The 45,782-nt window shown below is 50.0% G+C and carries 54 protein-coding genes; 41 read left to right on the forward strand and 13 right to left on the reverse strand.

The features are described from left to right. The 35 genes from CIK92_RS13970 to CIK92_RS04455 form a co-directional block, all read left to right on the forward strand. On the forward strand, positions 1-217 hold a 217-nt coding region (locus CIK92_RS13970; protein ID WP_216822218.1), incomplete at its 5' end, for a hypothetical protein. Positions 218-366: 149 nt separating this feature from the next. Further along, a complete protein-coding gene (gene rpsL / locus CIK92_RS04290; RefSeq protein ID WP_022311335.1) occupies positions 367-747 on the forward strand; it encodes a 30S ribosomal protein S12 in 381 nt (126 codons plus the stop codon). A 183-nt stretch (positions 748-930) separates the two neighbouring features. Then, a complete protein-coding gene (gene rpsG, locus CIK92_RS04295) occupies positions 931-1,407 on the forward strand; it encodes a 30S ribosomal protein S7 (RefSeq protein ID WP_022311336.1) in 477 nt (158 codons plus the stop codon). Positions 1,408-1,437: 30 nt separating this feature from the next. After that, positions 1,438-3,552: an elongation factor G gene (gene fusA / locus CIK92_RS04300; protein ID WP_094388293.1), complete on the forward strand. Its 2,115-nt coding sequence runs from the start codon at positions 1,438-1,440 to the stop codon at positions 3,550-3,552. Between the two features lie 103 nt (positions 3,553-3,655). Next, a complete protein-coding gene (gene rpsJ / locus CIK92_RS04305) occupies positions 3,656-3,961 on the forward strand; it encodes a 30S ribosomal protein S10 (protein WP_022311338.1) in 306 nt (101 codons plus the stop codon). Between the two features lie 31 nt (positions 3,962-3,992). Then, positions 3,993-4,607 (forward strand): 50S ribosomal protein L3, encoded by a 615-nt coding sequence (rplC, locus tag CIK92_RS04310; RefSeq protein WP_094386827.1) that lies wholly within the window; start codon positions 3,993-3,995, stop codon positions 4,605-4,607. After that, positions 4,608-5,237 carry a 50S ribosomal protein L4 gene (rplD, locus tag CIK92_RS04315; protein WP_094386828.1) on the forward strand — a complete coding sequence of 210 codons (630 nt, stop codon included), beginning with the start codon at positions 4,608-4,610 and terminating at the stop codon, positions 5,235-5,237. 13 nt (positions 5,238-5,250) lie between these two features. Beyond that, complete coding sequence (rplW, locus tag CIK92_RS04320; RefSeq protein ID WP_022311341.1) at positions 5,251-5,544, forward strand: 50S ribosomal protein L23; 294 nt, start codon at positions 5,251-5,253, stop codon at positions 5,542-5,544. Between the two features lie 7 nt (positions 5,545-5,551). Beyond that, positions 5,552-6,379 carry a 50S ribosomal protein L2 gene (gene rplB, locus CIK92_RS04325; protein ID WP_022311342.1) on the forward strand — a complete coding sequence of 276 codons (828 nt, stop codon included), beginning with the start codon at positions 5,552-5,554 and terminating at the stop codon, positions 6,377-6,379. Positions 6,380-6,389: 10 nt separating this feature from the next. Beyond that, on the forward strand, positions 6,390-6,656 hold the full coding sequence (gene rpsS, locus CIK92_RS04330) for a 30S ribosomal protein S19 (protein WP_022311343.1): 267 nt from the start codon (positions 6,390-6,392) through the stop codon (positions 6,654-6,656). A 36-nt stretch (positions 6,657-6,692) separates the two neighbouring features. Then, a complete protein-coding gene (gene rplV, locus CIK92_RS04335) occupies positions 6,693-7,097 on the forward strand; it encodes a 50S ribosomal protein L22 (protein ID WP_022311344.1) in 405 nt (134 codons plus the stop codon). Positions 7,098-7,105: 8 nt separating this feature from the next. Next, the gene (gene rpsC, locus CIK92_RS04340) at positions 7,106-7,834 is read left to right on the forward strand and encodes a 30S ribosomal protein S3 (protein ID WP_022311345.1); all 729 of its coding nucleotides are present in this window, start codon (positions 7,106-7,108) and stop codon (positions 7,832-7,834) included. Between the two features lie 14 nt (positions 7,835-7,848). Next, a complete protein-coding gene (gene rplP / locus CIK92_RS04345) occupies positions 7,849-8,277 on the forward strand; it encodes a 50S ribosomal protein L16 (RefSeq protein ID WP_022311346.1) in 429 nt (142 codons plus the stop codon). Between the two features lie 3 nt (positions 8,278-8,280). Next, positions 8,281-8,475, forward strand: coding sequence for a 50S ribosomal protein L29 (gene rpmC, locus CIK92_RS04350; RefSeq protein ID WP_022311347.1), 195 nt, complete (start codon positions 8,281-8,283; stop codon positions 8,473-8,475). A gap of 2 nt (positions 8,476-8,477) precedes the next feature. Then, positions 8,478-8,744, forward strand: coding sequence for a 30S ribosomal protein S17 (gene rpsQ / locus CIK92_RS04355; protein ID WP_094386829.1), 267 nt, complete (start codon positions 8,478-8,480; stop codon positions 8,742-8,744). A 2-nt stretch (positions 8,745-8,746) separates the two neighbouring features. Continuing rightward, positions 8,747-9,112, forward strand: a complete 366-nt coding sequence (gene rplN, locus CIK92_RS04360) for a 50S ribosomal protein L14 (RefSeq protein WP_022311349.1) — start codon at positions 8,747-8,749, stop codon at positions 9,110-9,112. Between the two features lie 19 nt (positions 9,113-9,131). Beyond that, on the forward strand, positions 9,132-9,449 hold the full coding sequence (gene rplX, locus CIK92_RS04365) for a 50S ribosomal protein L24 (protein WP_022311350.1): 318 nt from the start codon (positions 9,132-9,134) through the stop codon (positions 9,447-9,449). Further along, positions 9,449-10,003, forward strand: a complete 555-nt coding sequence (gene rplE, locus CIK92_RS04370) for a 50S ribosomal protein L5 (RefSeq protein WP_022311351.1) — start codon at positions 9,449-9,451, stop codon at positions 10,001-10,003. Before rplX ends, rplE begins: the two co-directional genes overlap by 1 nt. A 5-nt stretch (positions 10,004-10,008) precedes the next feature. Further along, the gene (gene rpsN / locus CIK92_RS04375; protein ID WP_022311352.1) at positions 10,009-10,311 is read left to right on the forward strand and encodes a 30S ribosomal protein S14; all 303 of its coding nucleotides are present in this window, start codon (positions 10,009-10,011) and stop codon (positions 10,309-10,311) included. Between the two features lie 112 nt (positions 10,312-10,423). Continuing rightward, on the forward strand, positions 10,424-10,819 hold the full coding sequence (rpsH, locus tag CIK92_RS04380; RefSeq protein ID WP_022311353.1) for a 30S ribosomal protein S8: 396 nt from the start codon (positions 10,424-10,426) through the stop codon (positions 10,817-10,819). A 19-nt stretch (positions 10,820-10,838) separates the two neighbouring features. After that, positions 10,839-11,411 carry a 50S ribosomal protein L6 gene (gene rplF / locus CIK92_RS04385; RefSeq protein ID WP_022311354.1) on the forward strand — a complete coding sequence of 191 codons (573 nt, stop codon included), beginning with the start codon at positions 10,839-10,841 and terminating at the stop codon, positions 11,409-11,411. Between the two features lie 20 nt (positions 11,412-11,431). Next, a complete protein-coding gene (gene rplR, locus CIK92_RS04390; RefSeq protein WP_022311355.1) occupies positions 11,432-11,776 on the forward strand; it encodes a 50S ribosomal protein L18 in 345 nt (114 codons plus the stop codon). Between the two features lie 6 nt (positions 11,777-11,782). Next, complete coding sequence (rpsE, locus tag CIK92_RS04395; protein WP_094386830.1) at positions 11,783-12,295, forward strand: 30S ribosomal protein S5; 513 nt, start codon at positions 11,783-11,785, stop codon at positions 12,293-12,295. Between the two features lie 13 nt (positions 12,296-12,308). After that, entirely contained in the window at positions 12,309-12,485 is a 177-nt protein-coding gene (gene rpmD, locus CIK92_RS04400) for a 50S ribosomal protein L30 (protein ID WP_022311357.1), read from the forward strand. 24 nt (positions 12,486-12,509) lie between these two features. Continuing rightward, positions 12,510-12,956, forward strand: a complete 447-nt coding sequence (rplO, locus tag CIK92_RS04405; protein WP_022311358.1) for a 50S ribosomal protein L15 — start codon at positions 12,510-12,512, stop codon at positions 12,954-12,956. 9 nt (positions 12,957-12,965) lie between these two features. Next, positions 12,966-14,303 carry a preprotein translocase subunit SecY gene (secY, locus tag CIK92_RS04410; protein WP_094388294.1) on the forward strand — a complete coding sequence of 446 codons (1,338 nt, stop codon included), beginning with the start codon at positions 12,966-12,968 and terminating at the stop codon, positions 14,301-14,303. Positions 14,304-14,315: 12 nt separating this feature from the next. Further along, entirely contained in the window at positions 14,316-15,110 is a 795-nt protein-coding gene (gene map, locus CIK92_RS04415) for a type I methionyl aminopeptidase (protein ID WP_094388295.1), read from the forward strand. A 3-nt stretch (positions 15,111-15,113) separates the two neighbouring features. Beyond that, positions 15,114-15,332: a translation initiation factor IF-1 gene (infA, locus tag CIK92_RS04420; protein ID WP_022311360.1), complete on the forward strand. Its 219-nt coding sequence runs from the start codon at positions 15,114-15,116 to the stop codon at positions 15,330-15,332. A gap of 11 nt (positions 15,333-15,343) precedes the next feature. Further along, positions 15,344-15,460 carry a type B 50S ribosomal protein L36 gene (gene ykgO, locus CIK92_RS04425; RefSeq protein ID WP_007899708.1) on the forward strand — a complete coding sequence of 39 codons (117 nt, stop codon included), beginning with the start codon at positions 15,344-15,346 and terminating at the stop codon, positions 15,458-15,460. Between the two features lie 98 nt (positions 15,461-15,558). Beyond that, complete coding sequence (rpsM, locus tag CIK92_RS04430; RefSeq protein WP_094386833.1) at positions 15,559-15,939, forward strand: 30S ribosomal protein S13; 381 nt, start codon at positions 15,559-15,561, stop codon at positions 15,937-15,939. Between the two features lie 52 nt (positions 15,940-15,991). Beyond that, a complete protein-coding gene (gene rpsK / locus CIK92_RS04435) occupies positions 15,992-16,381 on the forward strand; it encodes a 30S ribosomal protein S11 (protein ID WP_022311362.1) in 390 nt (129 codons plus the stop codon). 59 nt (positions 16,382-16,440) lie between these two features. Then, a complete protein-coding gene (rpsD, locus tag CIK92_RS04440) occupies positions 16,441-17,046 on the forward strand; it encodes a 30S ribosomal protein S4 (protein WP_022311363.1) in 606 nt (201 codons plus the stop codon). 17 nt (positions 17,047-17,063) lie between these two features. Then, entirely contained in the window at positions 17,064-18,056 is a 993-nt protein-coding gene (locus tag CIK92_RS04445) for a DNA-directed RNA polymerase subunit alpha (protein ID WP_094386834.1), read from the forward strand. A 28-nt stretch (positions 18,057-18,084) separates the two neighbouring features. Further along, positions 18,085-18,573, forward strand: coding sequence for a 50S ribosomal protein L17 (gene rplQ, locus CIK92_RS04450; protein WP_094388296.1), 489 nt, complete (start codon positions 18,085-18,087; stop codon positions 18,571-18,573). 297 nt (positions 18,574-18,870) lie between these two features. Then, a complete protein-coding gene (locus CIK92_RS04455; RefSeq protein WP_216822219.1) occupies positions 18,871-21,351 on the forward strand; it encodes a hypothetical protein in 2,481 nt (826 codons plus the stop codon). A gap of 169 nt (positions 21,352-21,520) precedes the next feature. Here the strand turns inward: CIK92_RS04455 and CIK92_RS04460 are convergent, their stop codons facing one another. Continuing rightward, the gene (locus CIK92_RS04460; protein ID WP_022311367.1) at positions 21,521-21,850 is read right to left on the reverse strand and encodes a hypothetical protein; all 330 of its coding nucleotides are present in this window, start codon (positions 21,848-21,850) and stop codon (positions 21,521-21,523) included. 152 nt (positions 21,851-22,002) lie between these two features. Here CIK92_RS04460 and CIK92_RS13340 point away from each other — a divergent pair, with 152 nt between their 5' ends. The 3 genes from CIK92_RS13340 to CIK92_RS04475 are packed head-to-tail and all read left to right on the forward strand — an operon-like array spanning position 22,003 to position 24,321. Beyond that, on the forward strand, positions 22,003-22,383 hold the full coding sequence (locus CIK92_RS13340; RefSeq protein WP_144289328.1) for a hypothetical protein: 381 nt from the start codon (positions 22,003-22,005) through the stop codon (positions 22,381-22,383). A 58-nt stretch (positions 22,384-22,441) separates the two neighbouring features. After that, positions 22,442-23,146: a VWA domain-containing protein gene (locus tag CIK92_RS04470; protein ID WP_094388298.1), complete on the forward strand. Its 705-nt coding sequence runs from the start codon at positions 22,442-22,444 to the stop codon at positions 23,144-23,146. Positions 23,147-23,202: 56 nt separating this feature from the next. Next, positions 23,203-24,321: a hypothetical protein gene (locus CIK92_RS04475; protein ID WP_094388299.1), complete on the forward strand. Its 1,119-nt coding sequence runs from the start codon at positions 23,203-23,205 to the stop codon at positions 24,319-24,321. Positions 24,322-24,456: 135 nt separating this feature from the next. Here the strand turns inward: CIK92_RS04475 and CIK92_RS04480 are convergent, their stop codons facing one another. The 9 genes from CIK92_RS04480 to CIK92_RS04520 all read right to left on the reverse strand — a co-directional run bounded on the left by CIK92_RS04480 (position 24,457) and on the right by CIK92_RS04520 (position 33,700). After that, positions 24,457-25,296, reverse strand: coding sequence for a radical SAM/SPASM domain-containing protein (locus CIK92_RS04480; RefSeq protein WP_094388300.1), 840 nt, complete (start codon positions 25,294-25,296; stop codon positions 24,457-24,459). 90 nt (positions 25,297-25,386) lie between these two features. Beyond that, entirely contained in the window at positions 25,387-26,019 is a 633-nt protein-coding gene (locus tag CIK92_RS04485) for a lysine exporter LysO family protein (protein WP_094388301.1), read from the reverse strand. Continuing rightward, the gene (locus CIK92_RS04490; RefSeq protein WP_094388302.1) at positions 26,016-26,312 is read right to left on the reverse strand and encodes a LysO family transporter; all 297 of its coding nucleotides are present in this window, start codon (positions 26,310-26,312) and stop codon (positions 26,016-26,018) included. Before CIK92_RS04490 ends, CIK92_RS04485 begins: the two co-directional genes overlap by 4 nt. A 7-nt stretch (positions 26,313-26,319) precedes the next feature. Then, complete coding sequence (locus CIK92_RS04495; protein ID WP_094388303.1) at positions 26,320-28,518, reverse strand: CotH kinase family protein; 2,199 nt, start codon at positions 28,516-28,518, stop codon at positions 26,320-26,322. Positions 28,519-28,806: 288 nt separating this feature from the next. Further along, positions 28,807-29,805 (reverse strand): translation elongation factor Ts, encoded by a 999-nt coding sequence (gene tsf / locus CIK92_RS04500; RefSeq protein ID WP_022311375.1) that lies wholly within the window; start codon positions 29,803-29,805, stop codon positions 28,807-28,809. 39 nt (positions 29,806-29,844) lie between these two features. Next, complete coding sequence (gene rpsB, locus CIK92_RS04505) at positions 29,845-30,642, reverse strand: 30S ribosomal protein S2 (RefSeq protein ID WP_022311376.1); 798 nt, start codon at positions 30,640-30,642, stop codon at positions 29,845-29,847. Between the two features lie 120 nt (positions 30,643-30,762). After that, on the reverse strand, positions 30,763-31,149 hold the full coding sequence (gene rpsI / locus CIK92_RS04510) for a 30S ribosomal protein S9 (protein WP_022311377.1): 387 nt from the start codon (positions 31,147-31,149) through the stop codon (positions 30,763-30,765). Positions 31,150-31,161: 12 nt separating this feature from the next. Then, positions 31,162-31,623 carry a 50S ribosomal protein L13 gene (gene rplM / locus CIK92_RS04515; protein ID WP_022311378.1) on the reverse strand — a complete coding sequence of 154 codons (462 nt, stop codon included), beginning with the start codon at positions 31,621-31,623 and terminating at the stop codon, positions 31,162-31,164. A gap of 442 nt (positions 31,624-32,065) precedes the next feature. Further along, the gene (locus CIK92_RS04520; RefSeq protein WP_094388304.1) at positions 32,066-33,700 is read right to left on the reverse strand and encodes a hypothetical protein; all 1,635 of its coding nucleotides are present in this window, start codon (positions 33,698-33,700) and stop codon (positions 32,066-32,068) included. 191 nt (positions 33,701-33,891) lie between these two features. Here CIK92_RS04520 and CIK92_RS04525 point away from each other — a divergent pair, with 191 nt between their 5' ends. Then, positions 33,892-35,328 (forward strand): amidophosphoribosyltransferase, encoded by a 1,437-nt coding sequence (locus CIK92_RS04525; RefSeq protein WP_094388305.1) that lies wholly within the window; start codon positions 33,892-33,894, stop codon positions 35,326-35,328. On the opposite strand, the gene CIK92_RS04530 is transcribed toward CIK92_RS04525, so the two are convergent. Both CIK92_RS04530 and CIK92_RS04535 read right to left on the reverse strand, forming a co-directional pair. Beyond that, the gene (locus CIK92_RS04530) at positions 35,306-36,088 is read right to left on the reverse strand and encodes a glycosyltransferase family 2 protein (RefSeq protein ID WP_094388306.1); all 783 of its coding nucleotides are present in this window, start codon (positions 36,086-36,088) and stop codon (positions 35,306-35,308) included. The genes CIK92_RS04525 and CIK92_RS04530 overlap by 23 nt on opposite strands. After that, the gene (locus CIK92_RS04535) at positions 36,085-37,356 is read right to left on the reverse strand and encodes a glycosyltransferase family 4 protein (RefSeq protein ID WP_094388307.1); all 1,272 of its coding nucleotides are present in this window, start codon (positions 37,354-37,356) and stop codon (positions 36,085-36,087) included. The genes CIK92_RS04530 and CIK92_RS04535 overlap by 4 nt, the downstream gene beginning before the upstream one ends. Before the next feature lie 1,202 nt (positions 37,357-38,558). Here CIK92_RS04535 and CIK92_RS04545 point away from each other — a divergent pair. Then, positions 38,559-40,196, forward strand: a complete 1,638-nt coding sequence (locus tag CIK92_RS04545; protein WP_094388309.1) for an ABC-F family ATP-binding cassette domain-containing protein — start codon at positions 38,559-38,561, stop codon at positions 40,194-40,196. A 459-nt stretch (positions 40,197-40,655) separates the two neighbouring features. On the opposite strand, the gene CIK92_RS04550 is transcribed toward CIK92_RS04545, so the two are convergent. Continuing rightward, the gene (locus CIK92_RS04550; RefSeq protein WP_144289329.1) at positions 40,656-40,853 is read right to left on the reverse strand and encodes a hypothetical protein; all 198 of its coding nucleotides are present in this window, start codon (positions 40,851-40,853) and stop codon (positions 40,656-40,658) included. Between the two features lie 269 nt (positions 40,854-41,122). Between CIK92_RS04550 and CIK92_RS04555 the strand changes: the two genes are divergently transcribed. Further along, positions 41,123-45,499, forward strand: coding sequence for a choice-of-anchor J domain-containing protein (locus CIK92_RS04555; RefSeq protein ID WP_094388311.1), 4,377 nt, complete (start codon positions 41,123-41,125; stop codon positions 45,497-45,499). The last annotated feature ends 283 nt before the right edge of the window (positions 45,500-45,782 follow it).

The raw sequence follows: 45,782 nt of genomic DNA on the forward strand, positions 1-45,782 counted from the left end.
GGGTTGGGTGTCAGGATTGAAAGGGCAAAAACTGATACTCAAAGGCGCTGAACCGGGGCGTATAGAGGGTTGCGGTAATGTGTGCGCACACAGTCAGCGCAAGGGAGGTCATTTTCCTGCGCGGGCAGCTTGTTTTTGTGACAAAAATGACTATCAAGGGCACGCTCGAGATGATTTTGGCGGTGAAAAATATATAAAAAACACAACTAACTGTTAAATTTTACTATCTGGAAGCGCTTTATAATATGTATAATTAGGTGGTTTGATAGAAAATATGTAACTTTGCAGCCCGAAACGGCATCATAAATACCGTCGCAATCGATTGATAATAACAAAAATAAATATATAAATTAAAAAAGTAAAACTATGCCTACAATTCAACAATTGGTAAGAAAAGGCAGAAACGTGTTGGTAGATAAGAGCAAGTCTCCCGCGTTGGACAATTGTCCCCAGCGTCGTGGTGTATGCGTTCGTGTCTATACTACAACACCTAAGAAGCCTAATTCGGCAATGAGAAAAGTTGCCCGTGTGCGTTTGACAAACCAGAAGGAAGTGAACTCTTACATCCCAGGAGAGGGCCACAACCTGCAGGAGCACTCTATCGTACTGGTACGTGGTGGTCGTGTTAAGGACCTCCCCGGTGTACGTTATCACATCGTTCGTGGTACTTTGGATACCGCAGGTGTCGCAAACCGTACACAGCGCCGTTCTAAGTATGGTGCAAAGCGTCCTAAGGCTAAGAAGTAATAGCCCGAAGATGTATATGCCGAAAGTTCACAGGCGGAGAAGCCTGAGGACTTGCGGCGTGTAAAACAAAAGAAACATTATAATCGTTTTGCTGGAGAATAAGTCAAGGTTGAGTAAATGCCAGAGAGCTGGCGTTGAAGAACAAATGAGCAGCCTCCGCAGAATATTAATTTAACAAAAGCAATGAGAAAAGCAAAACCAAAGAAGCGCGTGATTCTTCCGGATCCCGTGTTCAACGACCAGAAGGTCTCTAAGTTCGTGAACCACTTGATGTATGATGGCAAGAAGAATGCTTCATACGAAATTTTCTACAAGTCTCTTGATGTCGTAAAGGAGAAGATGGCTAATGAAGAGAAGTCTCCCCTGGAGATTTGGAAGCAGGCCCTCGACAATATCACTCCCCAGGTAGAAGTAAAGAGCCGTCGTATCGGTGGTGCCACTTTCCAGGTTCCTACCGAAATCCGTCCCGACCGCAAGGAGAGCATCTCTATGAAGAACCTTATCGCTTTCGCTCGCAAGCGTGGTGGTAAGACCATGGCAGACAAGCTCGCTGCAGAGATTATGGACGCATTCAACAATCAGGGTGGCGCTTACAAGCGTAAGGAAGACATGCACCGTATGGCTGAGGCTAACCGCGCATTCGCTCACTTCAGATTCTAATCATTACATATATATAAGGAATAAAAGAAAATGGCAAACCGCGATTTACATTTGACTCGTAATATCGGTATTATGGCACACATCGATGCCGGTAAGACGACTACATCTGAGCGTATCCTGTTCTACACCGGTAAGACCCACAAGATTGGTGAGGTGCACGACGGTGCTGCAACAATGGACTGGATGGCACAGGAGCAGGAGCGTGGTATCACTATCACCTCTGCTGCCACCACTTGTAACTGGACTTGGAACAACAAGCAGTACAAGATAAACCTTATCGATACTCCCGGACACGTTGACTTCACCGCAGAGGTAGAGCGCTCACTCCGCGTTCTCGATGGTGCTATCGCTACTTATTCAGCAGCCGATGGCGTTCAGCCACAGTCTGAGACTGTATGGCGTCAGGCCGACAAGTACAATGTACCCCGTATCGGTTATGTGAACAAGATGGACCGTTCGGGTGCCGACTTCTTCGAGACCGTACAGCAGATGAAGGACATCCTGGGTGCCAACCCCTGTCCTATCCAGATTCCAATCGGTGCAGAGGAAAACTTCAAGGGTCTCGTTGACCTTATCAAGATGAAGGCTATCCTGTGGCACGATGAGACTATGGGCGCTGAATACGATATTGAGGATATCCCCGCTGACCTCGTTGACGAGGCCAATGAGTGGAGAGAGAAGATGGTAGAGAATGCTGCCAACTTCGACGACGACCTGATGGAGAAGTATCTCGAAGGTGCTGAGATTTCTGAAGAGCAGCTTATCGCCGCTATCCGTAAGGGTACCATCGCTATGGAGATTACTCCTATGTTGCTCGGTTCTTCTTACAAGAACAAGGGTGTACAGCCTCTGCTTGACTATACTTGTGCATTCCTTCCCTCACCTCTGGATACAGAGGCTATCGTGGGTGCCAACCCCGATACTGAGGAAGAGGAGGATCGCAAGCCTTCTGAGGACGAGCCTACATCGGCTTTGGCATTCAAGATTGCCACTGACCCATTCATGGGCCGTCTGGTATTCTTCCGTGTCTACTCTGGTAAGGTTGTTGCCGGTTCTTACGTGTACAACCCCCGCTCAGGCAAGAAGGAGCGTATCAGCCGTCTGTTCCAGATGAACTCTAACAAGGAAATCCCAATGGAGTCAATCGACGCCGGTGATATCGGTGCAGGTGTAGGCTTCAAGGATATCCGTACTGGTGATACTCTCTGCGATGAGTCTAAGCCCATCGTTCTTGAGTCTATGACCTTCCCCGATACCGTGATCTCTATCGCTGTAGAGCCCAAGAGCCAGGCCGATGTTGCCAAGCTGGACAACGGTCTTGCCAAGCTGGCTGAGGAAGACCCCACATTCACCGTTCGTACCGACGAGCAGAGTGGTCAGACCATTATCTCTGGTATGGGTGAGCTTCACCTCGACATCATCATCGACCGTCTGAAGCGTGAGTTCAAGGTAGAATGTAACCAGGGTAAGCCCCAGGTTAACTACAAGGAGGCCATTATCGGCACAGCCCAGAGCCGTGAGACTTACAAGAAGCAGAGTGGTGGTCGTGGTAAGTTCGCTTGTATCGATGTTACAATCGGTCCTAAGGACGAAGACTACAAGGATGGCGACCTGCAGTTCATCAACGAGGTTAAGGGTGGTAACATTCCTAAGGAGTTCATCCCCTCTGTAGAGAAGGGATTCAAGGACTGCCTCGCCAACGGTGTTCTCGGTGGCTTCCCCATGACAGGTATGAAGGTTACTCTTACCGATGGTAGCTTCCACCCCGTTGACTCAGACCAGTTGTCATTCGAGCTCGTAGCTCACCAGGCATTCAAGGTTCTCTGTCCTAAGGCTAAGCCCGTACTGATGGAGCCCATCATGAAAGTCGAGGTAGTTACTCCCGAAGAGAACATGGGTGATGTAATCGGCGACTTGAACAAGCGTCGTGGTATGGTTCAGGGTATGGAGGAAGGCCGTAGCGGTGCCCGCGTGGTTAAGGCTATGGTTCCTCTGGCAGAAATGTTCGGTTATGTAACTGCTCTGCGCACCATCACCTCTGGTCGTGCTACAAGCTCTATGGAGTATGATCACCACGCTCCTGTATCAACAGCCATTGCCAAGGCAGTGTTGGATGAGCAGAACGGTCACTCAGAGCTCCTTTAATAGCAAAATCAATACTGGAAGAGAGACGCTGCTTAGCGAATGACTCTTAAGCAGCGTATCTCTCCTCCTATTACAATTACTAATATTAATAAAGTAAAAGACAATGAGTCAGAAAATCAGAATTAAGCTGAAGTCTTACGACCACCAGTTGGTTGACAAGTCAGCAGAGAAAATCGTGAAGGCTGTTAAGGCCACCGGCGCCATCGTCAGCGGTCCTATTCCATTGCCAACACACAAGCGTATTTACACTGTTAACCGCAGTACATTCGTTAACAAGAAAGCCCGTGAGCAGTTCCAGCTCTCTGACTTCAAGCGCTTGATTGATATCTATAGTTCAACTGCCAAGACAGTTGATGCGCTGATGAAACTTGAATTGCCCAGTGGTGTAGAAGTTGAGATTAAGGTCTAATTTGTAGTTTAATTATTTATTCATTAAAGAAATGCCAGGATTATTAGGAAAAAAAATCGGAATGACATCCGTTTTCAGTGCCGACGGTAAGAATATTCCGTGCACTGTTATCGAAGCTGGTCCTTGTGTTGTAACCCAGGTTAAAACCGTAGAGAAGGATGGTTACAAGGCTGTACAGTTGGGTTTCGCTGAGGCTAAGGAGAAGAATACTTCTATGCCTTTGCAGGGACACTTCAAGAAGGCCGGCACAACACCAAAAAAGCACTTGGCCGAGTTCAAATTTGATGAGGAGTACAATCTCGGTGACACTATCACTGTAGAGTTGTTCAATGACGCCGAATTTGTAGACGTAATCGGTACCTCTAAGGGTAAAGGCTTCCAGGGTGTTGTTAAGCGCCATGGTTTCGGTGGTGTAGGCCAGTCTACTCACGGTCAGGATGACCGCGCTCGTAAGCCCGGTTCTATCGGTGCTTGTTCTTACCCCGCAAAGGTATTCAAGGGCATGCGCATGGGTGGCCAGATGGGTGGCGACCGCGTAACAACTCAGAACCTTAAGGTGTTAAAGGTAATTCCAGAACAGAACCTTCTTATCGTTAAGGGCTCTTTCGCTGGATGCAATGGTTCAACCGTTTTAATTGAGAAGTAAATGGAAGTTAGCGTATTAAATATCAACGGTCAGGAGACCGGAAGAAAGGTAGTTCTCAATGATGCTATCTTTGGAATTGAGCCTAACGATCACGTTCTTTATCTTGATGTAAAGCAGTATCTTGCTAATCAGCGTCAGGGTACAGCCAAGTCAAAGGAAAGAAGCGAAATGAGCGGTTCTACTCGTAAACTTGGACGTCAGAAAGGTGGCGGTGGTGCTCGCCGTGGTGATATCAACTCACCTGTACTCGTAGGTGGTGGTCGTGTATTCGGTCCCAAGCCTCGCGATTACGGCTTCAAGCTGAACAAGAAAGTTAAGGTACTCGCTCGCAAATCAGCCCTGTCTTATAAGGCACAGGAGAATGCTGTTGTTGTGGTTGAAGACTTCACTTTTGAGGCCCCCAAGACTAAAGATTTTGTAAATATTACTAAAAATCTTAAAGTTGAAGGCAAAAAGACCCTTGTTGTTTTGCCAGAAAGCAATAAAAACGTATATTTGTCGGCTCGTAATTTGAAGGGCTCTGAAGTTATCCTCGCTTCTGCAGTAAATACTTACAAAGTTTTGAACGCAGACGTGCTGGTAGTAACTGAGAATTCTCTCAAGGTTATCGACGAAATCTTAATGAAATAAGGAGAATTAGAATATGGCATTTATTATCAAACCATTGGTTACTGAGAAGATGAACAACATTACAGAGAAGATGTCGAATCGTTTCGGCTTCGTAGTTCGTCCTGAGGCTAATAAACTCCAAATTAAGGCTGAAGTCGAGAGTCTGTACAATGTTACTGTAGTAGATGTAAACACAGCAGTTTATGCTGGCAAGCGTTCTGCCCGTTACACCAAGGCTGGCTTGGTTAAGGGACAGAAGAACTCGTTCAAGAAAGCTATCGTTACTTTGAAAGAAGGCGATACAATTGATTTTTATAGCAATATCTAAATAGAAAATGGCAGTACGTAAATTTAATCCCGTTACACCGGGACAAAGACACAAAGTTATTGGCACGTTCGAAGAGATTACTGCATCCGTGCCAGAGAAGTCTCTCGTTTACGGTAAGCGTTCTACCGGTGGTCGTAACAACACCGGTAAAATGACTGTCCGCTATATGGGCGGTGGTCACAAGAAGAAGTATCGTCTTATCGACTTCAAACGTGAGAAAGATGGTGTTCCAGCAGTTGTAAAGTCTATCGAGTATGATCCTAACAGATCTGCACGTATAGCATTGCTGTATTACGCTGATGGTGAAAAGCGTTACATTGTTGCTCCTAACGGACTCAAGGTAGGTGCTACCGTAATGTCAGGTGCAGATGCTGCTCCTGAAATCGGTAATGCTCTTCCTTTGGCTAACATTCCTGTAGGTACAGTAGTTCACAACCTTGAGCTGCGTCCTGGTCAGGGTGCTCTGCTCGTTCGTTCGGCTGGTAATTTCGCTCAGTTGACTTCTCGTGAGGGCAGTTATTGTGTTATTAAGCTCCCTTCAGGCGAGACTCGTAAGATTCTCTCTGCTTGTAAGGCTACAGTAGGAAGTGTTGGAAACTCTGACCACGCTCTCGAGCAGTCTGGTAAGGCTGGTCGCTCACGCTGGTTGGGTCGTCGTCCTCACAACCGTGGTGTTGTTATGAACCCCCATGATCACCCAATGGGTGGTGGTGAAGGCCGTCAGTCTGGTGGTCATCCACGTTCACGTAAGGGTCTCTACGCTAAGGGTCTGAAGACACGTGCACCTAAGAAGCATTCTAACAAGTATATTATCGAAAGAGCTAATAAAAAATAAAGAGTAAATTATGAGTCGTTCTCTTAAAAAAGGTCCATATATCAACGTATCGCTCGAGAAGAAGATTCTTGCTATGAACGAAAGCGGTAAGAAGACCGTCGTAAAGACTTGGGCCAGAGCATCAATGATATCACCCGATTTCGTAGGGCATACTGTTGCTGTTCACAACGGAAATAAATTTATCCCTGTTTACATTACCGAGAACATGGTAGGCCATAAGCTTGGAGAATTCTCTCTCACACGTCGCTTTGGTGGTCACTCTGGTAATAGAAAGTAAATTAGGCAAACCATTTTAAAGTAAATAACATAACTAATGGGAGCAAGAAAACATGAAGCAGCTGAAAAGCTTAAGGCTGCTCGCAAAAATTTGTATTTCGCTAAGCTGAATGGCGTGCCCTCATCACCACGTAAGATGCGATATGTCGTAGATATGGTTCGTGGCATGGAGGTAAACCGCGCACTCGGCGTATTACGATTCTCTAAAAAGCAGGCTGCCGCAGATGTTGAGAAACTGCTGCGCTCAGCTATCGCTAACTGGGAGAATAAGAACGAACGCAAGGCTGAAGACGGAGAGCTTTATATCAGTAAGGTCTTCGTAGACGAAGGCGTTACAATGAAGCGTATGAGACCTGCACCACAGGGTCGTGGTTACAGAATCCGTAAGCGTTCTAATCATGTAACTTTGTTTGTTGATGCCAAAACTAACGACGAAAAATAATAAATAGAATGGGACAGAAAGTAAATCCGATAAGCAACCGACTGGGTATTATCCGTGGTTGGGAATCAAATTGGTTTGGTGGCAAGAATTTCGGAGACAACCTGGTCGAAGACCGTAAAATCCGTAAATATCTCAATGAGCGTCTGGCTAAGGCTAACGTATCTAAGATTGTCATCGAGCGTACACTGAAGCTCGTCACCATCACTATTTGCACAGCCCGTCCGGGTCTCGTCATTGGTAAAGGTGGTCAAGATGTTGACAAACTGAAGGAAGAGTTGAAGAAACTCTATAAGAAGGATATTCAGATTAACATATTTGAAGTTAAGAAGCCCGATCTGGATGCTACAATTGTAGGCAATAACATCGCTCGCCAGGTAGAAGGTAAGGTTGCATACCGCCGTGCTATCAAGATGGCTATTCAGAATACAATGCGTGCTGGTGCCGAGGGTGTCAAGATTCAAATCTGTGGCCGTCTGAATGGTGCTGAAATGGCACGTAAGGAAATGTACAAAGAGGGACGTACTCCTCTGCACACATTCCGTGCCGATATCGATTACTGCCAGGCAGAAGCACTTACCAAGGTAGGTCTTCTCGGTATCAAAGTGTGGATTTGCCGTGGTGAGGTTTACGGAAAGCGTGACCTTACTCCTAACTTCACTCAGGAGAAGCAGAATGCCGGTCGCTCAAACAACGGCGGACGTGGTCGCGGTAATCGTAGAAGAAACAATAACCGTTAAAAGAAGAAGTTATCATGTTACAGCCTAAAAGAGTAAAATATAGAAGACCACAAGATGGACGTGGCAACAAAGGCAACGCTCACCGTGGTACACAGCTGGCTTTCGGCTCATTTGGTATCAAGACACTTGAGGCTAAATGGATTGACAGCCGACAGATAGAAGCAGCTCGTGTGGCAGTAAACCGTCACATGAACCGTCAGGGTCAAGTTTGGATCCGCATTTTCCCCGACAAACCTATTACACGTAAGCCTGCTGACGTACGTATGGGTAAGGGTAAGGGTGATCCCGCAGGATGGGTTGCACCTGTAACACCTGGCCGTGTCCTCTTTGAAGTAGAGGGAGTATCTTTCGACATTGCTAAAGAGGCTCTGCGCCTCGCAGCTCAGAAGCTCCCCGTTAAGACAAAATTTATTGTAAGACGTGATTACGACAAAAACGCTTAAGCTATGAAGATTAATGAAGTAAAAGAACTCGCCGACAAGGATCTGCGCGAGAAATTGGAGAATGCAGAGGCTGCACTTCACCAGATGAAGCTCAACCATAGTGTTACTCCTCTTGAAAATCCATCACAGATTAAGGCTGCACGTCGTGATATCGCACGCATGAAGACAGTGCTTCGTCAGAGAGAACTTAATAAATAACAATGGTCCAGATGGAAACAAGAAATTTAAGAAAAGTAAGACAGGGTGTCGTTATCAGCAACAAAATGGATAAAACCATTGTTATTGCAGCTAAGTTTAAGGAGATGCACCCTATTTATGGTAAATTCGTTCAGAAGACGAAGAAGTACCATGCACATGACGAGAACAATGAGGCTAATGTAGGTGATACAGTACAGATCATGGAGACTCGTCCTCTGTCTAAGACAAAGAGATGGAGATTAGTACAAATCGTTGAAAAAGCTAAGTAATTATGATACAGGCAGAATCAAGACTTACAGTATGTGATAACAGTGGTGCACGCGAGGCTCTGTGTATTCGTGTCCTCGGTGGTACACGCCGCCGTTATGCCAGTGTTGGTGACGTGATTGTCGTTGCTGTCAAGAACGTTGTACCTTCAAGTGATTTGAAAAAGGGAGCGGTATCTAAGGCTTTGATCGTTCGCACAAAAAAGGAAATTCGTCGTGCCGACGGTTCATATATACGCTTTGATGACAACGCTTGTGTGTTGCTCAACAATGCTGGTGAGCTCCGTGGAAGCCGTATCTTCGGTCCTGTTGCTCGTGAGCTCCGTGCCGTAAATATGAAGGTTGTTTCTTTGGCACCTGAGGTTCTTTAATTTTTAAAATTAGTAATCAATGACTAAGTTACATATTAGAAAAGACGATATGGTTGTTGTTCTTGCCGGACGTGACAAGGGCAAAACCGGTAAGGTGCTCAAGGTAATGGTTAGCGATAACCGTGCCATCGTTGAGGGCGTCAATATTGTATCTAAGAGTACAAAGCCTTCTGCAAAGAACCCACAAGGCGGTATTGTAAAACAAGAAGCACCTATTCATATCTCAAATTTGAGTTTGATAGATCCAAAGAGTGGTAAGGCTACTCGTGTTGCCATCAAGCACGAAGGCAAGAACGTAATCCGTATCGCTAAAAAATCAGGGGAGGTAATTAAGTAATGGATACAGCACAGTTAAAGAAAGTCTATAATGAGACTATAGCACCTGCTCTCCAGAAGCAGTTCAACTATTCTTCAGCAATGCAAATTCCTGTCCTGAAGAAAATCGTTATTAACCAGGGTCTCGGTGACGCTACACAGGATAAGAAAATCATCGATGTAGCCATTAATGAGATTTCAGCCATTACCGGTCAGAAGGCTGTTGCTACATATTCTAAGAAGGATATCGCAAACTTCAAGCTGCGTAAGAAGATGCCTATCGGTGTCATGGTAACATTGCGTCGTGAGCGCATGTATGAGTTCCTCGAGAAACTTATCCGTGTGGCTCTTCCCCGTATCCGTGACTTCAAGGGTATCGAAAGCAAGTTTGACGGTCGTGGTAACTATACTCTCGGCGTTTCAGAGCAGATTATCTTCCCTGAAATCAATATTGATCAGGTAGATCGCATCCAGGGTATGAACATTACTTTCGTAACTTCTGCAAGCACAGATGAAGAAGGTTATGCTCTGCTCAAGGCTTTCGGTCTCCCATTCAAGAATGCTAAAAACGATTAATAGATATGGCAAAAGAATCAATGAAGGCCCGCGAGGTTAAGCGCGCAAAATTGGTAGCTCGCTATGCTGAAAAGCGTGCAGCTCTAAAGAAAATTATTGCGACCACTGACGATATCGCAGAGGCTTATGAGGCTGCTCGTAAACTTCAGTCTATTCCCAAGAACGCTAATCCAATTCGCCTGCACAACCGTTGCAAGATCACTGGTCGTCCAAAGGGTTATATCCGCCAGTTCGGTATCTCTCGTATCCAGTTCCGCGAAATGGCTTCTCAGGGTCTCATACCTGGAGTAAAGAAAGCAAGCTGGTAAGATATTTCAGAGAATGCGGAAGAAACTGTTTCTTCCGTGTTCTTACGAAAAATCACAACGAATTTTTTTTAATATTGTCGGGGTAGTCCCGATTAATTAAACATTTATTTATATGACAGATCCAATAGCAGATTATCTGACAAGACTCAGAAACGCAATCATGGCTCATCACAGAGTTGTTGAGGTTCCTGCGTCAAACATGAAGAAGTCTATTACCAAGATTCTCTTCGAGAAGGGTTACATTCTGAACTACAAGTTCGTAGAAGATGGTCCCCAGGGTACTATTAAAGTTGCCTTGAAGTATGACAACAACACCAAGCAGAACGCTATCAAGTGTCTGAAGCGTGTGTCTACTCCTGGTCTCCGTAAGTATACCGGTTACAAGGACATGCCGAGAGTAATTAACGGATTAGGTATAGCCATTATATCTACATCTCAAGGTGTTATGACTGATAAGGAAGCAGCTGCCCTCAAGATTGGCGGTGAGGTTCTTTGTTATGTTTATTAATTAATTGGAGGATTTAATTATGTCAAGAATAGGTAAATTGCCAATTAATATTCCCGCAGGAGTTACAGTTAACTTCGACGAGAAGACCAACATCGTTAATGTTAAGGGTCCTAAGGGTGAGCTCTCTCAGTGGATTGACCCCTCAATCAAACTGACTTTGACCGATGGTAGCATCGTGTTCGAAATCGATGAGAACAGCCCCGTAAACTACAAGCAGAAGCAGGCTTTCCACGGACTTTACCGTTCACTGGTAAACAACATGGTAGTAGGTGTCAGCGCTGGTTATAGCAAGACATTGGAGCTCGTAGGTGTAGGTTATCGTGTTTCAAATCAGGGTAATCTTATCGAGTTCTCTTTGGGTTATACTCACCCTATCTTTATCCAACTTCCTAAGGAGGTTAAGGTTGAGACAAAGTCTGAGAGAAACCAGAATCCTATCATCATACTGGAGAGCTGTGACAAGCAGCTTCTTGGTCTCATCTGTGCAAAAATTCGTTCTTTCCGCAAGCCTGAACCATATAAAGGTAAGGGTATCTTGTTCAAAGGTGAGGTTATCCGCAGAAAGTCTGGTAAGACAGCTGCCGCTAAGTAATCTTTTAATTATTTACGATTATGACAACAAAGAAAGTAGAAAGACGAATCAAGATAAAATTCCGTATTCGCAAGAGTGTGAATGGTACCGCAGAGCGTCCTCGTCTCAGCGTATTCCGTTCTAACAAGCAAATTTATGCACAGGTTATCAACGACCTTACTGGTACAACTTTGGCTTCAGCTTCTTCTCTCGGTCTCGAAAAGATGGCCAAGATTGAGCAGGCCAAGAAGGTTGGTGCTCTCGTAGCCGAGAATGCCAAGAAAGCCGGTGTTGAGAGTGTTGTTTTCGACCGTAATGGTTATCTCTATCACGGACGTGTACAGGCTTTGGCTGATGCAGCACGCGAAGGTGGTCTTAAATTTTAAACGATTATGGCAATGAATAAAGTAAGAATAAATAGTGACGTTGAATTGAAAGACCGCTTGGTTGCTATCAATCGAGTAACCAAGGTTACCAAAGGTGGTCGCACCTTTACATTCGCTGCTATCGTCGTTGTAGGTGATGGCAATGGTGTTATCGGTTGGGGCCTTGGTAAGGCTGGCGAGGTTACCGCTGCAATTTCCAAGGGTACCGAGGCTGCCAAGAAGAACCTTGTTAAGGTTCCTGTACTGAAGGGTACCATTCCTCACGAGGTTGAAGTGGCTTTCAGTGGTGCCAAAGTTCTTCTCAAGCCCGCTGCTGCCGGTACTGGTCTTAAGGCTGGTGGTGCTATGCGTGCTGTACTGGAGAGCGTAGGTGTCAAGGATGTGATTGCAAAGTCTAAGGGCTCTTCCAATGCTCACAACTTGGTTAAGGCTACAATCTTGGCTCTTAGTGAGCTGCGTGATGCTTACACCGTAGCTGGCGAGCGTGGCATTAGTATGAACAAAGTATTTAACGGTTAATAGTAGAACTGACATGGCAACAATTAAAGTAAAGCAGATCAAGAGCAAAATCGGTGCTCCCCTGGACCAGAAGCAGACTCTTCAGGCACTGGGTCTCCGTAAAATTTCTCAAGTTGTTGAAATCGAAGATACTCCTAGCAACCGTGGTATGGTTCGTAAGGTGCATCATCTGGTTAACGTAATAGACTAATTAATTTTTTAACTACAGAAGATTATGAAATTAAGTAATTTGAAACCAGCTGAGGGTTCTACACATTCTCGTCGCCGTATCGGTCGTGGTCCAGGTTCTGGCTTGGGTGGTACTTCTACTCGTGGTCACAAGGGTGCTAAGGCACGTTCTGGATACAAGCGTAAGATTGGCTTCGAAGGTGGTCAGATGCCTTTGCAGCGTCGCGTACCTAAGGCTGGATTTAAGAATATCAACCATAAAGAGTATTTCGCAGTCAATCTCTCTACACTGCAGAAGCTGGCTGAAGCTAAGGGTTATGCCAAGATTGGTATAGCAGAGCTTGTAGAGGCTGGTCTTACCAATGGTAAGGAGCTTGTAAAGGTTTTGGCTAACGGAACTCTTACAGCTAAGGTTGATGTAGAAGCTAATGCTTTCTCTAAGGCTGCTGAAGAAGCTATCAAGGCAGCTGGTGGTAACACAACTATTATCTAAACAAAGTAGATGAAAAAGTTTATAGAGACACTAAAGAACTGTTGGAGAATTGAGGATTTGCGCAAGCGACTCCTCATAACTCTCCTGTTTACGGCTATATACCGTTTTGGCTCGTTTGTTGTCCTTCCCGGCATCAATCCTGCCCAGTTACAAAACTTACAGTCGCAAACATCAGGTGGCTTGATGTCGCTGCTTGACATGTTCTCTGGTGGTGCATTCTCCAATGCGTCGATTTTTGCGCTTGGTATTATGCCGTACATCTCTGCTTCTATTGTCATGCAGCTTTTGGCTGTCGCTGTACCTTACTTCCAGAAAATGCAGCGTGAGGGCGAGAGCGGACGCAAGAAGATTAGCTGGTACACTCGTGTGCTGACAGTCTTCATCCTGTTCCTGCAGGGTCCTTCTTACCTTATCAACCTGAAGATGCAGGCCGGACAGGCCCTCTCTTCAGGTATTTCCTGGACGGTATTCATGTTCCCCGCAGCTGTCATCCTGGCAGCAGGAAGTATGTTCATACTTTGGCTCGGAGAGCGCATTACCGACAAGGGTGTAGGCAATGGCGTTTCGCTGATAATTGCCATAGGTATTATCGCCCGTCTGCCCCAGGCCTTCATTCAGGAAGTTACCTCACGCTTCACCGCTATTTCCGGTGGTGGTCTCGTAATGTTTATTGCTGAGATTCTCATACTCTTTGCCGTGGTTTGTGCTGCTTTGATGCTCGTACAGGCTGTGCGCAAGGTTCCGGTACAGTATGCTAAGCGCGTTGTAGGCAACAAGCAATATGGTGGTGCACGTCAGTACATCCCCTTGAAGCTGTTCGCTGCCAATGTGATGCCTATCATCTTTGCTCAGGCTTTGATGTTTATTCCTCTTGCATTTGTTTCATATGGAACAAGCAACGGAAGCTGGCTCGTACAGAATCTGATGGACAATAGATCTTTGCTTTATAATGCACTCTATGTAGCTTTGGTTATAGCGTTTACATATTTCTATACTGCCATTACCCTGAATTCCAATCAGATGGCAGAGGATATGAAGCGTAACAACGGTTTCATCCCCGGCGTTAAGCCTGGTAAGGATACCGCTGAGTATATCGATACAGTAATGTCTCGTATTACATTGCCAGGCTCATTGGCCATTGCATTTATCGCAATTATGCCAGCTTTGGCAAGCCTTCTCGACGTTCAGCAGGCTTTCTCTCAATTCTTCGGAGGTACTTCTCTGTTGATTTTGGTGGGTGTAGTCATTGACTCACTTCAGCAAATTGAGAGCCATATGCTCATGCGTCATTATGATGGCTTGTTGAACTCTGGCCGTACTCGTGGCGGAAATGTTGCAGCATATTAAGGCTGTATCATAATGAAGATATTTCTGAAAACAGAGGATGAAATTTCGCTCATGCGAGAGGCTAATCGATTAGTCGGTCAGACTCTCGCTGAGTTAGCTAAACATATTAAGCCGGGTGTCAGCACACTCCAGTTGGACAAGATAGCCGAAGAGTTTATCCGCGACCACGGGGCTGTGCCTACTTTCAAGAATTTCCCCAATCCGTTTGGAGAGCCTTTTCCGGCAAGTATATGCACCTCTGTCAACGATGTGGTAGTTCATGGTATACCTGATGCCAAGACCATTCTTAAGGATGGAGATATTATTTCAATCGACTGTGGAACACTCCTCAACGGTTTCAACGGTGACAGTTGCTATACGTTCAGTGTAGGCGAAGTGTCCGCCGAAGTCAAACAGTTGCTTGAAGTTACCAAGGCCTCGCTATATAGGGCCATTGATGTGGCTCTGCCAGGTCATCATGTCGGTGATATCGGCTATACAGTTCAAGACTATTGCGAATCCCACGGGTATGGAGTAGTTCGTGAACTCACAGGGCATGGCATCGGAAAAGAAATGCACGAGGAACCCAAGGTGCCCAATTATGGTTCTCGTGGTAATGGCACAATGTTAAAAGCTGGTATGTGCATTGCCATCGAACCAATGATTACCATGGGTGACCGCAATATCTGGCTATTACCCGACAAGTGGAGCATTGTGACACGCGACGGCAAGCCAGCAGCGCATTTCGAACACACCATAGCTATCCGTAAAGGCAAGGCTGAAATTTTATCTGATTTTGAAGAAATAGAAAAGGTATTACACAATTAATATATGGCTAAACAGTCTGCAATAGAACAAGACGGAGTCATTGTGGAGAGCCTCTCCAATGCAATGTTCCGCGTAGAGCTGGAGAATGGCGTGCAAATCATTGCCCACATCTCTGGTAAAATGAGAATGCACTATATAAAGATACTCCCTGGCGACAAGGTCAAAGTAGAGATGAGTCCCTACGACCTCACTAAGGGCAGAATCGTTTTCAGATACAAGTAAACATTAAAGATATGAAGACAAGAGCATCATTAAAGAAGCGCACACCCGACTGCAAGATTGTACGTCGTAAAGGTCGTTTGTTCGTTATCAACAAGAAGAACCCTAAGTTCAAAATGCGTCAGGGTTAATGTTAAAATTGTGTAAATGTTTGATTAGGAGGATTTTTCTTACTAATTTTGCATGCTTTTAACAAACAACAGAAGTATTTTTTAATCAATTTTCTAAAATGGCAATAAGAATTGTTGGAGTAGATTTGCCCCAAAACAAGCGTGGCGAAATCGCATTGACCTATATCTATGGTATCGGTCGAAGTAGTTCAGCAAAGATATTGGACAAAGCAGGTGTTAGCCGTGACTTGAAGGTTAACGAGTGGTCTGATGACCAGGCAGCCAAGATCCGTGAAATTATCGGCGCTGAATTCAAAGTAGAAGGTGATCTCCGTTCAGAGATCCAGATGAACATCAAGCGCCTTATGGATATAGGTTGCTATCGTGGTATCAGACATCGTAATGGTCTTCCTGTTCGCGGTCAGAGCACAAAGAATAATGCTCGTACTCGTAAGGGAAAGAAGAAGACTGTTGCTAATAAGAAGAAGGCTACGAAGTAATTTTAGTTTAAGTGTTGATTGATTTCAATCGTAATTTTAAAGTAAGCTAAAAATGGCAAAGACAAAAGCAACATCAAAGAAAAGAAATGTAAAGGTTGACGCTTTAGGACAGCTTCATGTTCACAGCTCGTTCAACAATATTATCGTTTCCCTTGCTAATAGTGAAGGTCAGGTGATCTCTTGGTCATCTGCAGGTAAAATGGGATTCCGCGGATCTAAGAAGAATACTCCTTATGCAGCCCAGACTGCTGCCGAGGATTGCGCCAAAGTTGCCTTTGACCTCGGTCTCCGTAAGGTTAAGGCATACGTTAAGGGTCCAGGTAATGGTCGTGAATCTGCTATCCGTGCCGTGCATGGTGCAGGTATCGAGGTAACTGAGATTATTGACGTTACTCCATTGCCACACAACGGTTGTCGTCCTCCCAAGCGCCGTCGCGTATAATTCAGAGTATTCTCATTATTACTCTATTCACATTTAATCAATAGCATTTATTAAATATTATGGCTAGATATATAGGTCCGAAATCTAAAATTGCACGTCGATTTGGTGAGCCCATCTTCGGCGCAGACAAAGTTTTGTCCAGAAGAAACTTCCCTCCTGGACAGCATGGCAACAGCCGTCGCAGAAAGATGTCTGAGTACGGTGTCATGTTGGCAGAGAAGCAGAAAGCTAAGTACACCTATGGTGTTCTTGAGCGTCAGTTCCGTAATATGTTTGAGAAGTCTGCAAAGGCTGAAGGCATTACCGGTGAGGTTCTTCTTCAGAATTTGGAGAGCCGTCTTGACAACGTCGTATTCCGCCTGGGTATCGCCCCCACTCGTGCAGCTGCACGCCAGTTGGTAGGCCACAAGCACATTGTTGTTGATGGCAAGGTAGTTAACATTCCTTCTTTCTCTGTTAAGCCTGGAATGGTAGTTGGCGTTCGCGAGAAGGCCAAGTCTCTCGAGGTTATCGAGAATGCACTGGCAGGTTTCAACCACAGCAAGTATCCATGGCTCGAGTGGGATGAGAACACCAAGAGCGGTAAGTTCCTCCACAAGCCAGAGCGTGCAGATATTCCTGAGAATATTAAGGAGCAGTTAATCGTTGAGTTGTACTCTAAATAATAAAAATCATTAAGTTAATGGCGATATTAGCATTTCAAAAACCTGATAAAGTCGTAATGTTAGAGGCCAATGAGCGATTCGGTAAATTCGAATTCCGCCCATTGGAGCCCGGCTTTGGTGTTACCATCGGTAACGCGCTTCGCCGCATACTTCTTTCTTCACTTGAGGGCTTTGCTATCAATACCATCCGTATTGCTGGCGTTGAGCATGAGTTTTCATCAGTTCCCGGTGTCAAGGAAGATGTAACTAACATTATCTTGAATCTCAAACAAGTTCGATTCAAGCAAGTAGTAGAAGAATTCGAGAACGAGAAAGTTAGTATCACTGTTGAGAACACTACTGAGTTCAAGGCCGGTGATATAAGTAAGTATCTGACTGGATTTGAAGTGTTAAACCCTGATTTGGTGATTTGTCATTTAGATAGCAAGGCATCAATGCAGATTGAGCTCACCATCAACAAAGGTCGTGGCTATGTCCCCGCCGATGAGAATCGTGAGTTCTGTACCGATGTCAACGTACTCCCAATCGATTCAATCTACACCCCCATCCGTAACGTAAAGTACGCAGTTGAACCATATCGTGTCGAGCAGAAGACCGACTATGACAAACTCGTTCTCGAAGTTACCACCGATGGTTCCATCCACCCGAAGGATGCCTTGAAAGAGGCTGCCAAGATCCTCATCTATCACTTCATGCTGTTCTCTGACGAGAAGATTACTCTCGAGAATCCTGATCAGGAAGAGAACCAGGAGTTTGATGAAGAGGTACTCCATATGCGTCAGCTGTTGAAGACCAAGCTCGTAGACATGAACTTGTCTGTACGCGCTCTCAACTGTCTTAAGGCAGCTGAGGTCGAGACACTTGGCGACTTGGTACAGTACAACAAGACAGACCTCCTCAAGTTCCGCAACTTCGGTAAGAAATCGCTTTCAGAGCTTGATGATTTGCTCGAGAGTCTGAATCTGTCGTTTGGAACCGATACTTCTAAGTATAAATTAGACAAGGAATAATCCCTTGTAATTAAAGAACAAAACAAAAATGAGACATAACAAGAAATTCAATCATCTGGGCCGTACTGCAAGTCACCGTGGTAGCATGTTGTCCAACATGGCTTCCAGCCTGATTTTGCACAAAAGAATCACTACGACCCTCGCTAAGGCTAAGGCTCTCAAGAAATTCGTTGAGCCCCTGATTACTCGTTCTAAGGTAGGTGATACCAACAACCGTCGTGTTGTTTTCCGTTATCTCCAGAACAAGGAAGCTGTCAAGGAACTTTTCAACGTAGTTGCTGAGAAGGTAGGCGACCGTCCCGGTGGCTACACTCGCGTCATCAAGTTGGGTACCCGTCAGGGTGACGCTGCTCCCATCGCTTTCATCGAGCTCGTTGACTTCGATGAGAACATGGCTAAGGCTCCTAAGGCTGAGAAGAAGACACGTCGTAGCCGTCGTTCTGCCGCCAAGAAGGTAGAAGAGGCTCCCGTAGAGGCTCAGGCAGAAGAGACAGCAACAGAAGCTGCAGCAGAATAATCTTTGAATAGATATCTCACAACAATAAGAATCCCTGGTCTTTTTAAGGCCAGGGATTTTTTCATAACCATTTATTGCTGTTTGACCGCAGTTTTGTGTAACGTAACCATCCGAAACAAGCCGTATTGCTTTGAATAAAAAAACTCGTGAAGTGCTATTCGCGAGTTTTTCTGTAATAATGAGGAAGCATTTGTGTTATCTGTTCGGCCGTGGTGTCTTCATGGAATGACTGCAACACATGGGTTAAATCAAATATTTGTTTGTATGTTTTTGTTTGTTCAACAAAAAAGCGTAACTTTGAAAAAACTATTCCGCAATAAAGATAATTTACTTATGGCATATTATTCAAAGACGATACAGGAAGAAGAACTTAAAAATAAAGTTCGTGAAGAATGGTTTGCTGGTTATGACAATACAGACATTCCTGGAAAAGTGGATTTCTATGTTGGGTATAATGGCACAACTTATCTTTGGGCAGAAGCGAAAAGAGGTGTTAAACGAAACATCTATGAGCAATTTGTACAGTTGATTCTTACGATAGGGAAAGACCGTCGTTTTACAGAACTTGATGCCCCCGATTATCTCGGATCTTTCGATGCAGAGAAAATAGGTTTTGTACATTTCGATGAAGTTTCAGGTGTCTTTGAGCAGAATGATTTCAATTGGAATGTAGTTCCTTCTGACCATACCAGCAAAGAGTTTAATCAACTCTACAATATGGTACATGATACGTTGAAAACACATGTGTTTGTATTTAACTTTGAGAAACAGGCCGACAGTCTACGCTTTTTCATTAAAGACAAGTTCTCAACGACAGGTAGACGTGCTTCAAAGACAAGCGTCAACAAGAATAATTTTCCTCATATATATCGTAGATGGCTGAAAGAAGTGAAAGGTTCACTTGCTGTAGAATGGGAAGACTTGGCTGAGATAGGCATTTATGACTGTCATTTCTTTTTGGCAGACCTTATGTCGCAAGATAATAGTACTTTACAGGAAAACCTTTCGGTATTGTTGAAGAAAGACCATTATAAGGTGAATACCGGTAAAGTTCAAGGCAATAATACATATTTGTTTGCCAATTTTGATTTTAATGACGGGCAGATGGCGCATAAATTGTTCTGGCAAAGATACAAACGCCCACCGCGTTCAGAATATCGTGACTACATACTTGAACATGCCGACCGTTTGCGCCCGCAAGATATCCGCGAGCGTCATGGTTCTTACTTTACACCAATGATTTGGGTAGAGAAATCACAAGAGTATATAGCAAGAGTACTTGGTGAAAACTGGCAAGATGATTATGTAGTGTGGGACTGTGCAGCTGGTACTGGAAACTTGTTGACCGGATTGACCAACCGATATAACCTATGGGCTTCAACATTGGAACAGGCTGACGTTGACACCATGAAGGAGCGTGTGAGCAATGGTGCTAACCTATTTGGAAATCATGTTTTCCAATTTGATTTTCTTAACGACCCATTGGTTGACTATACTACCAAGGAAGGAGTTTTTGTGAAAAGCAAGATACCGCATGAACTACAGAATATCATCAATAGTCCTGAGAGAAGAAAGAAATTGGTGTTATACATCAACCCACCATATGCAGAGGGGGATAACCGGAGTGGCAAAGGTCGTAGCGGTGTGGCTGCCAACACTGCAGTAGCAAAGAATTTTGGAAGTTCAATGGGCTATGCAAAGCGTGAACTTTACATACAGTTTCTCACGCGAATATACCGAGAAATTCCAGGGGCAATTATTGCAGACTTCTCCACACTCAAAAACTTGCAGGCTCCTAAGTTTGCGGATTTCAGAAAGATGTTTTGTCTTACCCCCAAGGCTATGTTCATAGTTCCAGCCGACACTTTCGACAATGTAAAGGGCAGTTTCCCTATAGGCTTCAAAGTATGGAAGACAACAGATATTGAACCGTTCAACGGAATTGTGTCAGACGTGTATGACAGCAAGGGTGAATTGTTACCACAGAAACAGATTGTGAGCTACGAGGGATTACGTTTTATAAACGATTGGACTCTCTCTTTCATTGATGACAGTCAAGAGTCAATAGCTACCATTATAGGTATTGCCAATGATTTTCAGAATCAACGAACTGTAAGAATAGAACGTCCAAATCGTCCATGGAACCACCAATATCAATGGCAGATAACAGAATTCAACATAATCGAGTCATGCATATATTTAGCTGTACGTCTGGTTGAAGAGGCTACATGGGAGAACGATCGAGACCAGTTCCTTTATCCTTACGACACATGGAGAACAGATAATGAGTTCAAGACAGACTGTCTCGCATATACAATATTCAGCAACAAGAATAATATACGTTCAAGTGACGGACCAAACCACTGGCAACCTTTTACTGAAACTGAACTTGGAATTACGGATGAATTGCCAAACCACTTTCTCGTAGACTATATCTCTGGCAAAAGAAGGCCAACAATAATTCAGACGGAGTTGTTCGATATTCAGCAAGACTGTGAACCTTTACGTTTCTCTCCCGAAGCTCAAGCTGTGTTTGATGCAGGGCGTGAATTGTGGAGTTATTACTATCAGCAACCTAACGCCGACTTAAATGCGTCATACTACGATATAAGGAAATATTTCCAAGGTACTAAGGTGGACAAAAAAGGTAAGGAGGTTATGAACACCACAAGCGAAGACGGAATCTATACAAAACTCTACTCTGTCTTGCGTATGGCACATAGGCGTTTAGCTGAAAAAATACGGCCTAAGGTTTATGAGCATGGATTCCTGAAATAAATACCGCATCACGAAGGGTGTATTTGTTCCAATTTAGATTTGCTGTCTGATGAATGTAGAATATATGCTCTTCGAGAGTCTTTGTCTTTGACAAAATTTCGTCATGATAAGAAGGACTTAAAGCAAAAGAATTTGCCCCAGTCTAAATCGCCAGCCGACGGCTGTCGATTTAGAGGTGTTTTATTTTATTGCTGTCCGCTAAAAACTTGGCGTACTTCTCTAAAAGGTAGGCATAGACACTCGCAAAGAACTCTTGAAGACGACGTATATTGGCCTCAGCAAGCGTGCTGCGACGGACCAGATAGTCCATGCCAAGATGTGCGATCTTGTGAGCCTCAGCCTTCATTCCTATCTCGAGTTCACGCAGAAAATCAAAACGCTTCACGTAAGCCTCGCTTCCTTTCGTTTCGTGGCTTATTTGAAGAATTTTCTCCTTGTCAAGTAACTTTAACACTTGACAATATATCGGCTGGCCGGTAAAATGACTATCTTTGCTCATGGTTATGTTTTATTTTAGCAAAACAAAGATAACCAAAAGGGCTGAAACCTCGTGAGAAATTTCAGCCCAAATTTTATGTCGATTGCAATAGTTTTTATGGACAGCACACCTATTTATATATATACCTCCATCCTGAAACCGAAGTACGAATTATGGAAATACAATTCGGATACCAGCGTTTCAGCCTTTGCCATGACGATTTCGCGACGCAAATCGCACTTGACATCCCCCTCCGCAGCGTATTTCTCCACCTTCGCCACAAAAACCTTGCTGAAATCATCCGCGATATCCAAAATATCACTAACTTTGTTGACGGCGACTATGACGATGGTCGTTTGCCGACGGTTGATAGCAAGCCTCTTGATGTCCAACGGCTATGCCCGACAGCCCATTCTTCGGTCGCCCACGCCCCGACAGCCTCGGCGTGGGGTGGGGGAGCGACGGGAGAGGGCTGGACCTGGCAGAGGGCGCAGCGGCGAGAGCCCCCAGCTTTGCAAGTCTTGCAAAATGTTTTTTCTTGGCAAGGTGGCTGAAACTGCCTACATTTGCACTGTCAAACAACAAGAAGTTCAACATTTTCAAAACACAAGTATGGAAACTCAGAAGATTTACAACCTCGTCATCCTCGATGCCTCAGGCTCGATGGAAGTCATCTACAATCAGGCACTCACAGGCGTAAACGAGACCCTTGCCACCATTAGCAGGGCGCAGGAGACCCACCCCGAGCTGCAGCAGTATGTCACGCTGGCATCGTTCAGTGCCGGCGATGATTTCCTCAACCGCATCTATTCTGCCAAGCCCATCGCCGAAGCCCGCAACATCACAAGCGCCGACTATCCTCTGCTCGGATGCACAGCCCTCTACGACGCCATGGGCACCTGCATCAGCGAGCTCCAGCAGCGGGTCTGCCATGGCGACCGCGTGCTCGTCACCATCATCACCGACGGTTATGAGAATGCGTCGCGCACCTGGAACGGTCGCCAGATTAAGTCGCTCGTCCAGGAACTCCGTCAGATGGGTTGGACCTTCACCTACATCGGTGCCGACCAGGATGTGGAGAAGGTGGCTGGCGAGATAGGCGTGTGCAATGCGCTCCGCTTCTCGGCCAATGTAGAAGATACCGCCGCCATGTTCGAGAAAGAGGGCCGCAGCCGTACCAGGTTCTACGACAAGGTGTGCTGCGAGATGCGAGCGCCTGATGCTTCGCTGGCAGAATCCGACGACTATTTCGCCGATGATGACACTCCGGAGGCCCTCGAGGATATCCTCAAGAGCGAGGCGAAGGGCAATCGATGACATGCCACCCATGGCGCCGGCGGGGATGACTTGCTGGCGCACTGACAATCATAACAATGAACACTAATACGATACTATTCAGCAATCTGCCGTTCCGCCCCGAGCCCAATCAGGTGTTCTTCATCGAGAATGGCTACGATGAGGATGTCAATGACCTCATCCGCGCCGTCTATCTGCGCCTGAAAGCCAAGTTCGACCGTGCCGGTATGGATTTCTACTACATGCCCTACCTGCTCAGCGAGCACGATATCGAGGCCAAGCTGCGTTACTATGCGCCCTACCTCTCTTCCCAGCCTCTGGTCGGCGAGGTCAGGAGCGATGCGTTCGCTCCCTATATCTCAGACGAAGACCAGCGCAAGCGTCTGAAGCCGTCGCTCATCTTCGGGGCTACGCGGGAGGGGTACGCGGGTGATGTCAGATTTCGGCAAGTGGCCTTGTCCGATGTCGACTTCGTTTCTTCCGCAGCCATGGACGCCCTGGTACATCTGATAAGTCAAAGGCTTGCCGCATCCTGTGGCGTAGATGCCGATATGGCGCCAATCAGTCCTTGTCTGGCGAGCGTCCCGATGGAAGATAAGTCGGAGTGCCTTCTTTCTCAGGAGCTTCTGGAGCCTGGTGCAGAGTCCGCCATGCCTGCCTCTGCGGAAGAAACTGCCGAGAAGCAGAGCTTTATTGCTACAGAGGATGTCCTGCGCGAGCTTCGCATGACCGTCCAGAAGCTCAGGCTCGAAGGCGTGTCACTCATGGCCATCCACGAGTTCATCGACAAGCAGGAACCCCTGTCGCGTATGATTGTCACCCCCGACTATCGCATCTTCCTGCCCGACTACAACGGTATGGAAATCGAGATGGGTGCCCTGCCCAAAGCCATCTATTTCCTCTACCTGCGCTATCCCGAAGGCATCATCTACAAGCACATGCAAGACTATTACACCGAGCTGCTCAACATCTACCGACAGCTGCGCCCCAGTACCGACGAGGCCCGGCTCAACCTCACCATAACCAAGGTCGTCAACCCGCTGGGCAACGCGCTCAATGAGAACCTCGCCCGAATCAGAAAGGCATTCGTAGAGAAGTTCGATGAGCATCTCGCCATCAACTACATAGTCACCGGCGAGCGAGGCTCCCGCTACGCCATCCCCCTGGATAGAGATTTGGTTGTTTGGGAGGAATAACACTAAGGGCTGAATTCCAAGCGAGGAATCCAGCCCTAATTCTTTATGTTCCAAAAAGTTTTAGCGGACAGCAATAATATGATGTATAGCGGCGCCCCTACGCCTTCGCCAACTATGGTTCCCTCTCACCCACCTCTACTTCCTAAACCGTTTCGACACGGCGGAGTAGGCGCAGCGCTGGCAGAGGGGCTCGGTGGCGGTGTGGTTGGTGAAGCCCTGATAGATGGCGTGGGCGCGCGGCGACGCGAGAATCTCCTCCAGACTCTGGGTGTAGAGGTTGCCCAAGTCCATGTCGCCGTTATGGTCCAGACAACAGGGGACCACGGTGCCGTCGACGAGCACGCCAATCTGGTTGCGGAGAGCATAGCAGAACACCTCTTCGCCGGCGTAGGATTCGTGCTGGAGGTCAGGCCATTCAAACATGTTGTCGCTCTCGATATACAGGTTCTCTGCCAGTCGCCAGCCATCGTTTCGCTCAACCCACGGGCGAGGCTGGTGGTTGGCTATCAGACGGATAATCTCTTCGTTCATGCTGTTGTGGCCGCCTTCGTTCCACAGCCGCAGCACGATGATGCATCCTCGACGAGCTGCTTCTTTGGCGAAGGTCATCACCTCGTCGATATATTGCTTGAGGTCCTCCTTGCCGTTACCCTCGTGCGAGTGCAGGGAAATCTGCAGCTTATGGGGCAGCGTCTCGAGCATATCCTCCCGCTTCGACAGCAGCGTGCCGTTGGTGGTAATCACCGGGATAAACCCTTTCTGCCGAGCCATCTCCACAAATTGGGGCAGATGGGGATGAAGGAAAGGTTCGCCCATGAGGTGGAAATACAGAAACTTGACCCTACCTGCGAGCCTGCTGGTCAGCAGGTCAAACTCCTCAAGCGTCATCGTGCGCTTTGGACGCGTGGTCTTGGGGCAGAAGACGCAGTTGAGGTTGCAGACATCTGTCGTTTCAAGATAACAACGTGTAATCATATCATCGGCAAATTCATTGATTTTTATTATATTCTCATCCGTAGCACCAGCCACTCAGCCTGGCGCCATCTCAGCCACAGTCTCCCAACCTCAAGCCCCCAGCATGCACCACATGGTCACGAGGAAGGGCACGGAGAAGTCGGTGGCAAAGCCGTGGAAGATGCTCAGCGCCACATAGCGCTGGCCTATCGTCTGGGTGATGATGGGCAGCGTGGTGTCCATCGTCGTGGCGCCACCCGAGGATATCGGCGCCAGCGGCCCAAACCACTTCGCCATCAGTGGCGTCATCAGCAGCGTAATCATCTCACGGATGATATTGGTCAGCAGAGCGATGGTACCCAACTCGGTACCGCGATATTCGGTGATGAAGATACTCGACAGCGAGTAGTAGGCAAAACCGCTGTCTATGGCCAGGCAGTCTGTGAGTCCGCGGGGTTGGATGATGCCCCCGTCGCCGCCCAGCATGATGGCGAAAGCCACCATCGCGCCCACCCACGAGCCCAGGATAGTGGCTATGGGCAGGAGCGCCAACCTCGGATTGAGAATCTTGAAATCGCTCTTCATATCGGGGTTGAGGCCAATGCTCATACCCACACAGAGCAGCAGTCCGCACAGCGCCACAAAGCTCAGTCCGCCTTCTGCCATCCATGCGGGCAGCGCGTCCATGCGACCCGCCACGAGGCCGAGGATGAAGAAGCCTACCACGATCAGACTGCCCTTCATGCGCGGCCTCCTTTCACGCTCTTCCACAGTGCCCAAGCCAGCACGCAGCAGCCCAATACGCTGCAAACTGCCAGCAGCAGAGCCTCTACGCCCAGGGTGGGCAGGGCGGCGATTATCTGCTCGTTGCCGCCCACCTCGGCTCCCAGCATAAAGAGCAGGAGCCATATCAACCATGTCGTGGCCCTGGCTGTCCAGGTGCCCACCGCCTTGGCGCGGGCCTGTGCCGCCAGTCTTGTGCGTACGGTGTAGCCCAAGCCGATGCCGAGAAATATAAATGCGATTACTATAAACATATTCTTATTAGTTGTTGCAGCTGCGTCCAGCCACAATCTTCTTCACGCTGCCGTCGCTGTATTTGACGATGGTGATGCCGCTGCCCGGGCGTGCTATGCGCACTCCGTTGGGCGTGTAGTAACCCACCGCCTTGAGCTCTCCAGTGGCGGGGCTGTCGATGCCCACGGTCTGCGCCACCCTGTAGGCCACACCCATCACCAGGGCGCGACCTCCGCGGGTGCTGGTGAGACGCACGCCTCTGAGCTTGCGATTCTTGTCGGTGCTGATGGCGTGGTCAAAGAGACAGAAGGCAAAGCTCTGGCTGTAGGTGTCCGTGCGCTTGTTGATGCGGCTCAGTCCGCTGATGGCCTCTTCGCCCGACAGATTCTTTACCGACCAGTCTGCCACAGTGAGCGCGATGCCCTCGCCCTGGCTGCCGTCGCTGTAGAGTGGGGTAGCCATCAGGTCGCTGCTGCCGTCGCCGCTGGTGGCGAGGATGTAGAGCTGGCTGGTCGTTATGGGCGCGCCGAAGATGAGGTCGCCCCCTTCGCCCGTCTTGATGACAAGGGCGTTGCTGGCGGCATAGTCGCCTAACTGGAAGTTGGCTCCCGATGGGGCGTTGACGACGCCGTCTGTAGGCAGTCCGCCCGACGCCTTGAGCCCGGCAGAGTAGAAGGTGTTGTCGGCACCGTCGCCGGCATTGTCGGCATGGCTGCTTGCGGGCAGCGCCTCGACCACCACGTCGGCATTATATCCCGACGCCACCGTCACGGGCCGTATATCTGTCTTCTCTTGCGGCAGCAGTTTCTTGTCCATGAATGTCAGACGGCTCTTTATCCATCGCTTCAGGTAGCTTATCTCGTCGTTGAAGCTGTAGCCCACATAGGCGTTGGGCCATACATATCTGCCAAACATGCCCCAGGCAGCCTCGTTGCGCTCCATCGCGCCTCCCGAGGTGAGCAGCGTGGCGAGCGAGTCTATCTTGGCGTCGATGCGGTTGTCGGCATACTGGCCCTCGCGATACTGCGCCCAGCGGGCCTTCAGGTCGGTCTGATAGGCAGGGTCGTCTATGAGCCTCTTCCACCAGAATGGCACCAGCTGGTTGTCGGTCTCGCGGCTGTTCATGTCGTACTGCCACAGGTCGGTACGCGAGCCCTTGTAGTAGTCGGCGTTGCCCAGCGCGATGTTGAAGTCCCAGAGCGTACACTTCCAGCGGCTGTCGAGCCCCTCGTTCTTGGCGCGCGTCTCGCTGTACTTGTACATGTGCGAACTCAGACGGTAGCCGTCCACGTTGAACGTGAACTCGGTCGAGAGCATATAGTCGATAAACGAGGTCACGTCGATATACTTCCGATAGCCGTTGACGGGGTCTTTGTAGTTGTCGCCGGCAAAGCAGTCTTCCATGTCGTCTATCGACTTTTGGATGGCCTTCTCCGTACCGGCGGGCAGGTCGGCAAAGTCCTCATACTCAGGGTCGTCGTATTGGTAGGTGATGTATTTGGTATAGTCCACCGTACCGTAGCGGCCATAGGGGTGATACTTGGAGCGGTAGTAGTGGGCTTCGTCGTCGCGGTCTATCTCCACGCGCCAGTCGCCCGTCAGGTCGCCTCCGTCCTCGCCGGGGTCATGCAGGTTCAGGCGGTTCTTGCCCTTGCCAGGACGCTCGGTGAGGATGTAGATGCCGTAGTATTTGCCGTCTACCACCACCTCGACATGGCGCGAGCTGGGCACCCAGTCCAGGTAGGGACGCCCCAGCTCGAAGGTGAGCACGTCGCGTATCATCGACTTGTCAGAGAAAGGTGCCAGCAGCACCCAGTCGTTGTCTTTGCCCAGTCCCAGCAGGCTCACCTTCACCTTCTTGCCGCCTTCTTCCAGTGGTTTGGCGATGGTCTTGAATCCGTACGGCTTCTTGTCAGACGAGTTGAATGACGAGTTGCCGCGGTATTTCAGACTGATATATCCCTCATAGTCCACCTTCTGGTCGGGGTGGGCTGCGAGGTCGGCATAGTTGGTCTTGCCCGTGCCGTTGTCTATGATTTTGATTTTTGCGGTGATACGCTCTTCGCGGAGTATCATCTTGCCGTCTACGTCGATGAAGACGATGGGCAGATTGGTTTCGCTCAGCTTGACCTGGGCGTTCTTGGTGGGCGGATAGTTGTCGGCCCTCTGCGCATATAAGGCTGTCAGACAGAGCAGCATGCACAGCAGTGTGGATATACGTTTCATTGCTATATAGGTTTTTATTTCTCCTTGTGGTGGCCTGTCCTTGACGGGCGGGTAGATGGGTTCATAGGTGATTGCTTGTTATTGATACACAAAGTTACACAATAATTCTGACAGTGCTTGCGCAAAAGCCGGTAAAATCATTGGTGCAGGGCAAAATAGCCCTGGCCACGCCTGCCGTCGCGACGCTGCACCCGGCTGCCCCCGCCATTGCCATGCACTAAAAAAGGACTGCATCCCTCGAAAGGGGTACAGTCCTTATTATTATTTCGATTTTAACTATATCGAAAATTAGTCAGCCAAGAGGGTGAAGCGCTTGTAAGCAACGATGTTGAGATCGCCCTGCTTCTTCAGCCAGTCCTTAACTGAAATCTTGCCATCCTCGTCGGCGAACTGGAACTCCTGGTCTACCAGGCAGTTCTCCTTGAAGAACTTGGCCATACGGCCCTTGGCAATGTTCTGGATCATCTGCTCGTTCAGGTTGGCAGCCTTCTCAGCGCCTACGGTCTGCTTGATTTCGCGGGCCTTGTCAGCCTCCTCCTGTGTGAGCCATCCCTTCTTCATGTTAGACTCGATGTGGTCATCGCTGTCTACGAGGTTAGGATTGATGCCAGCCTTCTTGATAGCGGCAACTACAGCCTTCTCTACCTGCTCTTCCTTGGTCTTCTGGATAGCCACCTTGAGCTCCTCGTCCTTAACGGCCTGGGGAACAGAAGCCTCGTCGAGAGCTACAGGCTTCATTGCTGCAACCTGCATAGCTACCTTGTGAGCAGCCTCTTCGTTGTCCTTGTCCAGCTGTACCATGGTAGCCAGAGTGTGGCGGCCCATGTGGTCGTATACAGAGATGTTGTCACCTACGAGATAGTTGTAGCCATCGAGCTCCATCTTCTCACCGGTAACACCTGAGCGATGCTGTACGGCGGTGGCAGCGTCGTCGCCATTGGCGAGCTTCAGCGCCTTAACCTCGTCGAGGTTGGTGCAGCGTGCGGCGATAGCAGCGTCGAGGATTTCGCCTACGAGGGCGATGAAGTCCTTACCGGCAGCTACGAAGTCGGTCTCACACTTCACGGCAACCATTGCGGCGAAGCCATCAACCTTCTTAACCAGTACGCAACCATTTGATGTCTCACGGTCTGAACGCTTGGCAGCGATGGCGAGGCCACGCTCACGCAGGAGCTCCTTAGCCTTGTCGAAATCGCCTTCAGCCTCGTTCAGGGCGTTCTTTACATCAGCCAGACCGGCGCCAGTCATAGCGCGCAGCTTTTTGATATCTTCTATTGTAACAGCCATAATTGTTATTTCTTAAACTTGGGTTTGTGATTCTATTGATTACTCAGCGGCGGGAGCCTCTTCCTTGCGGGCCTTGCGTGTGCGGCGGGGCTTAGCCTCTGCCACTTCCTCAGCCTGCTCGGCAGCAGCCTTCTCGTCAGCCTTCTCAGCCTTGCGCTCCTCGAGACCTTCTGCGATAGCACCGCAGCAGGCGTTAAGTATAACCTCGATAGAGTCCTTGGCGTCGTCGTTGGCAGGAATCAGGTAGTCTACAGCCTTGGGGTCCGAGTTGGTATCCACGATAGCGAATACTGGGATGCCCAGACGCTGAGCCTCTTTCACTGCGATGTGCTCCTTCATTACGTCGATAACGAAGAGGGCAGAGGGCAGACGAGTCAGGTCAGAGATTGAACCGAGGTTCTTCTCCAGCTTGGCACGCTGACGGGTTACCTGCAGCAACTCGCGCTTAGAGAGGTTAGAGAATGTACCGTCGTTCATCAGCTTGTCGATGTTTGCCATTTTCTTAACAGCCTTGCGGATGGTTGGGAAGTTGGTAAGCATACCACCGGGCCAACGCTCGATTACGTAAGGCATGTTAACTGATGCAGCCTTCTCGGCTACGATGTCCTTTGCCTGTTTTTTAGTAGCGACAAACATGATTTTCTTGCCTGACTTGGCGATACCCTTCAGCGCCTCTGCTGCCTCGTCGATCTTGGCAACAGTCTTGTTGAGGTCTATGATATGGATGCCATTGCGCTCCATGAAGATGTAAGGAGCCATAGCGGGATTCCACTTGCGACGGAGGTGGCCAAAGTGGCAACCTGCCTGGAGTAACTGGTCAAAATTAGTTCTTGACATTGTTTTTTCTTTTTGAGTTGTTTACTTTCTTTTTTAATTCTATTTTGCTTAGAACCAACCCACAGGTAATCGCCAACAGTGGCAAGTCTTATGGGTTTAGATGCTAAACGGTTCAGTATATTAACGCTTACTGAACTGGAAGCGACGACGAGCCTTGGGCTGACCTGGCTTCTTACGCTCAACAGCACGAGAGTCGCGAGTGAGGAAACCCTGGTCCTTCAGAGCCTTCTTGTCTTCGGCGTTAACCTTAACGAGGGCACGGGCGATAGCGAGGCGGAGAGCCTGGCTCTGGCCGGTGAAACCACCACCGTCGAGGTTGGCCTTTATATCATACTTCTCAGCAACTTCCAGAAGGTTCAGTGGCTGCTTAACCACATACTGAAGGATAGCTGATGGGAAGAAATCTTTCAAATCTTTCTTGTTGATTGTGATCTTACCGGTACCTTCGGTGAGGTAAACACGAGCTACAGAGCTCTTGCGGCGACCGATTGCATTAATCATTTCCATCTTTAGTTCCTATTATTTATACTGGTTAATATCGATTGACTTTGGCTTCTGAGCCTCGTGCTTGTGCTCTGTGCCCTCATATACATAGAGGTTGTCGAGCAGTGCGCGACCGAGAGGACCCTTGGGGAGCATACCCTTGACAGCGTGGCGAACAATCTTGTCGACACCGTTCTTGCGAGTACGGAGGTCGGCAGGAGTGTTGAAGCGCTGACCACCGGGATAGCCGGTATAGCGGGTGTAAACCTTGTCAGTTTCCTTCTTACCAGTGAAGCGAACCTTAGCGGCATTGATAATGATTACGTTGTCTCCACAGTCCACGTGGGGAGTGAAGTTTGGCTTGTACTTACCACGGAGCAACTTTGCAACCTTTGAGCAAAGACGACCTACAATCTGGTCGGTGGCGTCGATAACGACCCACTCCTTGGTAGCTGTTTCCTTGTTAACGGAAATAGTCTTGTAACTTAAAGTGTTCATTTTTAATTTTAATTTTTACTACTAAAAAACGTTTTTATTTCTCTTGATGTGCAGGCGATTCACTAACCATGACGCTCGGCCAAAAGCGCCACTATTAACACGCTCACACGGGGGACTCTAAGTGTGTCCCCGAAATAATCGGCGTGCAAAATTACACATTATTTTTATATCAGCCATTATCGGGATGCTCCCAATGATGAAGATTTATGAATATTTAACAGTATTTGTGGCTTTTCTCATCATCTTGGCGCCGGCAGCGATGGTCGCGGTGGCGATGGGGATGACCTTTGGAATCCTCGAGATGACCTTTGGAATCCTCGAGATGACCTTTGGAATCCTCGAGATGACCTTCGGATTTACGTCGTTTGCCTCTGGCAGCGTGGAGATGATTTTTGATGCCGTGGGGGTGTCCTCCGGATGGGAGGTGATGGCTTGGGGCTGGTTAGAAGTACCCGTGGGTCTCTACGTCGCCATAGTTGAGGGTGAGTTCCACGCGTTTCAGCGTGATGGGAGTGCTCCCGGCAGGGGCTGTGATGGTGATGGTGTTGTCGCCGTGGCGCAGGGCGTCGGCAGGCATGGTCACGGCATACTGGTGCTCGCCCTCTGCCAGTCTGCGGCAGCGGTCGTAGAGCGCAGGGTAGTCTGCGCGGGTGGCAGTCATGGGCTTGCCGTTGAGGCTCAGGCTGAGCAGCGCCTCGCCACGGGTGCGGAAGAAGACGATGACTTCGCGCGGACGGATAGAGTCCATGTGGTCGCCCACGTAGATGGTCACATCGCGACGCTCTCCGGCCTTGAGCGTGAGCGGTAGTGGTGTGTTGGGGCGCAGCCCGTACTGCCGTTTGCCGTCCGAGAGCCAGTAGGTCTTGTTGCGACCCTCGAGCATCTGCCGGCTACCCAGTTCGTGGAGCATACGAGGGTGCGCCGTGCGGCAGACCTGCCCTCCGCGCTCCAGCTGATAGTGGCCGCTCACATAGCGGTTGAAGAAGTAGTTGAAGAGATAGATGCCGTCGGCGCCCTGGTCCAGGGCAGCCGAGCAGAAGCCGCGCATCATACCCTCCGAGACGGGCTCGTTCTCGGTGTAGGTCATCATGTCGGTGCTGGCGTAGAGGGGTGTGTTGAGCGCATTGCCCAACTCGCTGCGCATCTGGGCTATGGGCTGAGCCGGGTCTATCAGCGTGTGGGTGCCCACGCTCACCAGGTCTATCAGGCCTTCCTCGAGCCACTCGCGTAGGTCTATTCCCTTCTCCAGATTCTCTGCCAGCGACGGCGCCACCCTCACGGCGAGCTTTATGCGTCCTGGCTGCTTGCGGCGTGACGACTCGCGGTCTGCCCGACGCCTTATCTGCCTCATCATATCGGTCATCTCAGCCGTGTGGCGCTTGCCTTCGCCCCGCTTGAAGTAGCAGAAGAAGCGCATGAAGTCCAGCATATACCAGTCGATGTCGTCGCGGTAACGGCTGAGTTGTTCGGCGATGATGCTCACCTTGCGGTTGCGCACGGCGCGATGGGCAAAGTCGTAGGCGCCGGCACTGTGCCATCCCAGCGAGGGGTCGCCGATGCGGTATTCGGGATGCTTGAGCCACCATTCTGCCCACATCACGGGACAGTCTGTTTCGGCGTCGGCGAAGTGGAGGTCGTTCATGCGGTAGGCTATCATCGCCGCCATGCCGTGGCGCCGTGCCAGCTGCAGCGACGACCGCATAAACTCGCCTCCCTCGGCCTCGATGCGGAGCAGATTGTCATAGCAGGTGCGCATATTGTTGTAGAGCGCCGTGTTGCCGCCATGGTCTATGTGGCCGCGGTCGTCGCCGTAGTAGCGACAGTAGCGCGAGGGATAGCATACGAAGTCGCTGCCCGAGCAGATGGAGTAGGTGCCCACCTGCGAGCCCGCGGCAAGACTCGTGAGCGAGTCGAGGTGGGCGAGCGTGAGCGGTGCGCCGTTCCAGTAGGTGTTCAGCAGCAGCTCGGTGCCGTCGTTGTCGTAGATGATGTTGGGTTGGGCTGCGACGGCAATCCATGTTGCGGTCGCGACGATGGTGGCGACGATGCGTTTTGTACTGTTTAGGATGCGTATCATTCTATATTATATAATAAGGTGTAGATTTGTTAACGCTGCAAAGATACCCATAAATGCCGGCATGGGCAAGAGAGCCATGGTGTTTTGTCACAAAAAAGTAGGAAAAAATAACAAAAACTATATATTCAACCCCAAGATTTTTACGTAACTTTGTAGCGCGTAATTACACTGTTAGTATATTATTATCATTTATGGGAGGCATTTTCGGAACTATTTCCAAGAAAAGCTGCGTTGCCGATTTGTTCTACGGAACCGACTACAATTCACACCTCGGTACCCGTCGTGGCGGTATGGCAACCTATAGTGAGGATAAGGGCTTCGTCCGCTCTATCCATAACCTCGAAAGTTCTTATTTTCGTTCTAAATTTGAGGCTTCGCTCAACAAGTTTGAAGGCTGCTGTTCAGGTATAGGTGTCATCAGTGATACCGATGCACAGCCATTGGTCATGAACTCTCATCTGGGGCAGTTTGCCATCTGCACGGTGTCCAAGATTGCCAACATGGAGCAACTCGAGGCCGAGATGCTCAGCCACAATATGCACTTCGCCGAGATGTCGTCGGGCAAGACCAATACCACCGAGCTTGTGGCGCTCCACATCATCCAGGGCAAGACATTCCGCGAGGGCATCGAGAATGTCTATCATCATGTCAAGGGCTCGTGCACGATGCTCATCCTTACCACCGACGGCATCATCTGTGCCCGCGACAGTTGGGGGCGCACCCCGCTCATCATCGGCAAGAAGGATGGCGCCTACGCCGTGACGAGCGAGACCACCTCGTTCCCCAACCTCGGCTTCGAGCCTTGCTACGAGCTGGGTCCGGGCGAGATTGTGCGCATCACAGCCGATGGCACCGAGCAGATACGCCCTGCCAACAAGAAGATGCAGATTTGCTCTTTCCTCTGGGTCTACTATGGCTTCCCCACCTCTACCTATGAGGGCAGGAATGTCGAGAAGGTGCGCTTCGACAATGGCTACCAGATGGCGCTCACCGACGATACCGAGGTAGACTGCTGCAGTGGCATCCCCGACTCCGGCACGGGTATGGCCATGGGCTACGCCGCCGGCAAGCGGGTGCCCTATCAGCGCTGTATCGCCAAGTACACCCCCACCTGGCCCCGCTCCTTCACTCCCGCCAACCAGGCTATGCGCTCGCTGGTCGCCAAGATGAAGCTCATCCCCAATGTGGCTATGCTCAAGGGCAAGCGCGTGCTGTTCTGCGACGACTCCATCGTGCGCGGAACCCAGTTGAGAGACAATGTCAAGGTGTTGTTTGACCAGGCACAGGTCAAGGAGTGCCACATGCGTATAGCCTGTCCGCCCCTGGTCTACGGCTGTCCGTTTATCAACTTTACCTCGTCCAAGAGTGATATGGAACTCATCACCCGACGCATCATCGAGCGCTTCGAGGGCGATGCTAACAAGAATCTGGATAAATATGCCACCACCGGGTCGCCCGAGTACGAGCGTATGGTGGCGGCTATAGCTGAGGAGCTTGGACTTACCTCGCTCCGCTTCAATAGTGTGGAAGAGCTGATCCGTGCCATCGGTCTTCCCAAGTGTAAGGTCTGCACCCACTGCTTCGACGGCAGCAGCGCCTACACCCTCAGCGAGTGTGCCGACGACTGATGACGCCGCGCAGGGCAAACCAGAGATGCATCACCACCGTGCTGGCCACGCCGTAGTGGCGGCACATCACGCTGAAACGCTCTCGGAGCGAACGGCGATGATTTGTGGTGGTCATGCCACCATCGAGAAAACAAGCCAACACCGCATGTGTGTTGACCAGAGGAAGGCGGTAGCTTGCTGCCGACTTCATTATTTTTATACACCAGTCCACATCGGCAGAGTAGCGGTACTTCAGGTCGTAGGGGATGGCTTTGGCAAGGTCGGTGCGGGCGTAGAACGCCTGGTGGCATACCAGCATGCCGTGGCGGAACGACTTCCAGCTGAGCGCCTCGGGCGGAGCCAGACGGCGGCGGCCCACATAGTGGCCTCGGTCGTCGATGATGTCGGTGTCGCCATAGATTACCGCCGGCTTCTCGTCGGGCATGAGCGCCGCATGAGCCACCCGCTGCAGCGTGTGCTCATCCTTGAAGGCATCGCCGGCGTTGAGGAATACGAGGTAGTCGCCCTCGGCCATCTGGATGCCTTTGTTCATCGCGTCGTAGAGTCCGCCGTCGGGCTCCGAGACGGCCCTTATCTGGTGGGGAGACGCCCCCCGCGATTTTTCTTCATACTCCCTTACCAGTTTCATGGTGTCATCCTTCGACTTGCCGTCGATGATGAGATGCTCCACTTGGTCATAGTCCTGGCTCTCCACGCTCGCCAGCGTCCGCGGCAGTTCGTCCGCGGCGTTGTAGGTACATGTGATAACGGTTATGGTCATGCTTCCAGATAGTCTTTGCCTGCAAGGCGGTTGTAGATATTGATATAGCGTGCGGCGACGGCGCGCTGGCTGTAGTGCTGTGCCACCTTCTTCACGGCTTCCTCGCCCAGAGTCTTGCGGTCGGCCTCGTCGAGCGTCCAGTGCAGACCGCGAGCCAGGTCGTCGGCATCCTTGTATTCAGCCACATATCCGTTGACCTTGTGGTCTATCTCTTCGGGTATGCCGCCCACGCGGAAGCCGATGCAGGGCACACCGCAGGCCATCGCCTCCATGATGGTGTTGGGCAGGTTTTCAGAGAGCGACGGCAGCACGAAGGCGTCGGCGGCGTTGTAGACATCCACCATGCGGCGCGGGTCGTTGACATACCCTAAGGGGTAAGCCTGTAGCGGCAGGCGGTCGGCTATCTCTTCGGCGTGGCCGCCCACGATGATGAGGCCCGTGTTCTCGCGTATCTCCGGATGCTCCTGCTCCCATTTCCGGCAAGCCTCGATGAGATAGTCCATGCCCTTGTTCACGTTGGTCACGCGCTGTGAGGCAAAGAGTATCAGTCTTCGGTCGGCGGGGAGCCCCAGTCTTCTTCGGGCTTCGGCCTTGTCGGCAGGGGCGAAGAGGCGGGTGTCGATGGGGTTGGGTATGGCGCAGGTCTCCTGTCCCTCCAGGAGCCGGCTCTGGCGCGCTTCGCTCTCCATCCAGTGGCTGCACGCTACAAAGGTGATGTGTCTGCCGGTGAGCATGCGCTCCTTGCGTCGCCAGGTGGCGTCGGCGAGGTCGTGGCTGCTGTCTCCGGGCAGATAGGGGCAGTGGGCGCAGTGGCTCTTGAACCGCTCACACCCCAGGGTGAGGTGGCATATCGCCGTGGCGGGCCAGATGTCGTGCATCGTCCATACCACTGGCTTTCCCGAGTCGAGTATCTTGCGGATATTCTTCAGCGAGAGCATGCCCTGGTTGACCCAGTGCAGATGGATGATGTCTGCCTCCTTGAATTCGGGCAGCCTTGTGATGTCGGTGCCCGCGTTGGCGGTATCTATCTCCCACAGATGGCGGCGGTTCAGCCGCAGATGGAGATATATCGTCAGTCTTTCCCACAGGAAATTGAAGTGGTGGCGCCACGACTTGGGCAGACTGCACACCGCGATGTGCTCGGTCTCCTTGTCGCGCACCAGCATCTTGGCTTTTACGCCGCTGTTGTTGAGCGCTTCCATCAGCCGTCGTGCAGCCACAGCCGCTCCGCCAGCCCTCTCGCTCGTGTTGACGATTAGTACACGCATACCTTATTATATTATATATATCTTTTGTCCTTTGTTCTTGCTCCCGGCGACCTGGCGCATAGCCCCGGCCGCCATGGTGCATAGTTCCGGTGACCTGATGCATAGTCCCGGTGACCTGGTGTGTAGTCCCGGTGACCTGGTGCGTAGTCCCAGCCGCCATGGTGCATAGCCCCAGCGACCCTGGTGCATAGTCTCGGCCGCCTGCAGAGTTGTCTGACCGCCACCGTCGGTACCTCCACGCTCCTGGAGATGGCGTTGGCAGGAGCCGGAGCCTCCTCTGCATCGGGCAAAGGTAAACATAAAATCTGAAAAACCCACACTGCCTCCCTGTTTTTTGCAGTATTCGCCCCCGACTGCCCCTCTGCCCTCCGCGCCCTGGCTGTCGCCGTTCTGCCCGCAGCCCTGGCGTCCCGGGCTCTCATTGTGGCGTCGGTGCAAGTGCCTGCGCCACTTCTTGCGCTTGTATATATCACTCTTGCGCCTATTATATGTCACTCTTGTGCTTATATATATAATAAGTTATATTATTATAATAAGGTATAGGAACCGCCTCTGGCAGTCATACATCTTGACAAAATGGGGTGGGGGCTGTACTGGCTGGTTTTCAGGGGCTGGATGGGGGCGCTAAAAGGGTATTTGCGGGCGAAAAGGTTATGTTTCAAATCGTAATGATAACCCTCGCGAATAAATGAAACCGTAACTTCGGTTGTTGGAATTATTACATATTTTAGTTGTGTGCGCACACAGTTTTATTGATTTGTATCAAGAAAGGCAACAAAATCATCAATAAAAGTGTACTAACTATTGTGGGAAGTGGGAAAGGTTTGTACCTTTGCATCGTCAAAAGGTTAATAGATTGTTTAGGTTAGTAGTAATAGATTTAGGTTTTTAGTTATTAGGTTTTTAAGGTAGATTGACAGATTGTTTAGCTTAGGATGACAATGGAGGCCGTGAGGTTTTCATTCTTTCGACAAAAGTTAGTTAAACATAAGTTATTACGCTGAAGCTCGCAGATGAGTCTCAGCGTATTTTTTTTGTCTTCGCGTTTCCCGTGGTTTCTCTCTCGCGCGCCCCGACTGTTGTCCCATTCTGCCAATTTATGTCTGTGTCACGGCAAATTCCTGCGATATGCAATAGGGATTGAGTATTTTTTAGGTAACTTTGCATCGTTTTTCACATTACGCACCAGAAAATAATAGAATATGATTTCAGTAGATGGACTGACCGTTGAGTTCGGCGGCACCACCTTGTTCAAGGACATTACCTTCCAGATTAACGAGAAGGACCGTATCGCCCTGATGGGCAAGAACGGCGCAGGCAAGAGTACCCTGCTCAAGATATTGGCGGGAGTGCGCAAGCCCACACGCGGGTCTGTGTCGGCGCCCAAAGACTGCGTCGTCGCCTATCTCCCCCAACACCTGATGACCGAAGACGGCCGCACCGTGTTTGAGGAGACCTGCCAGGCATTTGCCCATCTCCACGAGATACAGGCAGAGATAGACCGTATCAATGACCTCCTTTCCACCCGCACCGACTACGAGAGCGATGAGTATATGCAGCTCATCGAGACGGTGTCTACGCTTTCCGAGAAGTTTTATGCCATTGACATGACTCACTTCGAGGAGGATGTCGAGAAAACCCTGGTGGGTCTCGGCTTCGAGCGCAGTGACTTCGACCGGCCCACCAGCGAGTTTTCGGGAGGATGGCGTATGCGTATCGAACTCGCCAAACTGCTCCTCAAGTCGCCCGACGTGCTGTTGCTCGACGAGCCCACCAACCACCTCGACATCGAGTCTATCGGCTGGCTCGAGCAGTTTATCATCAACAGCTCCAAGGCAGTGGTGGTCATCAGCCACGACCGCAAGTTTGTCGACAACATCACCACGCGCACCATCGAGGTCACCATGGGTCGCATCTACGACTACCGCGCCACCTATAGCCACTATCTCGAGTTGCGCAAAGAGCGCCGTGAGCAGCAGATGAAGCAGTATGAGGAGCAGCAGAAGATGATAGCCGAGACCAAGGACTTCATCGAGCGCTTCAAGGGCACCTACTCCAAGACCCTGCAGGTGCAGAGCCGCGTCAAGATGCTTGAGAAACTCGAGCTTATTGAGGTCGACGAGGAAGACACCAGCCGTCTGCGCCTGAAGTTCCCGCCCAGTCCGCACAGCGGCGCTTATCCCGTGCAGATGAGCGATGTGTCTATGTCGTTTGGCAACAAGACCGTCTTCAGCGGCGTCAATCTCACCGTGGAGCGGGGAGACAAGATTGCCTTTGTGGGCCGCAACGGCGAGGGTAAGTCGACCCTCGTGAAGTGCATCATGGGCGAGCTGCAGAACCAGGGAGACCTCAATCTCGGCTACAATGTCCAGATAGGCTATTTCGCCCAGAACCAGGCGTCGCTGCTCGACGACAACCTCACCGTCTTCCAGACCATCGACGATGTGGCCAAGGGCGACATACGCAGCAAGATACGCGACCTGCTCGGCGCCTTCATGTTTGGCGGCGACGAGTCGACCAAGAAGGTCAAGGTGCTGTCGGGTGGAGAGCGTACGCGCCTCGCCATCCTCAAGCTGCTGCTCGAGCCGGTCAACCTGCTTATCCTCGACGAGCCCACCAATCATTTGGACCTCAAGACCAAGGACATCCTCAAGCAGGCGCTTCAAGATTTCGATGGCACCCTTATCGTGGTGAGCCACGACCGTGATTTCCTCGACGGACTGGTCAGCAAGGTCTACGAGTTTGGCCATGGCCGCGTGCGTGAGCACCTCTGCGGCATCTACGAGTTCCTCGAGTCCAAGGCTATGGAGAACCTGCAGGAACTCGAGAAGAAGCACTGATGCCCGCTCGGTATCTATAGCAGAAATGCAGTGATGGCGCATATTATGATATATGTCAAGAAAGAGGCCCCGAGCAGCAGAAAGTGGCCCCAGACTATTGTCAGAACCGCAGAAGTGTAGTACCTTTGCATCATCAAAAGGTTAATAGATTGTTTAGATTAGTAGTAATAGATTTAGGTTTTTAGTTATTAGGTTTTTAAGGTAGATTGACAGATTGTTTAACCAGGATGACAATGGAAACCGTGAGGTTTTCATTCGTTTAGAAAATAAGTAGTTAAACATATCGGATACGCTGAAGCTCGTTGATGAGTCTCAGCGTATTTTTTTTGCCCATGGCGAGGGTAGGGGCTACCGTCACGATGAGGCTCATGATGCGCAGCAGCGCGGTGATGATGCAAACCGATGATACTCACCGCATCCATAGTTTTCCTGATTGCGTTTGGCGGCTCGTGCCTTCCGTTACGCGCTTCCGTGCCTTCCGATACGTGCCCTCGTGCCTTCCGATACGAACCCTCGTGTCTTCCGATACGCGCCAGCCGGTGTCATTTCCACGCCGCCATCTGTTATTTCCTCATTCGCGACTGTCATCTCCACGTTTCCAAGTGTCATCTCCACGTTTCTAACTCTAATCTCCACGTTTCCAAGTGTCATTTCCATGTTATTGACGGTCATCTCCGTGTTATGCAACCCTATGATAACCAATGTGGGCGGTTTTTGCTTGGTTTGGATGGAAACGGCGAAAGGCGCTGATGTGTCGGCGGTTATGCCGTTTTTGGCCTCGGGTGGGCTGGTGATAAATTAGAAAATCCCAAAAAGAAATTAAAATTTTCTAATAATAATTGCATATTTTTCCGAAAAACTGATTACTTTTGTGGACATATAGGAACCACATTATTATTAATTACAATTTTCAAGTGTTACAGTCTATGAAAAGAATCATTACTTGTCTCAGCATGCTATGTATGCTGGTAGGACTTGCCATGGCAAGTCCGGGACCGAAAGCCCTTGCGGCCTCCGCAGAGACTACGCTCTACGGAGGAATCTCGACGGGCATGAAGCCGGTCGGTATCTATTCGACCACCACGGCGACCCCGCCGACCCTAACCCCTCTTGCAAGCATTTCCAGCGTGACGCCCTCGGCTGGTGTGTACATCGATGGTTACTACTACGTGTTGTCTGCTTATATTAGGGGATCCAAAGTACTCCTTACCACGTTGGAAAAGTATGATACCAACACATGGCAAATCGTCGAGAATCTCAGCTCCGGCACAGACGTTCCTACCTCTCTGGTTTACAACCCCAAGGATGGTAAGACCTACGGATGCTATCCCGCCAATTCCAGTCTCTTTAGGTTGTGTACGCTTGATTTGACCAGCGGTGTCAAGACCAATGGAGGTGTGCTTGACCAGCGCTATGTAGCCCTCTTTACTGACAATAGTGGCAAGGTGTATGGTATCGGTCTGGATGGTAATCTGTGCCAGCTCAATCTGGAGACCGCCGAAGCCACCGTTATCGGCGCTACCGGCGTGACTCCCTCTATAGATGTGCAGGACGCCTGTTTTGACGAGTCGACCAATACTGTATACTGGTTTGCCCACACTGCCGACGAGAGTTCGCTGTACACTGTAGATGTAACTACTGGTAAGGCTACCAAGGTGACCGACTTTGCAAGCCCCGCCATCAGATGGGCTGGTGTGTTTGCCAAGCCCGCCAAGAAAGTGGAAAGGCCCGCTTTCATCGCCAAGATGAGAACCGAGTTTGACAAGAGCAGCCTCACTGGTAAGTTTATCTTCACCATGCCCGACAAGACCGAGAGCGGTGAAGCCCTGACCTCAAACCTCTCTTACACGTTCTTCCTCAACGACGCTGAGTACAAGACCGGCGAAGGCGCCCCCGGTGCCGAGGTCGAAGTGCCCGTTACCGTGCCTGCCGACGGCAAGTACAAGTTTGCCGTTTGTGCCAAACTCGACGGCGCCAGCGGTCTGACCACCTATATCGAAAAGTATATCGGTCAGGACTCTCCCAAGACTCCTGCCAACCTCAAGGCAGTCAAGGCCGAGGGTTCCAATGAGATTACCATCAGCTGGGATGCCGTCACAGAAGGCGTCAACGGCGGATATATCAACACTGCAGCCATCAAGTACTCGCTGGTACGCCAGCCCGACAACGTGACTGTAGCTTCAGACCTCACCACTACCTCGTTTACCGACAAGACCATCACCGCGATGAACAACTACAACTACGTGCTCATGGCCACCGACGGCGTGAAGAGCAGTGGTGCGGTGACCTCTAACGACGTGCTCGCCGGCGAAGACCTCGGTGTGGCTCTGCCTTACGAAAACAGCTTCCTCGGTGAAAATGGCATGGGCTTCTTTACCACCATCGACGCCAATGAGGACGGCAACACATGGAGAAGCAACGGCAAGAACGTGTTCTACAAAGCCAGCAAGGACAAAGACGCCAATGACTGGCTGGTTTCTCCTATCGTGAAACTGGAGAAGGGCAAGGCCTACCACCTCACCATGGCCCTCATGGTAAGCGACCTGAACAAGCAGGAACGCTTTGAGATAATGTATGGCAAGGAGAAGACAGCTGCCTCGATGACCAAGAAGGTCTGCAACGAGAAGGTAACCTCTACCGGCTGCTATGTAGACGAATGGCTTACCGCCGACGAGACCGGCCTCTTCTATATCGGCCTCCATGTCACCTCTGAGAAGAATCAGGGTGCCCTGGCTGTCTCTGACTTCAAACTCTCTGACGGCATCAACACCAAGAGTCCTGGTGCCGCTACCGACATCACCGTGATTCCCGGCGAAAAGGGCGCACTCACCAGCGAGGTAGAGTTCACCTGTCCTACCAAAAACTTCAGCAATGGCCCATTGTTTGGTCTTTCCAAGGCTGTTGTAACCAATCTTACCACTGGCAGAGAGATTGCCACTATAGACGGTGCAGAACTGGCTGTAGGTCTGAAGGTGAAGGTAAGCGACCCCAATCCTACCACTGGCGAGAACGAGTACAGCGTAGTATGCCATAACACCTATGGCGCCGGTGTCCTGGCTACCGCCAAGGGCTGGGTAGGTCCTGATGCTCCCGGTGCTCCTACCAAGGTTCAGTGGGTACAGAAGGGCTCGCAGACCATCATCACCTGGGAGGCTCCTACCACAGGTAAGCACGGTGGCTACGTAGACCCCACTCAGATCTACTACTCTGTATACAATGCAGAGACACAGACCAAGATCAAGTCAGACCTGACCACCTGCACCCATGTAGACGCTCCTAATCTCTCTGACCTGCAGACCTCTCTCGCCTATGTGCTCTATGCCTACAACGACTATGGCACCAGCGCCCCCGCTTACAGTAACACCTCTGCCTTCGGTTATGGCTATAAGTGTCCTCTCAAGGAATCGTTTGCCAACAGAAGGCTGTCTACCAAGCCCTGGCTTATCAGCACCACATCGGGCAACAACGTATGGCAGCTGACAGCTGACCTCGCTCCCAACGTATCGTCTCAGGATGGCGACAACGGTATGGTAGGTTATAGCGCCGGCAACCCCGGTGGCGCCCGTCTCACAACGCCCATCATCGACCTGAGCACCGAGAAAAGACCCACCATCAAGCTGTGGTACTATCTCTTTGATACAGCTTCAGACCTGAAGATTACTGTGTCTAACGACTGCGGTCTGACATGGACCGACGTGGCCACTCTGCCCAAGGAAGTAGTTAAGAAGTGGACTGCCGCTACCGTAGACCTCTCTGCCTACAAGGCCTATGACCACCTGCAGATAGGTATCGAGGCTACCAACAAGACTATGGCCTCTCCTCTCTTCATAGATAACGTCACCGTGGGCAATACCTTCGACTATGACCTCGCGGTCCAGAGCCTCGTGCTGCCCAAGTCTGCCAAGGCTGGTTCGGACATCAAGGCTTCTGTCTCTGTATTCAACAACGGTCTCAAGGCTGCAGGCGCATACAAGCTGCAGTGCTATGTCAATGGTGAACTGGTCAACACACTTAACGGTAGCGCTCTGGCTGCTGATGCCCTGGAGACCTTCAATATTGATATCACCGTTCCACTGCTCGACGCCGAAGAGCTCGAGGTGAAGTGCAAGGTTGTCTATGCCGACGACGAGAACAAGGCTAACAACGAGAAGACCGCGATAGCTGCGGTTACTCCTTCCAAGTATCCCCAGCCCACTGCCCTCAAGGCCACTGCCAAGGCCGATGGCAATGTGACTCTCAACTGGGCTGCTCCTACTACCGAGTACTATGCCGAGCGCACCGACGATATGGAGAGCTACGAGTCATGGAGTGTAGGCGGTATCGTGGTTGAGGAAAACAGAGCCACTCACGAGATGATTGTCACCACAGACCGTGGCTCGCTCGGCGACTATACCCTCATCGACTGCGACCATCTGGCCACAAACTATACCTGGGGCGCTGTTGATGGTGGTCAGAGCATTCCTCACCTCGGCCAGGGTATGGTATGTCAGGTTATCGACTGCGACAAATACAACAGCAAGACTAGCATCATGGCTGCCCATAGTGGCAAGAAGACGCTCTGCTTCTGGTCATCTGTTCAGAATGATGACTACCTCATTCTTCCCGAACTTGCTCCTAACAACAAGTACATCTCTTTCTGGGCCAAGTCACTCTCCAATAGGTACGGCCTCGAGTCGTTCGACATCGTGGTATCCAAGAGCGGCAAGGAGCCTTCTGACTTCACCCTCTTCAAGTCTGTCGAGAACGTGCCTGTAGGCTACAAGACCGACCCCGAAGCCGGCTACGCTTTCTATGAGTTCCAACTTCCCGAGGACACCAAGTATGTGGCTATCCACTACAATGCCAAGGATGTGCTGGCGCTGCTCATCGACGATATCACCTGTACTCCTGCCTCTAACAAGGCCAACCTCACTCTGGAGGGTTACAATGTATATCGCAACGGTGTCAAGCTCAACGAGAGCCCCGTCACTGCCGCTACTTACAGCGACAAGATTTCGGGCGAAGATGTTTACCGCTACAACGTGACCTCTGTATTCAGCGTAGGTGAGTCGAGCTTCTCCAACACTGCTCAGGTATCTCTCAACACCGGTATCGGCGACAACGCCATCGGTGAGGGCCGCATCTACGGTACCGAGGGTGCCATCGTAATCGAGGGTATGGCTGGCGCAGATGTTACTATCTACACTGTCGACGGTCGTCTGGTTCAGCAGGTTAAGGCCGAGCCTTCTACCCGCGTTGCCGTAAGCAAGGGTGTGTATGTAGTCAAGACCCGTGAGCTGTCTCGCGCGATTGCCGTAAGATAAAAAGACCGTCATCTCCATCGGGAGAGATGCCAAGTCTTTCCTGGAGAATGACCCGACACAATAAGAAAAGGACGTATCCTCAATCAGGGTACGTCCTTTTTTCGTGCGGAATTGTGGCAATGGGGAAGGGGAGGACCACGGGCCCCATCCCAGCCTTCCCCAAGGGAGGGCACTGAAAAACTAAAACCCACTATCAAATTGAAAGTTGATGACGGAGATATAGCTGTTTTACCCTTTATTTTCTGTCTATTTTAGCCTTATTTAGGCGATTTGCAGAAAGAGA

Source organism: Prevotella sp. P4-67 (assembly GCF_002251325.1).
GTDB lineage: Bacteria > Bacteroidota > Bacteroidia > Bacteroidales > Bacteroidaceae > Prevotella.

Coding starts and splice junctions, on each gene's coding strand:
- rpsG (WP_022311336.1), top strand. CDS start 931: ATGAGAAAAGCAAAACCAAAGAAGCGCGTGATTCTTCCGGATCCCGTG.
- rplE (WP_022311351.1), top strand. CDS start 9,449: ATGGATACAGCACAGTTAAAGAAAGTCTATAATGAGACTATAGCACCT.
- rplW (WP_022311341.1), top strand. CDS start 5,251: ATGGCATTTATTATCAAACCATTGGTTACTGAGAAGATGAACAACATT.
- CIK92_RS04485 (WP_094388301.1), bottom strand. CDS start 26,019: ATGAAGGGCAGTCTGATCGTGGTAGGCTTCTTCATCCTCGGCCTCGTG.
- rplO (WP_022311358.1), top strand. CDS start 12,510: ATGAAATTAAGTAATTTGAAACCAGCTGAGGGTTCTACACATTCTCGT.
- rpsD (WP_022311363.1), top strand. CDS start 16,441: ATGGCTAGATATATAGGTCCGAAATCTAAAATTGCACGTCGATTTGGT.
- CIK92_RS04525 (WP_094388305.1), top strand. CDS start 33,892: ATGGGAGGCATTTTCGGAACTATTTCCAAGAAAAGCTGCGTTGCCGAT.
- rpmC (WP_022311347.1), top strand. CDS start 8,281: ATGAAGATTAATGAAGTAAAAGAACTCGCCGACAAGGATCTGCGCGAG.
- tsf (WP_022311375.1), bottom strand. CDS start 29,805: ATGGCTGTTACAATAGAAGATATCAAAAAGCTGCGCGCTATGACTGGC.
- rplX (WP_022311350.1), top strand. CDS start 9,132: ATGACTAAGTTACATATTAGAAAAGACGATATGGTTGTTGTTCTTGCC.
- rplR (WP_022311355.1), top strand. CDS start 11,432: ATGACAACAAAGAAAGTAGAAAGACGAATCAAGATAAAATTCCGTATT.
- rpsL (WP_022311335.1), top strand. CDS start 367: ATGCCTACAATTCAACAATTGGTAAGAAAAGGCAGAAACGTGTTGGTA.
- CIK92_RS04550 (WP_144289329.1), bottom strand. CDS start 40,853: ATGGAAATGACACTTGGAAACGTGGAGATTAGAGTTAGAAACGTGGAG.
- rplB (WP_022311342.1), top strand. CDS start 5,552: ATGGCAGTACGTAAATTTAATCCCGTTACACCGGGACAAAGACACAAA.
- rpsH (WP_022311353.1), top strand. CDS start 10,424: ATGACAGATCCAATAGCAGATTATCTGACAAGACTCAGAAACGCAATC.
- CIK92_RS04490 (WP_094388302.1), bottom strand. CDS start 26,312: ATGTTTATAGTAATCGCATTTATATTTCTCGGCATCGGCTTGGGCTAC.
- CIK92_RS04445 (WP_094386834.1), top strand. CDS start 17,064: ATGGCGATATTAGCATTTCAAAAACCTGATAAAGTCGTAATGTTAGAG.
- ykgO (WP_007899708.1), top strand. CDS start 15,344: ATGAAGACAAGAGCATCATTAAAGAAGCGCACACCCGACTGCAAGATT.
- CIK92_RS04555 (WP_094388311.1), top strand. CDS start 41,123: ATGAAAAGAATCATTACTTGTCTCAGCATGCTATGTATGCTGGTAGGA.
- rplP (WP_022311346.1), top strand. CDS start 7,849: ATGTTACAGCCTAAAAGAGTAAAATATAGAAGACCACAAGATGGACGT.
- infA (WP_022311360.1), top strand. CDS start 15,114: ATGGCTAAACAGTCTGCAATAGAACAAGACGGAGTCATTGTGGAGAGC.
- CIK92_RS04480 (WP_094388300.1), bottom strand. CDS start 25,296: ATGATTACACGTTGTTATCTTGAAACGACAGATGTCTGCAACCTCAAC.
- CIK92_RS04470 (WP_094388298.1), top strand. CDS start 22,442: ATGGAAACTCAGAAGATTTACAACCTCGTCATCCTCGATGCCTCAGGC.
- rpsE (WP_094386830.1), top strand. CDS start 11,783: ATGGCAATGAATAAAGTAAGAATAAATAGTGACGTTGAATTGAAAGAC.
- rplD (WP_094386828.1), top strand. CDS start 4,608: ATGGAAGTTAGCGTATTAAATATCAACGGTCAGGAGACCGGAAGAAAG.
- rpsJ (WP_022311338.1), top strand. CDS start 3,656: ATGAGTCAGAAAATCAGAATTAAGCTGAAGTCTTACGACCACCAGTTG.
- rplQ (WP_094388296.1), top strand. CDS start 18,085: ATGAGACATAACAAGAAATTCAATCATCTGGGCCGTACTGCAAGTCAC.
- CIK92_RS04520 (WP_094388304.1), bottom strand. CDS start 33,700: ATGATACGCATCCTAAACAGTACAAAACGCATCGTCGCCACCATCGTC.
- CIK92_RS04460 (WP_022311367.1), bottom strand. CDS start 21,850: ATGAGCAAAGATAGTCATTTTACCGGCCAGCCGATATATTGTCAAGTG.
- rpsK (WP_022311362.1), top strand. CDS start 15,992: ATGGCAAAGACAAAAGCAACATCAAAGAAAAGAAATGTAAAGGTTGAC.
- CIK92_RS04530 (WP_094388306.1), bottom strand. CDS start 36,088: ATGACCATAACCGTTATCACATGTACCTACAACGCCGCGGACGAACTG.
- rpsQ (WP_094386829.1), top strand. CDS start 8,478: ATGGTCCAGATGGAAACAAGAAATTTAAGAAAAGTAAGACAGGGTGTC.
- rpsN (WP_022311352.1), top strand. CDS start 10,009: ATGGCAAAAGAATCAATGAAGGCCCGCGAGGTTAAGCGCGCAAAATTG.
- CIK92_RS04545 (WP_094388309.1), top strand. CDS start 38,559: ATGATTTCAGTAGATGGACTGACCGTTGAGTTCGGCGGCACCACCTTG.
- rpmD (WP_022311357.1), top strand. CDS start 12,309: ATGGCAACAATTAAAGTAAAGCAGATCAAGAGCAAAATCGGTGCTCCC.
- rplC (WP_094386827.1), top strand. CDS start 3,993: ATGCCAGGATTATTAGGAAAAAAAATCGGAATGACATCCGTTTTCAGT.
- CIK92_RS04475 (WP_094388299.1), top strand. CDS start 23,203: ATGAACACTAATACGATACTATTCAGCAATCTGCCGTTCCGCCCCGAG.
- map (WP_094388295.1), top strand. CDS start 14,316: ATGAAGATATTTCTGAAAACAGAGGATGAAATTTCGCTCATGCGAGAG.
- rpsC (WP_022311345.1), top strand. CDS start 7,106: ATGGGACAGAAAGTAAATCCGATAAGCAACCGACTGGGTATTATCCGT.
- rpsS (WP_022311343.1), top strand. CDS start 6,390: ATGAGTCGTTCTCTTAAAAAAGGTCCATATATCAACGTATCGCTCGAG.
- CIK92_RS04535 (WP_094388307.1), bottom strand. CDS start 37,356: ATGCGTGTACTAATCGTCAACACGAGCGAGAGGGCTGGCGGAGCGGCT.
- fusA (WP_094388293.1), top strand. CDS start 1,438: ATGGCAAACCGCGATTTACATTTGACTCGTAATATCGGTATTATGGCA.
- CIK92_RS04495 (WP_094388303.1), bottom strand. CDS start 28,518: ATGAAACGTATATCCACACTGCTGTGCATGCTGCTCTGTCTGACAGCC.
- CIK92_RS13340 (WP_144289328.1), top strand. CDS start 22,003: ATGGAAATACAATTCGGATACCAGCGTTTCAGCCTTTGCCATGACGAT.
- rplF (WP_022311354.1), top strand. CDS start 10,839: ATGTCAAGAATAGGTAAATTGCCAATTAATATTCCCGCAGGAGTTACA.
- rplM (WP_022311378.1), bottom strand. CDS start 31,623: ATGAACACTTTAAGTTACAAGACTATTTCCGTTAACAAGGAAACAGCT.
- rpsM (WP_094386833.1), top strand. CDS start 15,559: ATGGCAATAAGAATTGTTGGAGTAGATTTGCCCCAAAACAAGCGTGGC.
- rpsI (WP_022311377.1), bottom strand. CDS start 31,149: ATGGAAATGATTAATGCAATCGGTCGCCGCAAGAGCTCTGTAGCTCGT.
- rpsB (WP_022311376.1), bottom strand. CDS start 30,642: ATGTCAAGAACTAATTTTGACCAGTTACTCCAGGCAGGTTGCCACTTT.
- secY (WP_094388294.1), top strand. CDS start 12,966: ATGAAAAAGTTTATAGAGACACTAAAGAACTGTTGGAGAATTGAGGAT.
- rplV (WP_022311344.1), top strand. CDS start 6,693: ATGGGAGCAAGAAAACATGAAGCAGCTGAAAAGCTTAAGGCTGCTCGC.
- rplN (WP_022311349.1), top strand. CDS start 8,747: ATGATACAGGCAGAATCAAGACTTACAGTATGTGATAACAGTGGTGCA.